Source organism: Pseudomonas sp. A-RE-22 (assembly GCF_019956035.1).
GTDB lineage: Bacteria > Pseudomonadota > Gammaproteobacteria > Pseudomonadales > Pseudomonadaceae > Aquipseudomonas > Aquipseudomonas brassicacearum.
Genome location: NZ_JAHBCZ010000027.1, coordinates 1 through 57,671 on the forward strand (window position 1 = coordinate 1; position 57,671 = coordinate 57,671).

A 57,671-nucleotide genomic window follows, 5' to 3' on the forward strand; every position below is an offset into this window, starting at 1 on the left:
AGGCTGTTGTTCTGGAGCAACTTGCCCGACTCGATCAGTGCGCAGCAAATCGCCGACTTGTACCGCCGTCGCTGGAGCATCGAAGGGATGTTCCAGCGCCTGGAATCGGTGCTGGACAGTGAAATCCAAACCTTGGGCAACCCTAAGGCGGCCCTGCTGGGATTTGCGTCGGCGGTGCTGGCCTACAACGTCTTGGCCGTGCTCAAGCGCAGCGTTGAACAGGCCCATCGCCAGACCGTGCCCGACGATTGGGAAGCATCGATTTTCCACCTGACGGTACAGGTACGCAGCGGATATGAGGGCATGCAGATTGCTTTGCCGCCAGAGCCCTTATCGATCCCCATCCCCGAAGATGGGCTGGCCCCGTACCTACTGATGCTGGCGAAAAACGTCTTACCCAAAGCCGTCGCCAAGAGCAAACGGGGCCCGAAGGTGCCCAAATCCAAAGAGTGGCTGGAAGGCAAAGCCGCGAATGCTCACGTGTCGACGGATCGGGTGCTCAAGGCCGCTAAAGCCAAAAGACCTTGAAAGGGCTGGCCCTTACGGCGGGTCACTTTTGAGAAGCCCGGAAGCCGGCCCAGTCAAAAGTAAACAAAACGCTTCAGCCCCACCACTTGGCACCTCGCCTAGGCTCGGTGTGCCCTCACTCCGGCATTGCTCCGTGGGCCCGCCGCGAAGGGCCATCCATGGCCCCGCGCGGCTATCCCGGCATCCATGCCGGGATGCCCACTGCGCAATACCTGCGTTCGGCCAGCGTGGTTAACGGGGCGCCGAGATCAACGTTCACCGCGAGGCGGCCTAACAGCCGACCTGGCTCTTGGTGAGACCGCGTTTCTCCTGTGGGAGCGAGCTTGCTCGCGATTGCAATTCATCATTCAATTCAAATATTGACTGACACACCGCTATCGCGAGCAAGCTCGCTCCCACAATAAGATCGGGTACGGCCGGAGAGATAGGCCGGCTGCCAGGCCGCCTCGCTTTTGATCTTGATCTTGATCTTGATCTTGATCTTGATCTGGGGCGCCCCGTTAACCACGATGGCCGAACACAGGCATTGCGCAGTGGGCACCTCGGCATGGATGCCGAGGTAGCCGCGCGGGGCCATGGATGGCCCTTCGCGGCGGCCCACGGAGCAATGCCGGAGTGAGGGTATGCCGAGCCTAAGCGAGGCACCGAGTGGTGGGGCAAGAGCGTTTTGGTTACTTTTGACTGGGCCGGCTTCCGGGCTTTTCAAAAGTGACCCGCCGTCAGGGCGGAACCCTAAGCAGCCGTTACCGCAGCAAAGGATATGTACCCAATCCAACCCAACACCAACACCAAAGAAAACGGCGCCTTCCCCTACCTCGGAAAAAGCGCCGTATCCTTAAGTGAACAGCATTACGCTCAATGCGCAGCGTTCTTGTACCTCACCAGACAGCGTCCGGCTTACAGCGCCATGTCAGCCGCTGGGTTGGCCTCACGGGGAGCCCCCGGCTTGGCCGGTGCCGCGGTGGTGCCTGGCTTGCCGATTGCCGGTGGCGGGTCCAGTTGCAGGACGTCGCTGGTGTAAGCCCATTCCTGGGCTACACGCTCAGGGCTATCGTTGAGCTTGGTGCCGTAGCTCGGCACGATCTGGTGCAGTTTTTCCTGCCAGGCCGGGCTGGCGACCTTGTCCTTGAAGACCTTCTCAAGCACGGTCAGCATGATCGGTGCGGCAGTCGAGGCGCCTGGCGAGGCACCCAGCAGGCCGGCGATGCTGCCGTCCTGGGACGCGACCACTTCGGTGCCGAGTTTAAGCACGCCGCCCTTCTCTTCGTCACGCTTGATGATCTGCACGCGCTGGCCAGCCTGCCACAGGCGCCAGTCTTCCTGCTTGGCCTCCGGGAAGTACTCTTTCAGGGCGTTGAAGCGATCTTCATCCGACAGCATCAGTTGACCGGCCAGGTACTCGACCAGTGGGTACTGTTCGATACCAACCTTGGTCATCGGCCACACGTTGTGAGTGGTGGTGCTGGTCAGCAGGTCGAAGTACGAACCGTTCTTCAGGAACTTGGTGGAGAAGGTTGCGAACGGGCCAAACAGGATCACGCGCTTGCCATCAAGCACGCGGGTGTCCAGGTGCGGAACCGACATCGGCGGTGCGCCCACCGAAGCCTTGCCGTAGGCCTTGGCCAGGTGCAGCTGGGCGACGGTCGGGTTTTCGGTGACCAGGAACGAACCACCCACCGGGAAACCTGCGTATTCACGCGCTTCCGGGATGTCGGACTTCTGCAGCAGGTGCAGGGCACCACCGCCTGCGCCGATGAACACGAACTTGGCGTCGGTCTCGGTTTCGGTACCGTCTTTCAGGTTCTTGTACGAAACGCGCCAGGTGCCGTCTTCGTTGCGGGTGATGTCTTCCACTTCGCTGGACAGCTTGAGGGAGAAGTTCGGCTTGGTTTGCAGATAAGCCGCGAATTGGCGTGTGATTTCGCCGAAATTCACGTCGGTGCCCAGTGGACTCCAGGTGGCCGCGACTTTCTGGCTCGGGTCACGCCCTTGCATCATCAGCGGCACCCACTTGCTGATCTGCTCGCGATATTCGGAATACTGCATGCCGGCGAACAACGGGCTGGCCTGGAGGGCTTCGTAGCGCTTCTTCAGGAACGCGATGTTCTCGTCGCCCCACAAAAAGCTCATGTGCGGCGTGGAGTTGATGAACGAACGCGGGTTCTTCAACACGCCGTTCTTGACCTGCCAGGACCAGAACTGACGGGAAATCTGGAAGGCTTCGTTGATTTCGATGGCCTTGGAGATATCGACCTTGCCGTTCTTGTCTTCCGGCGTGTAGTTCAGCTCGGCCAGCGCAGAGTGACCGGTACCGGCATTGTTCCAGCCGTTGGAGCTCTCTTCGGCAACACCGTCCAGGCGCTCGACCATTTCCATGGTCCAGCCCGGCTCCAGCTCATTGAGCCAGACGCCGAGTGTCGAGCTCATGATGCCCCCACCAATGAGCAAGACATCCACTTTTTTTGGCTCGGCGGCGTGCGTGGTCGCAAGACCCATCGCCATCGCCAGGCCCAGTAGCGCCGTGTGTGTTTTCTTCAACATGTGTGTATCCCTAGGATGAACGCCATTCCGTCCACCTGTCCTGATCAAGGATAGACCACGTCCATGGCCGGCAACGCCAGCAGGGCGGCTATCGAGAAGGACCGGAGGATGGACCTACAGGGCCGAGCAATACGTCGGCCTCTCGTTTATGTCTCTCCGGCGCTGACTTCTTGTAGGTCTTGGCTTCAGCTGGGGTGAGGGACGCTGCAAACGGTGTTCATCGGGCCAGACGTGGCCGTGCCCGATTGTCGCAGCGGGGGGAGTTTACATAAGGAAATAAACAGACCGAAGCGTCTTTTTACATTCCTGGCAAAAACGCCGACCAAATGACGGCATTTTGCTGGCTCTCGGGACCGATTGACCTATCCAAGCATCTGACTCAACACCGCCCGCAACTTGCCAGGCTTGACCGGCTTGTTGAGCAGCGGCGCATCCAGCTTGCGCAAGGCGCGGCGGCACTGGTCGCTGCGGTCGGCGGTGATGATCACCGCCGGGATCGCCTGGTAGAAATGCTCGCGCAGGTGCTTGACCACTTCACACCCCACGACCCCGTGATCCAGGTGGAAATCCGCCAGGATCAGCTCCGGCGCACGCCCTTGCAGCACATCAAGGGCGCCCGCTTCGTCGGTGGCGGTCAGGACTTCGCAGCCCCACTGCCCCAACAACGCCGCCATGCTTTGCAAGATGCTCAGTTCATTGTCGATCACCAACAAACGCCGCCCCGGCAGCGGGTTGCCGGCGACCGCCTGTATGGGCATTTGAGCAATGGGCAGCGGTTTTTCGGCTGACAGTGGCACCTCGATGCTGAACACCGAGCCACGCCCCGGACGGGAACGCACTTGGACCCGGTAGCCAAGGATACGGGCGATACGTTCGACAATCGCCAGCCCCAGGCCCACGCCTTTGCGGTCCGCCGCCCGTCCGACGTCCAGTTGATTGAACTCCAGGAATATCGACTCCAAGCAGTCGGCGGCAATGCCGCGACCGGTGTCCCAGACTTCCAGGCTCAACCGCTTGCCCCGACGCCGGGCAGCCAAGAGAACACCGCCCTTGTCGGTGTAGCGGCAGGCGTTGCTGAGCAGGTTGCGCAGAATGCGGGTCATCAATCGCAGGTCAGTCAGCACGGCTTCATCGCCAAACCGCACCCGCAGCTCCAGCCCGACAGCGCCTGCCACCGATTGGAATTCCGACACCAGCGGCGCCAGTAACTCATCCAGTCGATACGGAGCCAGGTCGGGCCTGACCTCCGCCTGGTCCAAACGGGAAATGTCCAGCAGGTCTGTGAGCAGATCTTCCGCGCCTTCCAGGGCCTGGTGGGTACGCTCAACCAGCACATGTTCGGCGGTGGGCAGTTGGCGTTCGCGCAACGTGGAAATCAACAGGCGGGCGGCGTTGAGCGGTTGCAACAAGTCGTGACTGGCCGCTGCCAGGTATTTATCTTTGCTGCGGTTGGCCGCCTGTGCGGCGTCGCGCGCGTCGCGCAACTGCTGCTCAATCAGCTCGCGCTGGGCGATCTGTTGTTGCAGGTTACGGTTGGCCTCCAGCAGCGCATCGGTGCGCTCGGACACCCGCTGCTCCAACTGGTTGTTGAGCTGTTGCAAGTATTGCCGGGCCAACTCCAGCTCATCCAGACGCGCCGCCAGTTCTGGGTAGTGGCTCTTGCGCGTCGAGTGATTGCCCAGCCCCAGAAGCCCTTCCAGGGCTTTCTGCTGCTCGTCAGAGGGCTTCGCCATAAACGACCTCGACATCCCGTTGGCTCGACTCCCGAGGATTGGTGAGGATGCACGGGTCGTGCATCGCATGCTGCGACAGGAACGGAATGTCCGAGGTGCTCACACCGTGCAGGCCCAGGGTCTCGTGGAAACCGATGGTGTGCTTGAGGGCAATCAGGTGTTCCACCAGCCGAGTGCGGATCTGGCGGTGGTTGAGCCCCCGGCAGTCGATGCCCAGCGTCTCGGCAATCACCTTGAAACGGTCCGGCGCCGAGTTGTAGTTGAACGCCACCACGTGCTCCACCAGTACCGCGTTGCACAAGCCATGGGGCAAATCGAGGAAACCGCCCAGGCTGTGGGACATCGCGTGCACCGCGCCGAGGATTGCGTTGGAGAACGCCAGCCCGGCCTGCATGCTGCCCAGCATGATTTTTTCCCGCAGGGCGATGTCCGCCGGGTTGGCGATCATCTGCACCAGGTTGCCGTTGATCAGGCGCATCGCTTCCAGCGCATGAGGGTCGGTCAACGGGCCATGACCGGTGGACACAAACGCCTCGATGGCGTGAACCAGGGCGTCGATGCCGGTACAAGCCGACAGGAACGGGTCCATGCTCAGGGTGGTTTCCGGGTCGATCAGCGACACGTCCGGTACCGCCGCCTTGCTGACGATGGAAAACTTCATGCGTTCTTGCTGGTTGGAAATGATCACGAACTGCGACACATCGGCCGAGGTGCCGGCAGTGGTGGGAATCAAGATCAAGGGTGGGCTGGGCATGTTCAGCATGTCGACACCCTCGAATTCGAGGATGCTGCGACCATGGGCGACGACAATGCCGATGGCCTTGCCGCAGTCCATCGGGCTGCCGCCGCCAATCGCAACGATGACGTCGCAATGGTTTTCCCGGTACACGTCGGCACCGAGCATCACTTCCTCGACCCGGGGGTTGGGCGAGACGGCGCTGTAGAGACAGTAATCAATGGCCTGGGCCTGGAGGCTGGCTTCGACATCGGCCACCCACCCGGCAGCGATCACGCCGGGATCGGTGACGATCAGCACCTTGCGTGCGCCGAACGTCTTGGCATAGTTGCCAACATTGTGCCGACAACCGGCGCCGAACATGATTTCAGGTGAAACGAACTTGCGCAGCGGGCTGAGACTCATCTTTTCAGGTACGTGGCTCATCGGTAAGCCTGTTCTTATTGTATTGGGATACCCTGAGCCTAAAGCATCCCACCGTGATTGCAATCAGACCAAATGGTGAGCCCGGCCTGAACGCGTCAGGCCGGGCCGGCACTCATCGGTTGGCGAAGTACATCGTCACTTCAAAGCCAATACGCAGGTCGGTGTACGCGGGTTTAGTCCACATGGGTCTTTCCTCTTCTTGTACCGGGCGATTCCGGCAAGGTCATTAATGCACGCCGCGCCCGGGGCTCGAATGCTACTTTCGAAGCGGTGGGTGGGGTGCGTTGGTAGCAATTCAGGAGAGCTACAAAACCCATTGTGGGAGCAAGGCTTATTGTGGGAGCAAGGCTTGCTCGCGATTAGTTGCCTCGGCCTGACCGGAGACCGAGTCGCCTGTATCGCGGGCAAGCCTTGCTCCCACAGCAAGCTCGCTCCCACAGGGTGTCGTGCTGTGTTATCGGGTTAGAAGAACCCCAACGGATTGATGTCGTAGCTCACCAGCAGGTTCTTGGTCTGCTGGTAGTGGTCGAGCATCATTTTGTGGGTTTCACGCCCCACGCCGGACTTCTTGTAGCCACCGAACGCGGCGTGCGCCGGGTACAGGTGGTAGCAGTTGGTCCACACGCGACCGGCCTTGATCGCCCGGCCCATGCGGTAGGCGCGGTTGATGTCGCGAGTCCACAGGCCGGCGCCGAGGCCGAACTCGGTGTCGTTGGCAATGGCCAGGGCTTCGGCTTCGTCCTTGAAGGTGGTCACACCCACTACCGGGCCGAAGATTTCTTCCTGGAACACACGCATTTTGTTGTGGCCCTTGAGCAGGGTCGGCTGGATGTAATAGCCGCTCGACAGATCCCCCTCGAGTCGCTCGGCAGCACCGCCGGTGAGCAGCTCGGCGCCCTCTTGCTGGGCAATTTCAAGGTACGAGAGGATCTTGTCGTACTGCTGCTCGGAGGCCTGGGCGCCAACCATGGTCTCGGTGTCCAGCGGGTCGCCGCGCTTGATCTTGGCGATTTTCTTCATGACTACGGCCATGAACGATTCGTAGATCGACTCCTGCACCAGCGCCCGGGACGGGCAGGTGCAGACTTCGCCCTGGTTGAAGAACGCCAGCACCAGGCCTTCGGCGGCTTTCTCGATGAAGGCCGGCTCGGCCTGCATGATGTCTTCGAAGAAGATGTTCGGCGACTTGCCACCCAGTTCCACGGTGGACGGGATGATGTTCTCGGCGGCGCATTTCATGATGTGCGAGCCCACCGGAGTGGAACCGGTGAAGGCGATCTTGGCGATGCGCTTGCTGGTGGCCAGGGCTTCACCGGCTTCGCGACCGAAACCATGGACGATGTTCAACACCCCTGGCGGCAGCAGGTCAGCGACCAGCTCGATGAAGACCATGATCGACAGCGGCGTCTGTTCAGCCGGCTTGAGCACGACGCAGTTACCGGCAGCCAGGGCCGGGGCGAGTTTCCAGGCGGCCATCAGCAGCGGGAAGTTCCACGGGATGATCTGCCCGACCACGCCCAGCGGCTCGTGGAAATGATAGGCCGTGGTCAGTTCGTTGATCTCGGCCGCCCCACCCTCTTGGGCGCGGATGCAGCCGGCGAAATAACGGAAATGGTCGGCCGCCAGCGGCACGTCGGCATTGAGGGTTTCGCGCACGGCCTTGCCGTTGTCCCAGGTTTCGCTGACGGCGAGGATTTCCAGGTTCTGCTCGATACGGTCGGCGATTTTCAACAGCACCAGGGAACGGTCCTGCACCGAGGTCTTGCCCCAGGCATCGGCTGCGGCATGGGCGGCATCCAGGGCCTTGTCGATGTCGGCGGCGCTGGAGCGTGGGAATTCGGCAATGACTTCGCCATTGACCGGGGACGTGTTCGTGAAGTATTCGCCGTTGACCGGCGCGACGAATTCGCCGCCGATGAAGTTGCCATAGCGCGGCTTGAAGGAAACGACGGCGCCTGGGGTTCCGGGTTGTGCATAGATCATGATGGGGCCTCTGCCTGGTCGATGCCTGTCACAGGACAGGCGATAGGCCGATGGTAGAGAGCCCCGCCTGCCGGACGAATGCGTCGTTGGCAGGGGGGACTCTCGTTATTTGGTCGTAGATTTTGCCGCGATCTGAGGTTGACCCGGGCTTTTTTGTGGGAGCGAGCTTGCTCGCGATGAGGTCGGCACATCCAGCATGGAGGGTGACTGATCGACCGCTATCGCGAGCAAGCTCGCTCCCACAGGTGCTACATTTTCCACAGGTTCTGCATTTGCCAGAGTTGGCTCAGCGCTTGACCACCAAGTCCTTCGGCAACTTGAAGGTCCAGAGCATGCCGCCCTGGTTGAAGTCCTTCACGCGTTTGGCCACCTCACCGCCCCACAGCGGCACCGCGCCGCCCCAGCCGGAGACCACGGAGACGTATTGCTCGCCGTCCATTTCCCAGGTGATGGGCGAGCCGAGCACGCCGGAGCCGGTCTGGAATTCCCAGACCTTTTCCCCGGTCTTGGCGTTGAATGCCTGCAGGAACCCTTCAGGCGTACCGGTGAACACCAGGTTGCCCTTGGTGGTCAGGACCCCGCCCCACAGCGGCGCGTAGTTCTTGTGGCGCCAGACTTCCTTGCCGGTCTTGGGGTCGATGGCCCGCAGCACGCCGATGTAATCCTCGTTCAGCGGCTTGATGGTGAAACCGGCTCCGAGGAACGCCGCGCCTTTCTTGTAGGCGATGCCTTCGTTCCAGATGTCCATGCCCCACTCGTTGGACGGCACGTAGAACAGCCCGGTGTCCTGGTTATACGCCATCGGCATCCAGTTTTTTGCGCCGAGGAAGGCCGGTGCGACAAACACCGAACTGCCTTTGGCTTCGCTGCCCGGCGCGCCCGGACGGCTGGCCTCGTTGTAGATCGGCCGCCCATCCTTGTCCAGGCCAGTGGCCCAGGTGATCTTGTCGACAAACGGGAAGCCGCGGATGAACTTGCCGTTGGTGCGGTCGAGCACGTAGAAGAAGCCGTTACGGTCCGCGGTCGCCGCCGCCTTGATGTCCTTGCCGCCTTCCTTGTAGTTGAACGAGATCAGTTCATTGACGCCGTCATAATCCCAGCCGTCGTGAGGCGTGCTCTGGAAGTGCCATTTGATGCTGCCATCGTCCGGGTTCAGGGCCAGGCGCGACGAAGAATAGAGATTGTCGCCAGGACGCAGGTGGGAGTTCCAGGGCGCCGGGTTGCCGGTGCCGAACAGCAACAGGTTGGTTTCCGGGTCGTAGTAGCCGCCCAGCCAAGGCGCGGCACCGCCGGTTTTCCAGAGATCACCCGGCCAGGTCTTGCCCGCCTCGCCGCCGGAAATACCATTCTCGATGGCTTTGCCGTCCTTGTAGACGTAGCCCATGTGGCCTTCCACGGTTGGGCGGGTCCACAGCAGGTCACCGTTCTTCGGGTCGTAGGCGCTGATCTGGCCCACCACGCCGAACTCGCCCCCGGCCACGCCGGTGATCAGCTTGCCGTTGATGACCAGCGGCGCGGCGCTGATGGAGTAGCCTTCCTTGTGGTCGGCCACCTTCTTGCTCCACACCACTTTGCCGGTGTCCTTGTTCAAGGCCACCAGCTTGGCGTCGAGGGTGCCGAAGAACACTAGGTCGCCGTACAACGCTACGCCACGGTTGATCACGTCGCAGCAAGGACGGATGTCATCGGGCAGGCGCGCATCGTATTGCCACAGCTTCTTGCCGGTGCGCGCATCCACTGCGAATACCCGAGAGTAGGAACCGGTGAGGTACATCACCCCGTCCTTGATCATCGGCTGGGCTTGCTGGCCACGCTGCTTTTCACCGCCGAAGGAGAACGCCCAGACCGGTCGCAGGTCCTTCACGTTATCGACATTGAGGGTATCGAGCGGGCTGTAGCGCTGGCCCTGGACACCCAGGCCGTTGGTCACGATCTGTTGCGGGTTTTTCGGGTCCTGGAGAATTTCCTGATCGGTCACGGCTGCAAGGGCCGAACCGGACAGCAGCATGGCACTGAGCAGCAGGCTCACGGCGAAGGGTTGGCGACGTGCGGGATGACTCATGACGGCTACCTCTGCGGTTATTGTTATACCCGGGAATTTTTCCCGGTCTGCCACAGATTCTTGGGCTCGGAGCCGTTGCCAACAATTGCCCGCTGTGTTGAGTTTTCTAGTTCCTTGGTACACATAGAGGAGTGCGTTCAGTCAGGGTCATGGGCATCCACCCGCTTCATCCCCGCCCGCTCATAGCGCGGATAGAGATGACTGACGCTGCGAATCAACTCATACCGACTCAGGCTGATCCCGGCAAAGCGCTCGGGGATGGGGCTGCGGATCATCTCGGCCATGTCGTCGCCCCGCGCCGCGCCATCGCGCATCAGTTGGTCGAGCCAGCCCAGGTAGTCGCGCATCTGTGCAAAGGGCCGGGCGTCGGTCGCGACCGGGCCGTGGCCGGGCACGATCTGCTTCCAGGGCAGGGCCTGCAAGGTGTCCAGGTCCCGGAGCCAGACCTCGAGTCCCGGGCTGTTGGGGGTGGTCAGGGCGCGTTCGTAAAACACCAGGTCGCCGGCAAACAGCACGCCGGTGGTTTCGTCGAGGATCGCCAGGTCGGCCCCGGTGTGCCCGGCCAGTTGCAGCAAGCGCAACGAATGGTCACCCACCCTCAGCGACCCCGCAGCCAGCTCTCGAGTCGGCAGCACCACCTCGGTGCCGCGCATCCAGTCGCCCACCAGCCGGTACATGTTTTCCGCCAGCGCATCACCCTGTTGCCGCAGCAGGTCGGTGGTGCCCGCCAAGGCGCCAATGGGCACGTCGCTGAAGGCTTGGTTGCCCAATACATGGTCGGGGTGGTGATGGGTCAGCAGGACCTGGATCACCGGTTTGTCGGTGGTCGCGGCAATGGCCTGGCGCAGCGCCTCGCCGTAGCGCTTCGACGGCCCGGTATCGATCACCACCACGCCGGCATCGGTAACGATGAACGCGGTGTTGACGATGTTGCCGCCGTTGGCCTTGGCAAAATTCTCGGTGCTGCCTTCCAGCAGCCAGGTGCCTTCGGCGATCTGCCGGGGCTTGAGTGCGTAACCCGTCCCGGCCCACGTCGGCCAGCACAGGCTCAGGAACATCAGCAACAACCAGCGCATGGCGCGCTCCTTGTGGTCAGGGGATCGCCGCCTCGAACGTATTGCCGCTGTTGTCGCGCAGCAGCAGGCGGGTCTGGCCCGGGCCTCGGATGTCGAAGCCCAGGTTGGGGTTTTCGCTGACCGCCGGGAACAGCTCCAGGCGCGCCAGCACCTGGCCGTCGGCGTCCAGCAGTTGCGCCTGGTTGAGGAAAAATTCCGGGATGCCGCTCACCAGGCCGTTATCCATCGGATGAGCCACCTGCAGGCGCAGGCGGCTCGAATCGCCCCGGGGATAGCGGGCGCCCAGTACCTCGCCCAAGTGTTCCTCCCAACCTGGCTGGGTGCGCACCACGCTGGGCGCGGTGCAGCCGCCACCGGCCGCGTCGATCAGCGTCGAGCCGACGTGCCACAAGCCATCGCGGGTCTGCACGGCGGCGCGCAACGGCGTGGCTTGCTCGATGCGAATGCGGATCGACAGCCAGGGCAGCACTCGCTCCCCCGGTTGGAAGTCGACGATTTTCGGCAACGGGTTCAGTTCGGCCCAGGCCAGCACCCGCACGACGTCGCCGGTGAAGGCCCGGGCATCTATTTCCAGTGGCACCTGGCGGGCGTCTTCGGCAAAGGGTGGCGCCAGCAGGCGCACCCGGTCATCGAACACGAACGGCGCGTCCCCCAGCAATTGCTTGTGATAAAAGGCCCACATCACCGATGGCACCGGGTCCTTCCCTGGCTCGACCGCCGCCCAGGCGGTCATTGGCAGGCCGCACCACAGCAGGCACCACATGACCCATTTCATCCCGGCGCTCCTATTGATACATCTCCGGCACTTCGTAACGCAGGCCGTAATGGGCATAGACGGTCTTGACGCTGCCGTCGCGGATCAAGCCTTCCAGCGCCTCTTCCACCGCATAGGCCAGCTGACGGTTGCTTTCATGCACCGCCATGCCGATTTCCCAACGTTGCTTGCCCATGTTCGGGTAGGCATTCTCCGCCAGCGCCAGTTGCGGATCGGCCGCCTCGTGCACTTGCCAATCGACCTCACCGCGCATGGCCATGACAGCGTCCACCTCCCCGGCCTGCATGGCCTTGAAGGCCTGGCTGACACCGGGGTAATGGTGGGTCTTGGCGCTGAGCATGCCGTTGAACACCGACGTCAGGTAGAACGACGGCACGCTGTCGACTTCAACGCCAATGGGGTGCTGCTGGAACACCGCGACACTGCCCACCGAATCCAGTCGGCGGCGGTCAAATGCCACCTGCCAGCATTCCTGCTGATAAGGGCCGAACATCACCACCTGGGCGTTTGCCAGTTCGCCGATGTCGTTGCGCCTTTGCACGTAGTCATGATCGTACGGGACACGCATCATCAGGTCGGCGAGTTGTCGATCGTGCAGCGGACTGCTGCGCCAGATGTAATCGCGCAGATCGTCATCGAGTTTTTCGCCCGGCGGTGCCCACATCAGTTGCAGGCGCACGCCAAGCGCCTTGGCCAGGGCCTGGGCCAGTTCCACGTCCACGCCCCTGGGTTGGCCGTGGTCTTCGAAACTGTAGGGCGCGAAGTCCTTGTAGACCGCGACCTTCAACTCACCGGCCGCGATCATCTGGTCGTAGCTGCGCACCTGCGCCTGCACCGCCTGGCCCCACAGGAGCAGGCTGCACATTACCCACGCGAACAGGCGCATGGCGATCACTCCTCGACGTGCACGCTGTCGAGATAGGTGCGCACCGCCCACAAGGCTTCCTGGCTCAGGTAGTCGGCCATTTTTGGCATGTAGACCCGGCCGTCGCGCACCGCACCGTGACGTACGCGCTCGACAAACCACTCATCACCGGCGTCGGCGGCGTCGAGCATGCGCAGGTCCGGGGCGATGCCGCCCGATTTGGCTTCCAGGCCATGGCAGGCCGCGCAGTTCTGGTTGTAGGCCGATGAGCCGATTTCCAGTGCCCGGTCGTGTTCAGGTGAGGCGCGATAAGGGTTCACCGTGGCCCAGCCGTCACCGTCCAGTGCGACACCGGTGTCCTTGATCGGGGTCAGACCCTTGGTTTCCACTGCCTGGGGCACTACGTTGCCATGGGCCCATGCGGAGCCTGCGCCGGTCAGCCCCATCAGTAATGCGGTAGCGATGATGGCGTTGCGTTTTGTTGTCATTGTTATGCCCTCTGGATTGCACGCAAGACCTCTGTGAAGAAGCCGTGCCGTCATCTTAGGAACCCCCTTGCCCCAGCCGAATGCTGCTTTGGTGGCCGGGGTCTAGTTCCTTGGTAGCAAGCCATCCGACGCAGGTCGTAAAGACAGTCGGTTCGGGAAGTCTTCCCGGCAAGGGCGGGACTTTTTCCGTATCGGCAACGTCGTGGCGCGACTCACCCTAGTCAGGCCAAAACCTTTCACTGGGAACTGCCTCCATGAGAATAAAAACGCTACCCGCCCTCTCCTCCCTGACCGTTGCCTTGCTGCTGGCCGGCAGTCTGTCGTCGAGTCCCTCGGCGCACGCTGCCGTCACCTGGGAAGACATCGCCAACGACCACCTGACCACCAAGGACGTGCTGCAATACGGCATGGGCACCAACGCCCAGCGCTGGAGCCCGCTGGCCCAGGTCAACGACAAGAACGTGTTCAAGCTGACCCCGGCCTGGTCCTACTCATTCGGCGACGAGAAGCAGCGCGGCCAGGAGTCCCAGGCCATCGTCAGCGACGGCGTGGTGTACGTCACCGGCTCGTACTCGCGGGTATTCGCCCTCGACGCCAAGACCGGCAAGCGCCTGTGGACCTACAACCACCGGCTGCCGGACAACATTCGCCCGTGCTGCGACGTGGTCAACCGCGGCGCGGCCATCTACGGCGACAAGATCTACTTCGGCACCCTGGACGCGCGAGTCGTCGCCCTGGATAAAAACACCGGCAAAGTGGTGTGGAACAAGAAGTTCGGCGACCACGCCGGCGGCTACACCATGACCGGCGCCCCGGTGCTGATCAAGGACAAGACCAGTGGCAAGGTCCTGCTGATCCATGGCAGTTCCGGCGACGAGTTCGGTGTGGTCGGGCAACTGTTCGCCCGCGACCCGGACACCGGCGACGAAGTCTGGATGCGCCCGTTTGTCGAAGGCCACATGGGCCGCCTCAACGGCAAGGACAGCACGCCGACCGGCGACGTCAAGGCGCCCTCCTGGCCCGACGACAAGACCACTGCAACCGGCAAGGTCGAAGCCTGGAGCCACGGCGGCGGCGCACCTTGGCAGAGTGCCAGTTTCGACGCCGAGACCAACACCATCATCGTCGGCGCGGGCAACCCCGGCCCGTGGAACACCTGGGCGCGCACGGCCAAGGACGGCAACCCTCACGACTTCGACAGCCTCTATACCTCCGGCCAGGTCGGGGTCGACCCAAGCACTGGCGAAGTGAAGTGGTTCTACCAACACACGCCCAACGACGCCTGGGACTTCTCCGGCAACAACGAGCTGGTGCTGTTCGACTACAAGGATAAGGACGGCAAGGTGGTCAAGGCCACCGCCCACGCCGACCGCAACGGTTTCTTCTACGTGGTGGACCGCAACAACGGCAAGCTGCAGAACGCCTTCCCGTTCGTCGACAACATCACCTGGGCCAGCCACATCGACCTCAAGACCGGTCGCCCAGTGGAGAATCCCGGCCAGCGTCCGGCCAAGCCATTGCCGGGTGAAACCAAGGGCAAGCCGGTGGAAGTCTCGCCGCCCTTCCTCGGTGGCAAGAACTGGAACCCCATGGCCTACAGCCAGGACACCGGCCTGTTCTACGTCCCCGGCAACCAGTGGAAAGAGGAATACTGGACCGAGGAAGTGAACTACAAGAAAGGCTCGGCCTACCTGGGCATGGGCTTTCGCATCAAGCGCATGTACGACGATCACGTCGGCAGCCTGCGGGCGATGAACCCCACCACCGGCAAGGTGGTCTGGGAACACAAGGAACCTCTGCCACTATGGGCCGGTGTGCTGGCGACCAAGGGCAACCTGGTGTTCACCGGCACCGGCGACGGCTTCTTCAAGGCCTTCGACGCCAAGACCGGCCAGGAACTGTGGAAATTCCAGACCGGCAGCGGCATCGTCTCCCCGCCAATCACGTGGGAGCAGGACGGCGAGCAATTCATCGGCGTGACCGTCGGCTGCGGTGGCGCCGTACCGTTGTGGGGCGGCGACATGGCCGAACTGACCAAGCCGGTGGCCCAGGGTGGGTCGTTCTGGGTGTTCAAGATTCCGAGCTGGGATAAGGCGACGGCGCAGAAATAACCTGACCCTCACCACAATCCCCTGTGGGAGCGGGCTTGCTCGCGAAAGCGGTGGTTCAGTTGATAGGGATTTTGACTGTGCCTACGTCTTCGCGAGCAAGCCCGTTCCCACACTTGCCCGAGTTCCTGCCATGAAATCATTGCCATTGCTGCTTCTGTTCATCGGCGCCCTTGCCCATGCCGACGACCCTGACACCCCCCTGACGATCAACGGCTGCCTCATCGCCGAATCCAGCCAATGCCCCGGCGCCAACCTTCGCGGTGCAAAACTGGCGAACCAGGACCTGCGCAAGATGAACCTCAGCGGTGCCGATCTGCGCGACGCCGATCTGCGGCACGCGCGACTGGACCTGGCCAATCTTGAGAAAGCCCAGCTACAGGGCGCCAACCTGACCCGTGCCAGCCTGCAACAAAGCAACCTGCGCCTGGCGGACTTCAGCGGCGCCACACTCAAGGCGATCCAGGGTTGGGGCCTGTTCGCCCAGGGCGCGCAATTCCAGCGTGCCGACCTGACGGCGGCCTACCTGCAATTCGCCCGCTTGTCCGGCGCCCGCTTGCACGAGGCCAACCTGCAGGCGGCGGACCTGGAAATGGCCTGGCTGAGCAAGGCCGACCTCAAGGGCGCCGACCTGCGCGACGCCAACCTGCAGGAAGCCAAGCTCGGCGAAAGCAACCTGGAACAGGCCAACCTGAGCGGCTCTCGCCAGCATTACGGGAATTTCCAGGATGCGAACATGCAGGGCTGTACCGGGTGCCCGATGTCGTGGGATCAGTGAAGACCTGATCGTTCCTACGCTCCGCGTGGGAATGTCTCAACGGACGCTCCGCGTTCGGCTCTGATCATTTCAGCCAGCCACCCGCACCACCCCCATATCGATCCCCAGATGCACCAGCTCGGCATGGGAGCTGACCTGCAACTTGCTCTTGAGCAGCGTCAGGTGGTTGGACACGGTCTTGGCGCTGATGCACAGCTGTTCGGCAATGGTGCGGGCGGGGGTGCCCTTGGCGAGCATGACGAAAATCTCCAACTCCCGTTGGGTCATGCATTGCAGGCGCGGGTCGACATCCTGGCGCGAGCTGGTGCAGGCCAGCTGCGTGGCCAGGGATTGCTCGATGTAGACATGCCCGGCCAGCACCCGGCGTACCGCTTCCATCAGCACCTGGGGTGCCGAATTCTTGGTCAGGTAGCCCGCGGCACCGGCGTCCAATGCCTGGCGCACCAAGGGCAATTCATCGTGCATGCTGAAGAACAACACCCGCAGCTGTGGCAGGCGCTGGCGTAGCCGGCGGGTGGTTTCCAAGCCACTGATACCGGGCAGGCCGAAGTCCATGATCACCAGATGCGGCACCTGCTCCTGGACCTGGCTCAACGCCTCCTCGCCGGTGGCTGCTTCGCGGACCTGCAGGTCCGGCATCAACACCCGCAAAAGGCTGGCATAGCCCTGCCGAACCACCGCATGGTCGTCCACCAACAAAATGTTCATCACGCCTCCAAGGCAATATTCAAGGCCAGCGCCCACCCGGCGCCAGGCTGGCTGACGATGCGCAGCTCACCGCCCAGGCTGCGCGCCCGCTCAGACATCGAGTGCAAGCCAACACCGGCGCGCGATGGTTGCGTCGCTCCGCAACCGTTGTCGCGCACCAGCAACCGCAGGCGCCCGGCGCGGTGTTGCAGGCGAATCCGCACCTGCGTGGCGCCGGCATGCCGGGCAACGTTGGTCAACGCTTCCTGCAACAAACGATACAAGTGGGTCTTGTCCGGACCGGACAAGGGCGGCAGCGTTTTGTCGATCCACACCTGACAGGCGATTCCCTGGTTGGCCTGCCATTGCCCGGCCAATAGCCTGATGGCCTCGCACAACGGCAGGTGCTGCAGCACCACGGGGTACAAGTCATGCACCAGCGCCCGGAAACCCAATTGCAAATGCTCGCAATGCTCTTCGAGCTGGCTGACGGTCTGCTCCAGCGCCAGGGGTTGATCCATCACCAGCCGCAGCAGGCAGGCGCGGGCCCGAATACCGGCCACGTATTGGCCCAGATCGTCGTGCAGGGTCTGGGCCAGTTGGGTGCGCTCCTGCTCCTGCACGGCCAGCAAGGCGTGGGTAAGCCGGGCGTTATCGGCCTGGGCCTCGGCCAGGGCGGCGGTCATGCGATTGAAATGCCCCGCCAGATGCTGCGCCTCCGGGATACCCTCAGTACCCAGGCGCACCTGCAGGTTCCCGGCTGACACCTGACGCAACGCATGCAGCAACTCATCGAGCAAACGCATGCCCCGGCGTACCCCCCAGCGAATCACCAACAGGCTGAGCGACAGCGCCAGGGCGCAGACGTACAACAGTTGCACCAAGGAATCGAGAATCTCGTCGATTTCATCGCGCGGGTCGACGGCAATCCAGGCCCGCCGACCGTCCGGCAAATCCACCACCTGGGCCGCAGGGCCGTCATCCAGTAACCGGCGGCCGAGCCAGGCCTTCATCCCGTCTTCATCCGCCGGGAACAGTTCCCCAGGGGCCAGCCAACGGACCCGCACATGCCGCAGGCTGCCGGTCAATCGCGGCTGGAGACTGGCCGGATCGCGCTCGGCGGTTTCGCGCAGGTAATGCACCACCGACCCGGCCGATTGCAGCTCGCGTTTTACATCGGCCGTGGCCTGGTGCAACAACAGGACTGCACAGGCCAGGGTGACCAGGGCGAAAAAGGCACAAACCCAGAGGTTGATGCGCCAGAGGGCTGACATGGCTAGCGCTCCAACCCTGAATTGACACCCACCCCCTGTGGGAGCGAGCTTGCTCGCGATGACGGCGGCACATCCGGTACTGAAGTTGACTGAACCACCGCTATCGCGAGCAAGCTCGCTCCCACAGAGGGGCTTGGAGGTTTCCAGGTTCTGGGACGATCAACCCCGATCAAACTCAGGATCAGCAGAAACGGCAGCAGCAACGCTTTGAGAATCCGCATGGTCTGTCCCCTCCTGGTCAATGACGATGCCTAGCATGCTAAAACCCCGGCCTCCAAGGTGAGTTACTACCTTGGTACTGCACCGGCGGTACTTTCTGCATATTTCCCCATGACCCTGGGCTTCCTATGCTGGCGCTACCTGCAATGGAGGATGTCATGCGCCGGCTCGTCAGCTACGCCCTGGTTTCTCTGCTGGCAGCGGCAACCGCTCACGCGGGCGATATCACGCCGCTGCAAGTGCGCATCGGCTACCTGGGTTATCGTCCCGATCCGGGCCCGTTGCTGTCCAACGTCATTGCCGAACCGGCCGATGCCGGGTTGCGCGGCGCTGAACTGGCGATCGTCGACAGCAACAGCACCGGACGTTTTCTCAAGCACGACTACCGCCTGGAAAGCGCCAGCGTCGACACTCCCGAAGCGCTGCTCCAGGCCGCCCGGGCCCAACACGACCAGGGTCTGCGGCTGTTCGTGGTCAACGCACCGGCCGCCAGCCTGCGCCAACTCAGCGCCGCCCTGCCCGACAGCCTGCTGTTCAACGCCGGTAGCCCCGACGACAGCCTGCGCACCACCGACTGCCTCGGTAACGTGCTGCACAGCCTGCCCGACCGCGCCATGCTCGCCGATGCCCTGGTGCAGTTCAGCGTCGTGCGTAAATGGCAGCGGGCCTTGCTGATCGTCGGCCAGACGCCCGAGGACCAGGCCTATGCCGCCGCATTGCGCCGGGCCATGAAACGCTTCGGCATGAAGATCGTCGCCGAGAAGGCCTGGCAGTTCGACAACGACCAGCGTCGCAGCGCCCAGGCCGACATGCCACTGTTCACCCAGACCGCCGAGTACGACGTGGTGCTGGTGGCCGACGAGCGCGGCGACTTCGGCGAATACCTGCCCTACCAGACCTGGTACCCACGCCCGGTGGCCGGCACCCAAGGGCTGACGCCCACCGGTTGGCACAAGACCGTGGAAACCTACGGCGCAGCGCAGTTGCAAAAACGCTTCGAAGCCCTGGCCGGACGCTGGATGAACGACCGTGATTTCGCCGCCTGGATTGCCGTGCGCAGCATCGCCAGCGCCGTGAGCAAACTGCGCCAGGACGACCCGCTCGCCATCCGCCATCTGGCCCTCAGCGACCAGTTGCCCCTGGACGGCTTCAAGGGTCGCAAGCTCAGCTACCGGCCCTGGAACGGCCAGTTGCGCCAACCAATTGCGCTGGTCCAGCCTCGGGCACTGGTCAGCACCTCGCCCCAGGACGGTTTTCTCCACCCTTCCAATGAAATGGACAGCCTGGGCTATGACCAGCCCGAAGTGAGCTGCCGTTACCCCTGATCGATAACAACAATAAGGAAAACCGCCATGCGCCGCTCCCTGATTCACCCGGCCCGGCTCTGCCCGACCCGGCTATGCAAAGCCCTCGCCCTGGGCGCCGCGTTGCTCGCCGCCGGTCCCGCCGCCGCCAGCATCGCCTGGGTTTCCAACGAGAAAGACAACAGCCTGAGCCTGATCGACATGCAGAGCCTGGAAGTCATCGAGACCCTGCCGGTCGGCCAGCGCCCCCGGGGCCTGCTGCTGTCCCACGACAATCGCCTGCTGTACATCTGCGCCAGCGACTCGGACCGGGTCCAGGTGATGGACGTCGCCACCCGCAAGATCATCAAGGAACTGCCCTCCGGCAAGGACCCGGAGCAGTTCGCCCTGCACCCCAACGACCGCTGGCTGTATGTCTCCAACGAAGACGATGCCCTGGTCACGGTGATCGACACCCAGACCTCCGAAGTGCTCGGCCAGATCGGCGTGGGTGTCGAACCCGAAGGCATGGCCGTCAGCCCTGACGGCAAGTGGGCGGTCAACACCAGCGAAACCACGAACATGCTGCACTGGATCGATACCAGCACCCAGACCCTGGCCGACAACACCCTGGTGGATCAGCGGCCACGTTTCGTCGAGTTCAATCGCGACGGCACGCAGCTCTGGGCCTCGGCGGAGATCGGCGGCACGTTGACCGTGCTTGACGTGGCGACGCGCAAGATCCTCAAGACCCTGACGTTCCAGATCAAGGGTGTGCACCCGGACAAGGTCCAACCGGTGGGCATCAAGCTCAGCGCCGACGGCAAGCTGGCGTTCGTCGCCTTGGGCCCGGCGAACCATGTGGCAGTGATCGACGCCAAGACCTTCGAAGTGCTGGATTATCTGCTGGTGGGCCGACGGGTCTGGCAACTGGCGTTCACCCCGGACCAGAAGCAGCTGCTGGCGACCAACGGCGTCAGCGGCGATGTCTCGGTGATCGATGTTGAGAGCCGCAAGGTCCTGAAGTCGGTGAAAGTCGGGCGCTACCCTTGGGGCGTGGTGGTCACGCCATGAACGCCCTGGAGGTCAGCGACCTGAGCTTTGCCTATGGCACGCGCGAAGCCCTCAAGCAGATGAATTTCAGCCTTCCCGCCGGGCGTTTCGCTGCGCTGCTGGGGCCCAACGGTGCCGGCAAGTCGACGCTGATCGCCCTGCTCACGCGTTTGTACGACCTGCAACGTGGCGAGATCCGCATCGGCGGTCATTCCCTGCAAAAATCACCAAGATCGGCCCTGCGCCAGTTGGGCGTGGTGTTCCAACAGAGCACCCTGGACCTGGACCTGAGCATCGAACAGAACCTGCGCTATCACCTGGCGCTGCACGGGTTTTCGCGGCGCCAGGGCAGCGCCCGCATCGACGCTGAACTGACCCGCCAGCACCTGACGGAGCGCCGCCACGAGCGGGTACGCGACCTCAACGGTGGCCATCGTCGCCGGGTCGAGATCGCCCGCGCCCTGCTCCACGAACCGCGCCTGTTGCTGCTCGACGAACCCAGCGTCGGCCTTGATCCGGCCAGCCGCCTAGCCCTGGGCCTGCACATCCGGCAACTGTGCAGCGAGCAAGGTATCAGCGTGCTCTGGACCACTCACTTGCTCGACGAAGTGCAGCCCAGCGACGATCTGTTGATCGTGCATCAGGGCCGCCTGGTCGCCAGCGGACAGGCCGACGCGGTGAGCCTGGAACACGGCGGCACCCTCGGCTCGGCCTTCACTCGCTTGACCGCCTCGGGAGTCCGGCCATGAATGCGTACTGGCAATGTTTCAGCGGCATCGTGACGCGCGAATGGCTGCGCTTCGTGCTGCAACGCACACGGCTGCTCAGTGCCCTGGTCCGGCCCCTGCTGTGGCTGCTGGTGTTCGCCGCCGGTTTTCGCGCGGCACTGGGTATCGCCATCATCGCGCCCTACGACACCTACATCCCCTATGAGGTGTACATCGTGCCCGGGCTGGCCTGCATGATCCTGTTGTTCAACGGCATGCAGGGCTCGCTGTCGATGGTCTACGACCGGGAGATGGGCAGCATGCGCGTGCTGCTCACCAGTCCCCTGCCCCGGGCTTTTCTGCTGGCGAGCAAGTTGTTGGCGACGTCGCTGATCTCGCTCTTGCAGGTCTACGCCTTTCTCGCCATCGCCTGGTTGTACGGTATCCAGCCACCGACCATGGGCCTGCTGCTGGCCCTGCCGGCCCTGTTGCTGGTGGCCCTGATGCTCAGCGCCCTGGGCTTGTTGCTGTCCAATGCCATCCGGCAACTGGAGAACTTCGCCGGGGTAATGAATTTCGTGATTTTCCCGATGTTCTTCCTGTCTTCGGCACTGTACCCGCTATGGAAAATGCAGGAAGCCAGCCCTTGGCTGTACTGGCTCTGCTCGGTCAGCCCGTTCACCCACGGCGTGGAGTTGGTGCGTTTTGCGCTGTACGAGCAGTTCAACCTGCTGGCGATGGCGGTGTGCGTGGGGTTGACCCTGGTGTTCGCGCTGTTGGCGGTGTGGACGTTCAATCCGCAGCATGCGGCGTTGCGCAAGGCCAATTGATCCTGCCCCATGCCCAGATTCCTGTGGGTGCAATCCTGTGGGAGCGAGCTTGCTCGCGATAGCGGTGTATCAGTCAACATCCTTGCTGAATGATCCGTCGCTATCGCGAGCAAGCTCGCTCCCACAAGGTTCTCCACAAGGGTTCTGTGCAGGGCCCATGGTCGAAATTACTACTTTAGTACTGGTTTTCCTGTCCATGGTCGCATTCACAAGACCTCGACCCTGGCATGTAATGGGCGCATAACAAAAAGGATAAATCCTATGCCCCGTTTGCTGGCGATCCTCCTGCTGGGCCTGGCGCTGAATGTTGCGCAGGCCGATACCGCGCTGTTTTCAGCGCAGGGTTATCGCATCGGCCAATACCGCAGCCCGACGCCCGCCACTGTCGACGGCGCCCAGACCCTCGACACCCAGGCCCTGCAACAGCTGCTCGGCCAAGCCTCGCCCCCAGTGCTGATCGACGTCTATCGTAGGCCGTGGGTCCAAGGGCGTTTCATCGACAACGAACCCCACGCCAATCTCCCCGGCAGCCTGTGGCTGGCCAATACCGGTGACGGCGACCTCGACCCGACCTGGCAGGACTACTTCAGCCATCACCTGCGCGCGGCCACCGGCGGGCGGTTGGATTCGCCATTGGTCTTTTATTGCCGCGCAGATTGCTGGCTGAGCTGGAACGCGGTAAAACGCGCCGCTGCCATGGGCTATAACCATCTGTACTGGTATCGCGATGGCCTCGATGCCTGGGAGGCGGCCAACCTGCCCCTGCAAGCGGCCCGGCCCGAACCCTTTCCCTGATCTTGCAAGAAGTGCGTGCAACTGCTCTGCCCCACACGACAATAACGAGGTGAATGGCCATGTATAAAATCCTGATAGCCGACGATCACCCACTGTTTCGCGAAGCCATCCACAACGTCATCAGCGACGGTTTTCCTGGCAGCGAGGTCATGGAGACCGCCGACCTGGACAGTGCCCTGGCCTTGACTGCCGAGCACGACGACCTGGACCTGATCCTGCTGGACTTGAACATGCCCGGCATGCACGGGCTCAATGGCCTGATCAACCTGCGCAACGAGGCACCGACCATCCCCGTGGTGATTGTCTCCGCCGAGCAGGACAAACAGGTGGTGCTGCAGGCCATCACCTATGGCGCGGTGGGTTTCATCACCAAATCCTCGCCACGCTCGCAGATGACCGACGCCATCGAGCAGATCCTCAACGGCAACGTGTACCTGCCGCCGGACATCATTCGTACGCAAAAAAGCCCGATGGGGCGGCGCCTGAACGAAAACCCGAGCTTCCCGCCGGAACTGCTCCAGGCCTTGACCCGCAAGCAATTGCTGGTGCTCGAACGCATGACCAAGGGCGAGTCGAACAAACAGATCGCCTACACCCTGGACATCGCCGAAACCACGGTCAAGGCTCACGTCTCGGCGATCCTGCGCAAACTCAACGTGCACAACCGGGTGCAGGCGATCCTCAGTGCCGGGGATATTGATTTCGGGGCTTATCTGCGGCGTTGAACCGCTGGACACTATCGATCATTCCCACGCAGAGCGTGGGAACGATCAATGGCTCTGGGCCTGGCCCAACAGATGACTCATCGCAATCTTGAGCTTCATCGGTCGCACCGGCTTGTGCATCAGGGTGTGCCCGCGTTCGCGGATCTGCTGCTTGAGTTCGTTGCTGTAGTTGGCGGTGATCATCATGGCCGGGATCGGTGAGGCCCGGCGGGCGTTGATCCGGGCCACCGCATCGACGCCGTTCTGATCGTTGTCCAGGTGATAATCGGCGATCAACAGGTCAGCCTCGGCATGGTAGTTGTCCACCTGGCGGGCCAGGTCCTGTTCTGACAACGCGGTCACTACCTGGCAACCCCAGCCCTCCAGCAACGTACGCATGCCGGCACAGATCGCCGCATCGTTATCCAGTACCCAGACCCGCGCCCCACGCAGTCGTTCGAGCATCGGCTCGCTCATGTCCAGGCACGGCAGCGGCTTGGGCGCGGTGGCGCTCAGCGGCACGTCGATAGAGAACATCGAGCCCTTGCCCGGCCAGGAGCGCACCTGGATCCGGTGCCCGAGGATCCCGGCGATTTTCTCGACAATCGCCAGGCCCAGGCCCAACCCACGGTCCTGATTCGGGCGCTGCACGTCGCCGCGCTTGAACTCCTGGAATATTTCCTCCAGGCGGTTCTCGGCAATGCCGATGCCGCTGTCCCAGACCTGGATCGACACGCGCTGGCGGTGGCGCCGACAACCCAGCACCACCCGGCCGCTGGGGGTGTAGCGAATAGCGTTGCTCAGCAGATTGCGCAGGATTCGCGCGAGCAATTGCATGTCGCTGCGCACCAGCACCGAACAGCCGACAAAGTGCAGCTCCAGCCCTTCGCTGCGGGCGATCTGGGCGTATTCGGCGGCCAGGTTGTCGAGCAGCTCGCTGAGGCCGAACGGCGCGACATCGGCCTTGATCACCCCGGCGTCCAGTTTGGATATATCCACCAGGGTGCCCAACAGGTTCTCCACGTCCTGCAGTGAATTGCTGACGTTACGCACCAGTTGCGCGTTGGCAACCGGCTCGCGGCGCTCCAGCAAGGCGCTGGTGAACAGCCGGGCGGCGTTGAGCGGTTGCAGCAGATCATGGCTGACCGCTGCGAGAAACTTGGTCTTCGACAGGTTGGCCTGCTCGGCCTCGCGCTTGGCCTCCCGCAGGCGCAATTCCACCCGGCTGCGCTCGTCGATTTCGCGCAGCAACTGCTCGTTGAGGGTGGTCAGTTCGGCCGTGCGCTCCTGGACCCGCTGTTCCAGGTTCTGGTAGGCCTGGTGCAGCGCTTCAGCAGTGCGCCGGCGTTCGGTGATGTCGCGGATCAGCACGAAAATTCCCACCACTTCGCCGTTGGCCAGGCGGTTGGGTACATAGGAGCGCAGCATGTAGCGCTCCTGATTGTTGATATTGGTCTCGGCGAACTCGAACGTCACGCTCTCACCCGCCAACGCCCGCGCCACGTAGGCCTCCAGGCGCTGGTAATGCTGCTCGCTATGGGCTTCGCGCAGGCTCTGGCCGAGCATCACGCCACGGGGCCAGCAATACCACTGCTCGTAGACCTTGTTGGTGAATTCGTAGACCAGGTCGGCGTTGAGGTAGGCGATCAGCGCCGGCACATGGTCGGTGATCAGGCGAATCCAGCGTTCGCTTTCGCTCAGCGCCTCGGCGTGCTGGTAGCGTTCGGTGATGTCGGTGAAGGTGTTGACGTAGCCGCCAGTGGGCAAGGGATGCGTACGAATCTCCAGGACCCGGCCATCGGACAGGCGCTGCTCGGATTCGTGGATCAGCCGGCCGTTGCTGTCGCGACTGGCCGGGGTCAGCAGTTGCAGCTCACTGTCGGCAATCACTTCATTGAATGGCCGGTGCGCCGCTACCGGTGCCAGGCCGCTGAGTTCGAGGAAACGCCGGTTCCACAGCTCCAGCACGCCTTGGGCGTTGACCATCGCCACGCCCTGGGACAGGTTGTCCACCGCCCGCTGCAACAGGTGGGATTTCTGCGCGATGGCCTGCTCGCGGCGCACCGTTTCGCTGAGCTTGACGTCGGTGATATCGGTGAACAGGATTACCCGGCCGCCCTCCTGGGTCGGTCGCTCGCTGACTTGCAGCCAACGTCCGTTCTGCAGCCGGTACAGCACGTGCTCGTCGGCCTGGCCCCGAGGCTCTTCGCTAAACAGCCCGTTGGCGGTCATCAAGCGCTTGACCTCGGAGAGACGCATTCCGGCGATGATGCGCACCCGGCTGTTGGCCCAGAAGGCCTTGAAGCGGCTGTTGAACAGGACAATGCGTTGCTGCTCATCGAACAGCACAAACGCATCGGAGATGCTTTCGATGGCGTCGATCAGGTGCCGGTGGGCGGTTTCCGCCCGCAGCCGCGCCTCGCCCAGCAAGTGATTGCCGGCCTTGAGTTCAGCCATGGCCTGGTTCAGCGCATCGGTGCGCTCGCGCACCTGCTCGGCCAGCACCACCGAGTGCTGGAACGCCGCATACGGGTCGTTGCCCCGGGTTACGCCAGACTCCACCCGTTCGATCAGCGCCTCGTTGATGCGCCGCAACTTGCGGTTTTCGTGCTGCAGGGCAGCGAGCTGGGCCTGCAGCTCAACGATGGCCGGGGACGCGATGTCGGGCAATGGCAACTCCGGTGAACGTCTGGTTGATATGCATGCCATTGAACTGTTCTCCATAGGTGTTGAACCCCATCACCCGTTGTTCGCGCAGGAACTGGCCGATCTGCTCCAGGCCGCCGCGATCTTCCAGCTCCAGGCGCCGGAGAAAGCAATCGCAGCCGATGGTCAGCAACAGATCACCGAGACGGGCCTGCAAACCGTCGAACAGCGTTTGCAGGTTTTGCAGCAAGGGACCGGGGGTCATGGCGGTGAGAACGATGCCGTTCTCCACCGCGCAGTAGAAACTCAGGCTCAGGTCCGGGTGCACCTGCTGGATCGCCCGCACGTAGTACTGATCGTTGATGCGCACCGCCAGTGGATGGGCGGCGAAGACCCGATAGTCGAGGGCGCTCACCGGCACGCCGATGTGCCGGGCGTATTCTTCTGCGGCGGGTTCGGCGTTGAGCTCATAGACCCGCCGCGAGGCGCTGTCGGCACCGGTCACCACCAGCTTCTCTTGGCGAGGCAGGATGTGATGGGTAGTGAAGACTTCGAATTCCAGCCAGGTATTGATCAACACCACCACGGCCGCGCCACTGTGGAACTGGCCTTCGAAGTACACGTGGGTGTGGGTCAGGTAGTTGTCATCGCCAGCCGACCCGCCGAAATGCGGGATATCCCCCAGCGCGGCACTCAAGGCCGCCAGCACCATTTCCTCGCGGCTGGACAGGCCATCGAGCAGGGTCAAGGCGAAACTGTGACCCTTGATCGGGGCCAAGGCGTTGCTGCGACAGCCGCTCGCCAGGCGCTCGACCATTTGCTGGGCGTCGATCAGGCTGAAGCGCTCCATTTCACCGATCAGTTCGGCGGCGATGGAAAAGTGCCGGTGATCGAACCCCACCGCCGTCACGCAGTTGCGACCATAACCTTGGGCGGTGATTTCACCGGCGCTGGTACAGCCCACCAGGCGAATCCCGCCGAAACTCTGGGACAACGCCTGGCCCAGGGCCGGCAGGTCGTATTCGGCGGAACAGAAAAACAGCACGAAGCCCAGGTGCGGGTGCAACAACTGCCGCGCCAGCTCCTGGGCCACCTGCTGGACGTCCGTCGCCTGGGACATGGCGCTCACCACACCTTCGCTCTGGGCCTGCTGCATCTTCGCCTCCGACGGGTGCGTGATAGGAGCCCTGAGTGTACGAAGCCGCGTCGAGTCGACGAATGCTACTTGGGTAGCGGGTGGACGCTTCCATGGGATGAGATTGCTCCCACAAGCGCCCCTGCCACAAGCGTGGTTTGCCGAACAAGCAATATCAGTGACTCATCGGCGCCATGGCAGTCGCCTGCCCCAGCAATTTCTGGTCGATGTCTTCCAGCCGCAGCACCCGGCCGCCGGTGTCGCTGGCGAGCTTTTGTGCCGCCTGGGGGTCGGAGAACGAGGCCAGGACAACGCCCATGGCGCCTTTAAGCCCACTGCCGATGACGAAGTAGGCGGTCCGGGCGTCGATCAGGTGGGCGTCATCCGGTGTATCCCAATGGCTGCGGCCCATGTCGTGGACATACAGCTTGACGTCAGCCCGATGGTTTTCCGGCTGCAACCACCAGCCCAGCATCTCCGCCGGCGAGCAGAATTTCTTCACGCCCCCTGCCCCGACCGCCGCGCCCTTGGGCCCGGGGAAGTCAGTGATGACCATGCCGCACACATGGCACTCGTCACTGGGATGAAACGCCAGCGCCGCCTCGCTGGCCGCAGGTGGCTCGGCCTTGCCGCAGGCCGCCAGCGCCAGGCACATCAACACCCCGGCCAAGAGGCGGCCCCCCTTGAGGTACACCTTGTTCATCGTTGCATGCTCCCTTATCAAGATTGAAATTCACGGACACCGGCGATTGAACAACCGATAGGCCAGCCACAACGGAACCGCCATCCACAAGCCCAGGCACAGCCAGAGCAAAGGCGCCGACACCGGCAGGTCGCTGCCCAAGGTCAGCACCGCGGCGCCGCTGGACGCCGCATCGAACCCGGACAGGTTGATCAGCCGATACACGTCGGTAGGGTTGAACAGCAGCAGCCAGGGCAACAGTTCCGGGCTGAAGCGCCCCTCGCTCAGCACCAGCAACGCCAGCAAGGCCAGGTCGAACACCAGCACGAAGAAAAACCACACCCCCAGCGCCAATCCGGCTGCGGTGGATTTTTCTGCCGACAAGCTGCTCAGCACATAGGCGAGCCCGAGGAACACCCAGCCCAGCAGCGTGCTGGACACCATGAACCGACCGAAGGCCCAGAGCAGCAGGCTCAACTGGACATCGTCCACCAACAGGGCGATGGCAAGCATCGCGCAGCCAAAACCGATGAAAGTGGCCAGGGCCAGGATCAAGCCATGGCCGACAAACTTGCCCAGCAGCAATTGGCCGCGGCCCAACGGGTAGGTCAGCAACAGCAGCAAGGTGCCGCTCTCGTCCTCGCCGACAATCGCGTCATAGGCCAGCAGCAAGGCAATCAGCGGCATCAGGAAGGTCGCCAGGCTGGACAGGCTCGCCACCGTGGCCGGTACCGAGGTGAACCCCAGTTGACCGGACGCCGCCGCGCCGAGCCAGGCGATGCCGATCGCCAGCACCGCGAACAACAGGCTGATCGCCAACAACCAGCGATTGCGCAGGCCATCGCTGAATTCCTTGCGGGCCATGTTCCAGACCGGATTCATAGGCTGGTCTCCTCGGCTGCGGCACGGACCATGTAATGACGGTACAAGTCCTCCAGCGACGGCGGCTTGATCTCGACATCCGACGGGTCATCCTGGGCCAGTAACTGGCGCAGCAATTTAAGTTTGCTGCCATCCGGCGCGGACACTTGCACCCCTTCTGCGCCCCAGCCTTGGGTGGCGTGCCCCTCGCTGCGCCAATGCTGGCGAAGCCAGTCGGCCCGCGACAGGCCCGAGGCGCGGATCAGCGTCGGCAGCCCGGCGTCCTCCCGCAGCCGGGCCAGGCTGCCCAAGGCCAACAGGCGCCCTCTGGTGAGAATCGCGGCGCGGTTGATGTGAGCTTCCACGCCAGGCAGGACGTGAGAACAGAGAATGATGCTGGTGCCCTGCCAACGCAGGCGGTCGAGCAACTGATAGAGGTCCTGGGTGGCAATAGGGTCCAGGCCCACGGTCGGTTCATCCAGCAATAACAGGCGCGGTTGGCCGAGCAGCGCCTGGGCCAGACCAAGACGCTGGCGCATGCCCTTGGAATACGTTTTCACCCGCCGTGTCGCGGCACCCGCCAGCCCGACCTCTTCCAGCAAACGCTGCACTTGCTCCGGTGCAGCACCTTTGAGCCGGGCAAAATGGCGCAAGGTTTCCAGCCCGCTCAACTGCGGATAGAACATCACGTTCTCGGGCAGATAACCGAGCATCTGCCGCACGCTCGGGTCGCTGGGCGCTCGGCCGAAGACACGCACCTGCCCCTCGCTGGCCCGCAGCAAACCGAGGATCAGCTTCATGGTGGTGGTCTTGCCCGCACCGTTATGCCCGAACAGGCCGAGCACTTCGCCCTGGGCCAGATTCAAGTCCAGCCCGCGCAGCACGGCGACATCGCCATAGTACTGGCTGACGCCTTCGATCTCGACGACGTTCAAGACGCGTCCTCCTGGGCACTGTTGCGTGGCGGGGGCTGGACAGGCGTTTCCATCAGCGGATGACTGTCCATCACCCCGGGGGATTTCATCACCGGGAAAGCTCGCTGCACCCAACGCAGCAGTTCGATTCCCGGGCTGTTCATCAACAAGCGCACCTGGGGATACAGCCACAGCAGGCGATCGACGTTGTCGTTGGGCTCATAGGCGACATCGCCCAAGCCATCGCCGTTGCGATCCCAGCCCAGGTAGTCGCTCCAGTAATTGCCGCGACCGTCCGCCGACCATTCCTGCAATCGGGTGGCAACGTACTTGACCTGGCGCTGGTTGTGGACGAAGGCATTGCCGGCGATGCGGTTATCCTCCGAGCCGGCCGTCAGGTGGATGCCCACGGCGCTGCGCTCGAAATGGTTGCCTTCGATGCGGTTGAACAATGAGTTGTAGATGAACAGGGCCTTGCCCTCGGCGCCGGTGATCATGGTGTCGCCGGTGGACCCGTCGCGCACGTCGGTGACGAAGTTGTCGCGCAGGGTCGAATAGGTGATGTAGTTCATCAGGATCCCGTAGTTCTGATCCTGTTCGGAGCGATTGCCGGTGACCGTCAGCTGGCGGCTTTGCATCAGGGCATAACCGGTGCGGGTGCGCCGGGTAACGTTATCCAGCAGGCGGTTATCGTTGGCGAACATGTAATGCACGCCGTAGCGCAGGTCCTCCAGGACATTGCCCTGGAGCAGGTTGCCGCTGGAGGTGTCAATGTAGATGCCGTCGCGGGTTTCGTGTACCTGGTTACCGATGACCCGGGCGCCGTGTACGGCATACAAATGGATGCCATTGCCACGGTCCTGGGAGCGCAGGCTGGGGTCGCCCTGGATGCGGTTGTCGATCAGGCTGACGTCCCGCGTGCCATCGACCCAGATACCGAAGCCCTGGCCCTGCATCCGGTTGCCACGCACCACGGCCCCTTGGGCGACCGGTTGGATGAACACGGCGGCGTTCATGGCCGTCAGGTCGTGGCCCCAGTCCAGGAACGTACACCCCTGGATCCGCACGTTCGGGGCGCGAATGATCACGCCATTGCCCTCGCCCTGGCCCTGGAATACCGCCTCCGGCGCACAGGTGAGGGTCATGGGCTGGTCAATGCTGAACGAGCCCCGGTACTGGCCCGCAGGCAGGCGCCATTGCTGGTCGCCCTCGGCCTGCAAAGGCAAATTGGTGATCGGCTGCGGCGCGCCGAGCGCGCCGCCCGATAACAGGCAAAGCACCAGCGCAATGACCGGTTGGCGAGCGTAACCCGCAGGTTGTGGCGTTTTCCCGGTCATTGAAGCTGTCTCCTTGACGAGCCGTCTCAGGCCTTTTCAACCAGCATGCGCCCGACCATTTCCATGTGCAGGGCGTGGCAGAACCAGCTGCAGTAGTACCAATGCAAGCCGGCCTTGTCGGCGGTGAAAGTGATCGAAGAGGTCTGTTGCGGGCTGATCTCCATGCTCGCGCCGTGGTTGGTCATGACAAAACCATGGGTGACGTCTTCGATCTGGTCGATGTTGGTGATAGTCACCGTCACCTCGTTGCCTTGCTTCACGGTGAATTCCGTCAGGCCATAGGCCGGCGCCATCGACGTCATGTACACCCGCACCTTGTTGCCGTCGCGGATGACCTTGTTGTCGGTTTCCAGGTTGATGCCGTCCTTCTTCGCCCGGGCCACGGTGTCGGCGAAAAACGGATCGTTGCGGTTCCAGATTTTCTGGGTCTTGATCTGGTCGCGCCGGGCGAGAATGCAGTCATGGGGTTCGGCGAAGGCCGGGCCGTCGTGGACCAGCTTCATTTCTTCACCGGAAATGTCGATCAACTGATCGTTCTCCGGGTGCAATGGGCCGGTGGGCAGGAAGCGGTCCTTGGAGAATTTGCACAACACCACCAGCCACTTGCCGTCCGCCTCGCTGGTTTCGGTGAGGGACGCATGGTTGTGGCCGGGCTGGTACTGGACGTCGAGTTTCTGCTTGATGTAATTGACCTTCTCGCCCTTGTAGGCGCGGATGGCCTCGTCCATGTTCCACTTCACCACCTGGCTGTCGATGAACAAGGTCGTATAGGCATTGCCGCGCCCGTCGAACGTGGTGTGCAGCGGCCCAAGCCCCAGTTCCGGCTCGGCGACAATCACTTCGCGTGGGTCCTTGAAGCGGTCGGCGAACAAATCGTCCAGGCGGTCGATGGCGATCATCGAAACCGTGGGCGACAGCTTGCCGTTGGCGATGAAGTATTTGCCGTCCGACGAAGTGTTGAGCCCGTGGGGGTTCTTCGGCACGGGAATGTAGCGAGTGAATTCGGAGTCCTTGCCATCGGTCTTGCGGCCATCGACCACCGGCACCTTGGAGCCGTCCAGGTTGATGAACTTGCCGGCCTTGATCGCCGCCTCGATACGCGGGATGTTGAACACCACCACCCAGTCGCGCTCGTTGCGCATCATGCCGCCCAGGTCGTAGGCCTTCTCGGAGTTGTAGCAGGTGCTGGCGGCGTATTTGCCGGTGTAGTCGGCATCGGAGTTGTCCAGGTTGCCGTCGACGATCACCTGGAACGCCATTTCCATTTTCTCGGCATCGATGGCGTTGAACATCGTGAAGCTGTTCTTATCCTGCAGGTCGAAGGTGTGGCCGTCGTTGGGGTGCGGGATCACGAACTCAGCGTTGGCGAACACGTACTTGGTGTACGGCACCTTTTGCAGGCGCAGGCCGTGGATGGCTTGCACGTTGGGCACGGTGAGGATCTTGTCGCACTTCATGATGTCCAGGCGAATGCGCGCGACCCGCGAGTTGGCCTTGTCGTTGATGAACAGGTATTTGCCGTCGTACTTGCCGTCGGTCATGGAGATGTGCGGGTGGTGGCAATCGCCGTTCTGGTACTTGGCGCTGTCGCCCAGGATGCGTTTGCTTTCGTTGGTCAGGCCCCAGCCAGTGGCCGAATCGACGTTGAACACCGGGATGCGCATCAGCTCACGCATCGACGGCACGCCCAGCACCCGCACCTCGCCCTGGTGGCCGCCGCTCCAGAAACCGTAGTATTCGTCCAGCTCCCCGGGCCCGACGTGGATCTTGGATTTGGCCTCCTTGGCCGCCGCAGCCCAGGACTCACGGGTGAACGTCCCGGCCCCCAGCGCCGTCGCGCCGGCCAGTACGGCACCGGTTACCGCGCCAGTGCCGAGAAAACTGCGCCGGCTGACACCCCTGGGTTCTTCCACCGAGCCCGGGGTTTGGTTTTTTTTATCGCTCATGCTGTGTGCTCCATGAAGAATGAAAGGGTCAAGGGACAGGCCATTGGGGTGCCTCAAGGCGCCGGGTTCACCTGCACCACGGGAATCAGTTGCGGATCGCTCACGGTCGCCTTGCCGCGCTTCTTGCGCTTGTTGATCAGCGGCGGGCATTTGTTTTCGTTGTGCCAGGTCATCTGGCAGTCGAGGCAGTAATGGCATTCGTTGGCATTGATCCGACCATCGGGATGAATCGCCTGGATCTCGCATTCCTTGGCGCACAGTTGGCAGGGGTTGCCACACTCCTTGCGGCGCTTGAGCCAGTCGAACAGCCGCAGCCGGGTCGGCATCGCCAGGGCCGCGCCCAGCGGGCAGACGTAGCGGCAATAGACCTTGCGGGTAAACAGGTTGATCACCAGCAGGCCCACTGCGTACGCCACGAACCACCACTGGCGGTCGAACCTGAGGGTGATGGCGGTCTTGAAGGGTTCCACTTCGGCCAGCCGTTCGGCGGTGGCCATCGACTCCAGCGAAACGCCGAACAGCACCAGCAAAATGATGTACTTGATCGCCCAGAGCCGCTCATGCACGGCGAACGGCAACTCGTATTGGGGCACCTTGAGCTTGCGCGCCAGTTCGTTGATCAACTCCTGCAACGCGCCGAACGGACACAGCCAGCCGCAGAACACCCCACGCCCCCACAGCAGAATGCTGCCGGCGGTGAACACCCAAAGAATGAATATCAGCGGATCGGTGAGGAACAGCTCCCAGCGAAAGCCTTCGAACAAGGCGTGGACGAAGGTCAGCACGTTGACCACCGACAACTGGGCCAAGGCGTAGCCGCCGAGAAACACCACGGTGAAGACCAGATAACCGCGGCGCAGCCAATGCAACAGCGTCGGCCGCCGGGCCAGTGAGTCCTGGAAAAACAGGATCGCCGTCAGCACCAGCAGGGCTACGCCAAGCACGCTGATTTCGACACTTTTCTGATACCAGAGCGTCAGCCACATCGGCCGGCTGGCTTCTTCGGCGGCCGCCAGTTGCTCGGCGGTAGGCAATGGCCGTTCCAGGTAAGGTTCGGGCAGTTGATAGGCCAACTCGAAACTGCTGAAGGTGCCGCTGACCGGTCCGGTCTGGCGGCGCACCAGCAGTTCCAGGGTCCAGGGTGAACCAGGGTCGAAACGGTGGGAGGCACGGATGATGAAAATCGCCATTTCATCGAAGTCCGGCATGTCGTCGAGGGCCACATCATTCAGGCGCTGAAAATCCAAGTCGCGAAAGCTGATGGTGTCGCCGGACTGACGCAGTTGCACCCGGTCGAAGATGCCGCCACGCACGTATCCCGAACCCTTGAAGGAATAACGACCGCTGCCCATCACCGCGATGGCCTGCTCGCCCGGCTTGAGCTCGGCCATCAGTGTGCGGTATTGCGCCTCACCCAGCAGGTTGCGACCGATGGTGGGCGGGTTGAGGTGGGTGGCATAGAGGTCGATGAAGGTGTCGTTCACCTGCTCGCCGCTGGCGGTTTCGACCTGTTCGGCCTCAGTGCCTTTGAAGGAAGCGTCAACCTGGCCACGGGTCAGGAGCAGACGGCGGATAGCGCCGTTACCGGTCAGGGTCTTCCAGTCGGCGGGCTCGTAGATGTCCTCACGCACACGCGCCGGCGCCACGGCCAACCCCGCATCACCCTTGACCAGGCCCAGGGACACCGCGACATCGTGGGCGGCACGCATGATGACTTCGTTGACCACCATCGCCGTCACGGTAGCCCCGGCGATGGCATCCACGGTCACGGCATTCGGATCGCTGGAATGCCCCACCACCACCCGTTGGTTGACCTTGATACCGCTGTAGCGCGCGCTGAACGCGTGGAGTTTTTCTTCGGCGATGCCGATCAGCAGGATCGGCTCATGGTGTTCGAGCACATAGGCATCGAGAATCACACCGGCCGGATCGAGAATGACCTGGACGTTGATCGGCTTGCCGGAATAGGCGGGAATGTCCACCACGTCCAGGCTCTGGAACACATAGCCCACAACCTTGCCGGCAGCGGACAGCTTGCGCACCTTGAACCGCCCTTCGGGCTCGGAGATCGAGTCGGTCTGATTCAGGACATGGTGGATGCGCTGTTGCGGGACGTCACCGTAGTCCTTGGCCTGGACCAGGCCCGTGAACAACAGCAGGAGAACGAACAGCCCGTGGAGCCAGAAGCGGGATAGGTGCAGCATCACAAAGTGAGGGGTCATGGACGCCAGGGCTTAAAGACAGGATCTTGGCGATCATGGTAGGGGCCGGCCCCTTCTTCGGCCCTTGATTGAAATCAACTTGGGAAAAACTTAAGCCTTGCCCCAAAGGTGTTGATCGTTCCCACGCTCCGCGTGGGATGCATCCCGTGACGCTCTGCGTCACCTTCCAGAAGCGGAACGCGGAGCGTCCCTGGCGGCATTCCCACGCAGAGCGTGGGAACGATCTTCCACCGTCGCCGCACCCCGATCGTTCCCACAGTGCTCAGCGCAACCCATAGGAATAGATACGGCCGTCATTGTTGTCGTACCAGTTGCCATTGGCCCAGAACACCCGGTCCTGCGCCGGTTGGAAACCAAGAATGCCCAGGTAACCGTCGATGGCGAGGTGCTGCCAGGAGCGCCCCCAATCCTTGGAATAGAACACCCCATCGGCGGAGATGTTTGCGTCCGACCACCAGTAGAGCCACCGCGGTGGATGGTGGTCGCTGGTCGTGTTGATCAGAAGGGTGTTCTGGCCCAACCAGAGATTGTCGCCACGCACCTGGGTCTGCGATGCCAGGGGGGCAAACACACTGGGCAGGTCACCCATGGTCGTCCAGGTCAGTGCGGCGGTGTCCAGTTCGGCGACAACCTCTCGCCCGCGATCACCCTGGTCAATCAGCCCAATCACCCGCCCGGCGTCATTCTGTATCAGCTTGCTCACAAACAGCTTGTCGTCACGCTGTACCTCGACCACCTGCCACTGCCCGGCCTTGGCTTGCAGCCGGGCCCGTGTCGTGACGTTGATCGCGATATTGTCGCTGACGCCATCCGGATGGGCGCCCCAGAAGCGTTGGGACACCCAGATAAAGGCCGTCTGTGCATCCAGCTGCAGGACATTGGTCTGGATTTCCCCATGCTCATCTGTATTCGTGCCCCAGTCAGTGATGTCAGCACGTTTGCCGTGGGCGTATTTGGCGGACACCAGCAGCGACTCGGGCGCCATTATCGACGCGCTGTTCGCCCCCCGATCAGCCGAGTAGAAGACGCCGGTGGAAACGGCAGTCGGCTTCTCTTCATCGCCGTCTTCATCCACCGCGTCCGGCGTGCCTGCGGCCCAGACTTCATTCGAGCCGTGGAAATAGGGAGCCAGGCTCCAGGCCAACGATTCGGCCTCGGGAAACCAACCCTTGGTCAACCAGGTCCAGCGCTGGCCTTGATCATCAGTGCGAAAGACCACGGTCTGATCGGGATCATGGGTATTCGCCGTTTCAGGCCGACGAAGGCCCGTGAGCAGGAACACACTGGTCCCGTCGGGGCTGGCTACCATACAAGCGCTGCCGCTGACATGTGCCACGAGCTGAAATTGCCCTTGGGCGTCCAGGCGGGAAATGAAGGTGGTTTCCTTGTCACCATGAGAAAACAAGCCGGCAAAGGTTCCAGACTCTTCCGCTTCATTGGGTTGCTTCGGCTGGCCATAGACCAGCGCATCCAGGTCCAACACGCCAGCGGACGGTTCGAGCTCCCGGGCCTCCCTCTCCAGGCGCGCCACCAGCCAGGTTCCCTGTGGCGTCACCGTCACGCCTGTGCAATACGAGGACATCGCTCGCAACCGGGTATCCTTCACCGCGCCGACTTGTTGCTCATCGGGACTGCCGCCACCCAATTCCAGCTTGGCGCTGGCAATCATCCAGATGTACCAGAGCGCGGCACCGGCCAGCAGCGCGACAAACAGCGTGGAGAACAACTTCGATCGTGGCATGAGGCGTCCGTATCCATGGGAAAAATCTGCAGAGCTTTTCTCATCTCTTGCGCCCGGAGTAAATTTTTATCGCACGCGAGCGGTTGAACCCGGTCGCATAATTGTCAGCGCTGTGATCCAGTCCACTCTGCCATCGCCATAATGCAACGCCACAACGCCCTGAAGCGTTGCAGCAACGTCCACAAGGAATGCCCGATGCCCCCACGCTCCGCCCCCGCTTCAACCGCTGACTTGCCGCAAGGCACCGGTTTCGTCCGGGTGCGTGGCGCCCGCGAACACAACCTCAAGAATGTCGACGTGGACATCCCCCGCGATGCCCTGGTGGTGTTTACCGGCGTGTCGGGCTCCGGCAAGTCGTCGCTGGCCTTCTCCACGCTTTACGCAGAAGCCCAGCGGCGCTACTTCGAGTCCGTCGCACCCTACGCGCGGCGCCTGATCGACCAGGTCGGCGTGCCGGACGTGGACAGCATCGAGGGCCTGCCGCCGGCAGTCGCCTTGCAGCAACAGCGCGGCACCCCCAGCGCACGCTCATCGGTGGGCAGCGTCACCACCCTGTCGAGCCTGATTCGCATGCTCTACTCTCGCGCCGGCAGCTACCCGGCCGACCAACCGATGCTCTATGCCGAAGACTTCTCGCCCAACACGCCACAGGGTGCCTGCCAGCAATGCCATGGCCTGGGCCGAGTCTATGAGGTCACCGAAGCGTCCATGGTGCCGGACCCGTCGCTGACCATCCGCGAGCGCGCCGTGGCCGCCTGGCCCATGGCCTGGCAGGGCCAGAACTTGCGGGACATCCTGGTGACCCTGGGCTATGACGTCGATATCCCCTGGCGCGACCTGCCGAAGAAGCAGCGGGACTGGATTCTCTTCACCGAACAAACCCCTACCGTTCCCGTATACGCCGGGCTCACCCCGGCCCAGACCCGCGCCGCCCTCAAACGCAAGCTCGAACCGAGTTACCAGGGCACGTTCAGCGGCGCCCGACGCTACCTGCTGCACACCTTCATGCACTCCCAAAGCGCGCAGATGCGCAAACGCGTGGCGCAATACATGCGCGCCAGCCCCTGTCCCGTGTGCGAGGGCAAGCGCCTCAAACGCCAGGCGCTGACCGTGACCTTTGCCGGCCTGGACATCGCCGAGCTGTCGCACCTGCCGTTGCTTGAACTGGCCGACGTGCTCAAGCGCGTCCTGGCGCCCGACTACCTGGAACAGGCCGAAGAAACCGGAGACGTCCTCAGCCACCAGCAAACCCGAGAAGCCCGCGAGCAACGCGCCGCCAGGGGCGACAACCCGCACGCGGGTGGGCCCGACGCGCGCCACACCCCCAACCTCTCCCTGGAGAAGCGCCTGGCCGCCCAACGCATCGCCGCCGAGCTGCTGGAACGGATCGTCACCCTGATCGACCTCGGCCTGGGCTACCTCGCCCTGGAACGCAGCACACCGACGCTTTCGTCCGGCGAACTGCAACGCCTGCGCCTGGCGACCCAGCTCAATTCCCAGTTGTTCGGGGTGATCTACGTGCTGGACGAACCCTCCGCCGGCCTGCATCCGGCCGACAGCGAAGCGTTGTTTGGCGCCTTGCAACGCCTCAAGGCTGCCGGCAACTCGGTGTTTGTGGTCGAACACGACCTCGATACCATGCGCCGCGCCGACTGGCTCATCGACGTCGGCCCGGACGCCGGCGAACAAGGCGGGAAAGTCCTCTACAGCGGTCCGCCGGCAGGCCTTGGCCAGGTGTCGGAATCACGCACCCGCGCCTACCTCTTTGCCGAAGAACACGTCACGGCACGCAGCCCCCGAGTACCCAAGGATTGGCTGCGCCTGGAAGGCATTACCCGCAACAACCTCGACAACTTGAGCGCGGCCTTCCCCTTGGGTTGCTTCACCGCCGTGACCGGCATCTCCGGCTCAGGCAAATCCAGCCTCGTCAGCCAGGCCCTGCTGGATCTGGTCGGCGCGCACCTGGGCCAGGCCAGCCCCAACGCCGAACCCGATGAGCAAGGCCTGGAAGACGAACCCGTGCAAACCAGCGGCGGGCGCGTTACCGCTGGGCTTGAAGCAGTCAAGCGGCTGGTCCAGGTGGACCAGAAACCCATCGGCCGCACCCCGCGCTCCAACCTCGCCACCTACACCGGGCTGTTCGATCACGTGCGCAAACTGTTCGCCGCGACAGAGCAGGCGCAAGCACTGGGATTCGATGCCGGACGGTTTTCCTTCAACGTCGCCAAGGGCCGTTGCGAGACCTGCGAAGGTGAAGGTTTCGTCAGCGTGGAGTTGTTGTTCATGCCCAGCGTGTACGCGCCCTGCCCCACCTGCCATGGTGCGCGCTACAACCCGCAGACCCTGGCGGTGAGCTGGCAAGGCCTGGACATTTCCCAGGTGCTGCAACTGACCGTGAACCAGGCTCTTGAGGTGTTTGCCGAGCAAGCGGCGGCCAGGCGCTCATTGCAGGTGCTGCAGGATATCGGGTTGGGCTACCTGCGCCTGGGCCAACCGGCCACGGAACTGTCCGGCGGTGAAGCCCAGCGGATCAAGCTGGCGACAGAACTGCAGCGCAAGGCCCGGGGGGCGACATTGTATGTGTTGGATGAGCCCACCAACGGGCTGCACCCCCAGGACGTCGACCGCTTGCTGGTGCAGTTGAATCGCCTGGTGGAGGAAGGTCACACGGTGGTTGTGGTGGAACATGACATGCGCGTTGTGGCGCAGAGCGACTGGGTCATCGACATCGGTCCGGGCGCAGGTTCCCAAGGTGGGAACGTCGTGGCCTGCGGGGCTCCGGAAGAAGTCGCGGCCTGCCGGGAAAGCCGGACGGCGGAGTTTCTGAAAAGGGCTTTGCAACCTGGAAGATAAAACCTGGCCCAAATCCCGCCCACGCCCCCCGTCGATCGTTCCCACGCTCCTGCGTGGGAATGTCGCCAGGGACGCTCCGCGTTCCGTTTCTGGAAGGTGACGCAGAGCGTCACGGGATGCATTCCCACGCAGAGCGTGGGAACGATCAAAAGATCGCAGGCTTCGCCAGCTCCTACAGACCCAGCGCGAGCTTGAGTTTTCAGACCGTACGCGAATACTGAACCGTCTGGTCCGCCCCCAGGTACGCGTCGAAGGCCATGGCCACGTTGCGCATCATCAATTGTCCCTGGGGCAACAACACCAGCTCGTCGTCGCGAAGGTCCAGCAACCCGTCGCGCACCAGCTCCTGGAGCCGGTCCAGGGCATCGGCGAAGTACTCGCTAAACCGAATGCCGTGGGCGCTCTCGATCTGGCCGAAATCGATGCGTGCGTGACACATCAGTTCGCTGATGACCTCGCGCCGCAGCCGGTCATCGTCGCTCAGCCGATAACCACGCTGTACCGCCAGCAGGCCTTGATCCAGCCGCGCGTAATACTGGGAAAGCTCCTTGACGTTCTGGTTGTAGCTGTCGCCCACCTTGCCGATCGAGGACACCCCCAGGCCAATCAGGTCGCAATCGGCGTGGGTGGAATAACCCTGGAAATTGCGCTGCAGGCTGCCCTGGGCGCGGGCGCGTACCAGTTCGTCATCCGGCAAGGCAAAGTGGTCCATGCCGATGTAGACGTAGCCGGCTTCAGTCAGGCGATTGATGGTCAGTTCCAGCAACTCCAGCTTGCGCTCTGGCGGCGGCATGTCTTCTGGCCGGATCATCCGCTGCGCCCGCACCCGTTGCGGCAGGTGGGCGTAGCTGTAGGCCGCGATCCGGTCCGGACGCAGGGCGATGATCTTGCTCAAGGTGACATCGAAACTGGCGATGGTCTGCAAAGGCAGGCCATAGATCAGATCGACGCTGACCGACTTGAAGCGCGCCAGGCGCGCGGCTTCCACAAGCTCGACGACCTGGGCTTCGCTTTGCACTCGGTTGACGGCAATCTGCACCTGGGCATCGAAATCCTGGACGCCAAAGCTCAGGCGGTTGAACCCCAACTGGCGCAGGCCCTGGATCTGTTGCGCATCGATGGTCCGCGGGTCGACCTCGATGGAAAACTCATGGGCGTCGCTGTCGTCCATGTCGAAGGACTGGTGCAGGCAGTCCATCAGGTCGGCCAGTTGCTCATGGGTCAGGTAAGTCGGCGTTCCCCCGCCCAGGTGCAGCTGGGTGAGTTTGCGCGAGCGGTCGAACAAGGTCGCCTGCAGGGCAATTTCGCGCTTGAGGTAGGTCAGGTATTCGACGGCACGATGGGTCTTGCGCGTGATGATCTTGTTGCACGCGCAGTAATAGCAGAGGCTCTGGCAGAACGGGATGTGGATGTACACCGATAACGACTTGGGCAGCGGTGCCTGGTTACTGCGTTGGGCCGCCTGCTGGTATTCATCCATGGCAAAGGCCTGGTGGAACTGCGGCGCCGTCGGATAGGAGGTGTAGCGCGGCCCCGGGCGGTCGTATTTCTCCACCAGGGCACGATTGAAACCGGATACAGCATTCATGATGGATTCAACTTTTCAAAAAGGTGTGGGCCTGCGTCATCCAGTCCTGGGTCGAACAGATTGCAGATCGCATCGACGCTCAAGCGCCCGGCAGGCAGGATGCCGATAAACCGGCTCGACAGTTCGATCAATCCCTGGTCATGCAAAGCTTCCAGCGACGGCCAGAGAGACGCGAAATACTCGCGAAACACCAGGCCGAAGCGTGCCTCGATGGCCGGGATATCGAGTTCAAGGTCACAGGAAAGCTGCTCGGTCACACATGCCTTGACCTGATCCTGCGCTTCACAGCGCCAACCGCGATGGACCGGCAACTGCCCGGCATCCAGCTGTTGGCAATACTGATGCAGGTCGTCGGTGTTCTGTACGTACAGGTGCTCGATCTGAGTGATGGCCGATAGACCGAAGCCCACGTGATCACAGCAACCGTGACGAGTAAAACCCTGGCAATTGCGATGCAGGCGTCCGTGCTCCTGGGCCACCGCCAGGTCATCGTCGGCCCTGACGAACTGGCCCAGGCCGATGTAGTGATAACCGGCGCCAATCAGTTGCTCGCAGCAGATCCGCCGCATGGCGTCCTTGTCGGCCGGGCTGCAAAAGTCGCCGGCCAACCCGGCGTTCTTCGAGCGGTAACGATAAGGCGCGCGAGCATAGTCGAAAGCGTGCAACCGGTCCGGTTCCAGTTCGATCAGCGTCGCCAGCTTCAGGGCGAAACTGCTGGGCGTCTGCCAGGCATGGCCGTAACCCAAGTCAATGTTGATGGAGCGAAAACCAAACGTGCGCGCCGCATCGATCAACGAATGGATCGGAGCCGGATTCTGGTAACAATCGACCGACAGGTCGCTGTCGACGCCAATGTCGGGGACGCCGATGCTGACATGAGTGAAACCCTGGTCGCGGATCAGGCCCATGGTCGACCAGTCGGTGTGGTGCAAGTCCACCTCGATGCTGTGGTCGCCACCGTCGTATTCACTGAAGTCAAAGCGCTTGCGCAGGTCACTCATCAGCTTCTGCAGATGAGCGATCACCGGTGTGCCACCGGTCAGGCAAAACTGCTCGACGCGCCGCCCTGCGCCCAGGTGGCAACCGACCAACCCCAACTCATAGGTCAGGCGTTGCAGGTAGCCCTCGATCTCACCGCAGCGGCAGTCGCTGGCCAGGGGCGAACACGACGCCAGCCGCAGGCGCGAAGGCAGGTGCACCGCCAGGGACAAGGGCCGTCGTTTCTGACGGCTGCTGCGCAACCCTCGAAGCAGGTCGAGCGAACCGATGCCTGTGTGGAATCTACGTGTACCGACCGGACAATCGAAATCAGCCACCACAGGCGCACGGCCCGAAGGTCGCTCACCGAGGGTATGGAACGGGTCGAACATGACAATCTCCGAGTGGCTGTGCGCAAGCAGTTTGCGGGGTAACCCGCCGGGCCACCTTGACCTGTATCAAGCGCCTTGGAACCACGCGCCAGTGCTTACCAGGTGAGGTAGAACATGGCCTTGGCCAGCAGCACGATCGCGACCATGTGCAGGAACACGCTGGTATGGATGATGTGCACGTAGCGGGCGTTCATGCGTCCGCTCCTGAACAGCCACATGGCCCAGAGGAAATGCCCCAGCACACTGCCCGCCAACAGGATCTTGAGCCCCAGCAGCAAACCGAAGGATGACTGCAACGGCGACGACAGCACCGGCCAATAGCGCAGCCAGACCATGCCGATGCCCGCGCCGAACAGCACCAGCAGCACCCACGGCATCAACTGCCGGGCGCGTTGGCTGATGCCTTGCTCCAGCAGCACCATGACCTTGGTGGGCAGTTGCTTGCGAATGCTCTCCAGGAACAGGACTTCGAAGAAAACCGTGCCGATGAAAACCAGCGCGGCAAACAGGTGCAAGGTCAGAAACAGCGGATAAATCATGAGCTTCCTCGGTCGCCCTCTTCAGCGGGGCGATGGTTTATTCGAGGTTATCGCGCCATCCCGAAAGTGGGGTTGATGCCAATCAAGGAAACCGCACGGTGTCCCCTGTGGGAACGAGCTTGCTCGCGATAACGTCGGTTCAGCTGCATCGATGTTGACTGGCGCACCGCTATCGCGAGCAAGCTCGCTCCCACAGGAAAGGGCATCGTCGGCGTTGAGAAAGCGTCAACAGAACGTTACTCCTGCGCAATCCCTACACAACCGCTGATCAGTTAGTCCGGCTTTTTGACACTTTCCCCGATATGCGGTCACAACTTTTGCGCTCCGCTGGGTCATAACACGAAGGTCGTCGATGGAATGTTGACGTCTACCGAGGTTCAAGCCTGATACGGAGATAAGCTCATGATTTTCAACGTACAAAATTTTGGCGCCAAAGGAGATGGCATCACCGACGACACGGCAGCCATCCAGAGTGCGATTGATGCGGCGGCCGCGGCCGGCGGTGGGCAGGTGTACATGCCGACCGGTACCTACATCGTTTCGGGAGGAGTGGAACCTTCCGATGGCTGCCTGATGCTCAAGAGCAACGTCTACCTGTACGGCGACGGCATGGGCGAGACCACGGTCAAGCTGGTCGACGGCTCCGACACCAAGATCACCGGCATCATCCGCTCGGCCTACGGCGAGGAAACCCACGACTTCGGCGTCAGCAACCTCACCATCGACGGCAACCGCGACAGCACCACCGGCAAGGTCGACGGCTGGTTCAACGGCTACATTCCCGGCCAAGAAGGCTACGACTCCAACGTCACCCTCGACAGCGTCGAGATCAAGGATTGCTCCGGGTACGGTTTCGACCCCCACGAGCAAACCGTCAACATGGTCATCAAGAACAGCGTGTCCCACGGCAACGGCCTGGACGGTTTTGTCGCCGACTTCCTCAGCGACAGCACCTTCGAAAACAACGTCGCCTACGACAACGACCGCCACGGTTTCAACGTCGTCACCAGCACCCACGACGTCACCATGACCAACAACGTCGCCTACGACAACGGCGGCAATGGCATCGTGGTCCAGCGCGGTAGCGAAGACATCCCCTCGCCCAACAACATCACCATCACCGGCGGCGAGGTGTATGGCAACGGCGCCGAAGGGGTGCTGATCAAGCTCTCCAGCGAAGTGACCGTCACCGGCGTCGACATCCACGACAACAGCAGCGCCGGGATCCGCATCTACGGCAGCAACCACGTCGAAATCATCGACAACACCCTCAACAACAATTCCCTGGGCGGTGCCGTACCGGAAATCATCATCCAGTCCTACGACGACACCCTGGGCGTGTCCGGCAAGTACTTCAACGGCAGCGACAACCTCATCCAGGGCAACATCATCAGCGGCAGCAACCTGTCGACCTATGGCGTGGCAGAGCGCAACGAGGACGGCACCGACCGCAACGCGATCATCGCCAACACCATCAGCCACACCAGTAATGGCGCCACGCTGGTCTATGGCGACGGCAGCTACGTCAGTGCCACGGTGCCCATGACCACCGTGCAAGGTACGGCTGGCAACGACACCCTGCTCGGCAGCGCCGCCAACGAGATTTTCTACGGCGGCGCAGGCAACGACACGATCAATGGCGCGGCCGGTAGCGACATCCTCGTCGGTGGCGCCGGCATCGACAAACTCACCGGGGGCACCGGGGCCGATACGTTCCGGTTCGTCGCCCAGTCGGACAGTTACCGCAACGCGACCACCAGCTTCGATGACACCATCACCGACTTCGACGTCACCCAGGACAAGATCGACCTCGCCGGCCTCGGTTTCACCGGCCTGGGCAATGGCCGTGGCGGCACCCTGCAGGTCAGCTACAGCGCCAGCAACAACCGCACCTACATCAAAGACTTCGACGCCGATGCCAGCGGCAATCGCTTCGAGCTGATCCTCTCGGGCAACCTGGCCAGTACCCTGACCGCCAGCAACTTCATCTTCAACCGGGTGGTCACCGGCACCAGCGGCAGCGACTCGCTGTTGGGTAGCGATGCGGCCGATACCCTGCTCGGTCTGGCGGGCAACGACAGCCTCAGTGGTGGCGCCGGCGACGACAAGCTCGACGGCGGTGCTGGCATGGACACCCTCACCGGTGGCGCCGGGGCGGACACCTTCGTGTTCTCCAACCGCCTGGACAGCTACCGCAACTACAACACCGGCGGCGCCAACCTCGGCGACCTGATCACCGACTTCGACATCAGCGCCGACAAGATCGACCTCTCGGCCATGGGCTTCACCGGCCTGGGGGACGGCAAGAACAACACCGTGTACCTGGTGCTCAACAGTGCCGGCACCAAGACCTACATCAAGTCCCTGGAAGCCGATGCCAATGGCAACCGCTTCGAAGTGGCGCTGGATGGCAATTACCTCAACACCCTGACCAGCGCCAACTTCGTCTTCGCCACCACCTCGCCGACCAACCAGGCGCCGGTATTGGCGACGCCGCTGCTGGACCAGAACGCGACCGAAAACACCCCGTTCAGCTACGTGGTGCCGGCCACCAGTTTCACCGATCCGGATAACGACAGCCTGAGCTACACCGCCAAACTCGCCAATGGCAGCGCCCTGCCCAGCTGGCTGGTCTTCGATGCCGCCACCCGCACCTTCAGCGGTACGCCACCCGACACCGCGTCGGGCACCTACGCCATCCAGGTCACCGCGAGCGACGGCAGCAACGCCACCGTCAGCGACAGCTTTACCCTCGCCGTGCAGGACGTTCCCACCGCCATTGTGATCAATGGCACGCCGAACAACGACACGCTGACCGGCACCGCAGCCAATGAGCAATTGTTCGGTGGCGCGGGCAACGACACCCTCAATGGCGGCGCCGGCAACGACATCCTGGTCGGCGGCACCGGGGTCGACAAGCTCACCGGCGGCACGGGGGCCGATGTATTCCGCTACACCTCGAAACTCGACAGCTACCGCACCAGCTCCACCAGCGCCAGTGACCAGATCCTCGACTTCGACCTGACTGCGGACAAGATCGATGTCTCGGCGCTTGGCTATACCGGCCTGGGCAACGGGCTCAACGGCACCCTGCAGGTCACTTACAGTTCGTCGACCAACCGCACCTACCTCAAGGACCTGACGGTCGATGCCAACGGCAACCGGTTTGAGGTCTCGATAGCAGGCAACTTCCTCAGCAGCCTGACGGCCAGTCACTTTGTCTTCGCCGACCAGACCAACCCCGCCAACGTGGCGCCGGTCGTCGCTACCCCACTGCTGGACCAGAACGCCAGTGAAAGCACGCCGTTCAGTTACACCGTGGCCAGCAACAGTTTCACCGACGCCAACCAGGATGTGCTGACCTACACCGCGACCCTCGCCAACGGCAACGCCCTGCCCGCCTGGCTGAGTTTCAATGCCACCAGCCTGACCTTCAGCGGTACCCCGACCAGCACTGCGGCAGGCAACTACGACGTGCTGGTCAAGGCCACCGACCCCTCGGGCGCCTCGGTCAGTGACAACTTCGCCCTGGTGGTGGCCGATGCGCCCGCCAACACCATCACCGGTACCAACAATGCCGAAACCCTCAACGGCACGACCGGCGCGGACCTGATCCTTGGCCTGGGCGGCAACGACACGATCAAGGCCGGCACCGGCGCGGACATCGTCGACGGTGGTGCCGGACGCGATTCGCTGTACGGCGGTGACGGTGCCGACACGTTCCGCTACAGCAACCTCTCCGACAGCTACCGCGACTACGACACCGGGGGTGTGACGGCCACCGACACGATTTATGACTTCACCGTCGGCGTCGACAAAATCGATCTCTCGGGGCTGGGCTTTCTCGGCCTCGGCGACGGCAGCAACGACACGCTGTACATGACCCTGAACTCGGCCGGCGACAAGACCTACATCAAGTCCGCCGAAGCCGATGCCGACGGCAATCGCTTCGAGATCGCCCTCAATGGCAACTACCTCAACACCCTCACCGCCAGCGACTTCGTCTTCGGCGAGCGCGCCCAGCAAGACATTCTCTACCTGCCGACCCTCGGCCAATCCAATGCCCGCCTGCTGCGCATGACCGAGGACGACAACCAGTCCGGCACCTCGATGCTGGTCAATGACCTGGACCGCTACACCACCTATGACGTGCGCAGCCAGTTCACCGATGCCGACGGCAATGGCATCGACATCGCGGTGGGCGGCAGCACGGTCAACGGCCTGTCCACACTCAGCCCCGAGGAGCTCCAGCTGTGCTGGTGGCTGACCGACACCAACCAACCCGGACCGGCACTGTTGCGGGCGGTGACATTGCTGCGCGACCAGCGCACCGAACTGCAGGCGATCGATAACGTCACCATGGGCATCATCTGGGGCCAGGGCGAGGAAGCCGCCCAGGAAATCGCCCGTGCCACTGACAAGGCAGCGGCGGCAGCGGCCTACAAGGCCGCGACCCTGAAGGTGTTCGACTACTTGCACGCCCAATTCGGCAACTTCAGCGTGTACCTGATGGAAACCGGTCACTACGAGCAGGATGCGGCCCGGGCCCGGGGTTATTCGGAAGAGAAAATCGCGTCCATCGTCGAGGGCGTCGGTTATGTCCGCGCCGCCCAGGAAGCCATCGCCGCCGAGCGCGCCGACGTCAAGCTGGCGGTGGACTACACCGACCTGCCCTTGCGCTACGAAGTCGACCCGCTGGTGTACCCCGATGACGTCTGGCACCTGCACGAGGAGTCGGCGGAGATCGTCGGCCAACGCCTGGCGGACTACATTGCCGATGACCTGGGCTTCCAGGGCAATCCCAACGACAACAACAGCGTGCAGGACATTTTCGACAACGCCCAGAACCAGGGCGGCATGATCTCCGGTACCGACCAGGACGACACCCTGGTGGGCAGTTCGGGCAACGACACGCTGAACGGCGACCTGGGCGCCGACACCCTCACCGGTGGCGACGGCAACGACATCTACGTGGTCGACAATGCCTTCGACAGCGTGGTGGAAACCAACACCTCGCTCTCGCAGATCGACACGGTGCAAGCCTCGGTCAGTTGGACCCTGGGCGCCAATCTGGAAAACCTGGTGCTCACCGGCGTGTCGGACATCGACGGCACCGGCAATGAACGGCGCAATTTCATCACCGGCAACGCCGCCAATAACGTGCTGGACGGCGCCGCAGGGGCCGACAGCATGAGCGGTGGCGATGGCAACGACAGCTACTTTGTCGACAACGCCGATGACAGCGTGATCGAGACCAACAGCAATACCGTGACCGGCGGGATCGACAGCGTGCACAGCAGCCTCGCGGCCTATACCTTGGGCAACAACGTCGAGAACCTGTATGTCGATAGCACCGGCGCCGCCAATGGCACCGGCAACGCGCTGGACAATACGCTGTTCGCCGGGGCCGGCAACAATGTACTGGATGGACGCGATGGCATTGACACGGCGAGCTTTGAACGGGCGCTGTCCAGCGTGACCGTCAACCTCTCGACGTCGGCGCAACAGAACACCGTGGGGTCTGGGCTCGACACTTTGAAGTTCATCGAGAACCTGAAGGGAAGCGCCTACGCCGACACACTGTCGGGCAACAGCGCGGCGAACGTCCTCGACGGAGGGGCCGGCAACGATACGCTGGTGGGTGGTTCGGGCGATGACCGGTTGATCGGCGGTGCAGGCACCGACAACCTCACCGGAGGCACGGGTGCGGACACCTACGCGTTTGGTGCGCTGTCGGACATGGGCGTCGGAGCCCTGCGCGATGTGATCAACGGCTTCAAGAGCGCGGAGTTCGACAAGTTGGACCTCACCGGCCTGGACGCCAATCCGCTGACCGCCACAGTCGATGCCTTCACGTTCATCGGCAGCAACGCCTTCGATCCCACCAATGCCACCGGCCAGCTGCGCTTCGCCGATGGCATCCTCTCCGGCAGCACCAACGCCGACGCCACCCCCGAGTTCGAATTCGAACTGGTCGGCGTCAAGGAGCTGCACGCCAGCGACTTCACCGCCTGATTGCCCCCTGGCTTGCCCGCAATACAGCATGGATGCTGACCGACCCACCGCTATCGCGAGCAAGCTTTGCTCCCACAGGGGATTTTTGTTGGCAGGGAAATCGCAGGCTGGCACCGATCCAAACCGTGGGAGCAAAGCTTGCTCGCGATGACGGCGGACATCCAACATCAAGGCAGACTGACACACCGCTATCGCGAGCAAGCTTTGCTCCCACTGGGATTTTTGTTGGCAGGGAAATCGCAGGCTGGCACCGATCCAAACTGTGGGAGCAAAGCTTGCTCGCGATGACGGCGGCACATCCAACATCAAGGCAGACTGACACACCGCTATCGCGAGCAAGCTTTGCTCCCACGGGGGATTTTTTTGTTGGCAAAGAAATCGCAGGCTGGCACCGATCCAAACCGTGGGAGCAAAGCTTGCTCGCGATGACGGCGGCACATCCAACATCAAGGCAGACTGACACACTGCTATCGCAAGCAAGCCCGCACACAGGGATAAGTTGCAAACTTGAACCCTGGATTGTCTAGAACAAACTCTGCACCTGCTCCAGTACCGCGCGGTTCATCTGGCCGGTGTGGGTGTGCAGGCTCACATAGCTTTGCAGCATGTCGAGCTTGGTATTAAGCAGGTCTCGGCGGGCCTGGAACAGCCGCTGCTGGGCGTCAAGAATATCCACCGTGGAACGCACGCCGCCCTGGAAGCCTTTTTCCGTCGAGGTCAGCGCACGCTGATTGGACTCCACCGCCCGCTGCATCGCCTTGCTCTTGGCAAACCCGGCCACGACGCCCAGGTAATCGGTCTCGATATCTTCGGCCAGTTGCTGGCGTTGCACGTCGTAGTCGGACTGGGCGCCGGCCAGTTGCGCTTCGGCCTTGGCCACCGAGGCCCGTACCGCCCCGCCGCGATACAACGGAATATCCAATTGCACCCCCACGTAGTAGGTGTCCTGGCGCGGGTCGAGTTCCTGGTATTGACGGGTTTCCCGGCGGGTCAACTGGGTGGTCAGCGACAAGGTTGGATAATGCCCGGCACGCTGGCTGTCGGCCTGGGCCTCGGCCACTTTCACCGCCGCCAGCCGAGCGGCCAGCTCGGGGCTGGCTTCACGGGCAATAGCCGTCCAGTAAGGCAAGTCCTGCTCAGGCGGGATCGGGCTACCGGCGGCCAATTCTTCGCGCATCGGCTGGATGTCATCGATGGGCACGCTGGCGCGCCCGGACAAGGCCCGCAACGCCGCCACGCGGCGGGCCTGGGCTTCAGCCTCTTGGGCTTGCACCAGATCGAGCCGCGCCTGGGCTTCGTCGATATCGGTGATCGCACCTTGGCCGCCTTCATAAAGCTTTTTACTTTGAACGACCAAGCCTTGGATCGCGCTCTTCTGCTGGACGATCAACTTGATCTCGTTCTCGGCCCGGGCGACGTCGAAATACCCCTTCGCCACCCGATCATACAGGGTCTGGCCGGCCACATCGAACACCTGGGTGCCCAGTTGACCGCGCGCCTTGCCCTCCTGATAGGCCGCCCAGCGTGCCTTGTCGTAGAGCGGCTGTTGCGCCGCCAGGGTCACGTTGTTCGCCTGGTAATCATTGCTGTTGACGTAGGTGCTGTCGTCACCGCCGTCGGTCCGCCCGCCGTAGCCGTAGCGCGAGGTCAGCGACACTTGCGGGTAAAGGCCGCCACGCCCGATGTCCTCTTCATGCCGCGAAGCTTCAAAAGCGTGGGCAGCCGACTGAACGGTCGGATCGTTGAGGCGCGAGGCATCATAAGCGGCAGTCAGGCTCAGGCCTCCCTCGGCGGCCCACACCGGATTGAGCGCCGCCCAACCCGCACACAGGCTCAGCAATACACGCAAACGGTAGCGGCAACGATCGACCATGCTCATTCCTCCTTGAAGGCTGCAAGCAAGCGTTCACGCAAAGGCTTCATCAGGTAATTCATCAAGGTGCGCTCGCCCGTCACCACCGTGACATCGGCGAGCATGCCCGGGCGCACCAGCAGGCCGGCGCTCTGCAACGCAACCACGGTGTCGGCGGGAATCTCGACCTTGGCGGAGAAGTACGGTTGATGTGTCTGCTCATTGATCAACTGGTCCGCCGACACCGTCGTCACCGTGCCGGTGACCGTCGGCGTATCCACCCGTTGCAGCGCGGTGAAATGCACATGCACCGGCAGGCCCGGACGCAGCTTGTTGGCCATCAGCGGCTCGAAACGCGCGGTGATCGCCATCGGTGCATCCAGCGGCACGACCTGCATCAGGGTCTGGCCGGCCTGCGCAACGCCGCCGACGGTATGAATGCTCACGTCCATGACCTGCCCGGCCACTGGCGCACGGATCGCACCGTTGTCGACTTCAAACTGCAAGGCGCGAATCTGGTCGGCATAACCGGCGGCCTCGGCCGAGACTTCGCTGAGCTGGGTTTCGGCATCACGGCGGAACTCCTGCTGCGCCTGCAAGGCCTTGAGCCGGCTTTCATTGATCGCCTGGCGAGTCCTGCCGACATCACCCACCCCAGAGGCGATCTGCCCCGCCAACTGGGCCGCGTTGCGCTCGGCCTCGAAGAGTTTGTTGCGCGGAACGTAGCCTTCCCGGGCCAAATCGCGCAGGCCTTCAAGCTCCTGCTGCTGGAAGCGCATCTGCGCATCGTAGTTGCGCTTGACGCCTTCGTAGCCAAGCAATTGCTGCTGCAAGGCCGCGGCTTCGTGCTCGATGATCTGCAAGCGGCTGCCCAGCTCCGCGCGGCGGGTGATGAACAACTGGCTCTGCAAGGCCATGGCCGCCTTGACTCGCGGTTCGTCGGCGTGGGCCAGCAGTTCCGCGGGCCATTGGATCTCGGCATTGCCCAGACGCTCGGCAATCAAGCGCGCCTCGATGCTGCGATCATTGAGCAGCTTGCCCAGGGTCACGTCCAGTTGCGATTGCGCCTGCACCGTATTGAGCTGCACGAGCAATTGCCCTTGGGTGACGCGGTCGCCATCGCTGACCAGCAGCTTTTCCACCACCCCGCCGACCAGCGACTGCACGGCCTTGCGCTCCCCTGCCACCACCACGGTGCCGCTGCCTACCACCCCTTGGTCGAGCGGCGCCAGGCAGGCCCAGAGCAGGAAACCGCCCAGCGTCAGGACCAGGAATCCCACGCCATAACGAGCCGCGCTTCCGGCGTCGGTACTGGCGCTGGGCAGCGTCGTGGTGCTGCGCACGCTCAACCCTTGCTCGCTGTACGCTTGTGCCCCTGGAGTCAGATCACGCATCGCCGCCCGCCTCCCTGACCGCGGCCGGCCTGGGCCCCGGCATCAATGCCTTGAGCACCCGGTCCCGTGGGCCGAACGCTTGTTGAGTACCGTCCTTGAGCACCAGGATGTGATCGACCACCGCCAGCACACTGGGGCGGTGAGTAATCAACACCACGGTGCTGCCGGCCGCCTTGAGCGCACTGATAGCCTGCACCAGCGCCAGCTCACCGGCGTCATCGAGATTGGAGTTGGGCTCATCGAGCACGATCAGCGATGGCCGTCCGTAGAGCGCGCGAGCCAGGCCCAGGCGTTGTTTTTGCCCACCGGACAAGCCAAGCCCACCAGGGCCCAACGGCGTGTCGTAGCCCTTGGGAAAGCGCAGGATCATTTCGTGGATGCCGGCATGACGCCCGGCGGCGATGATCTTGTCGGCGTCCTGCTCACCGAAGCGGGCGATGTTGTCGGCAACCGTGCCATCGAACAACTCGATGTCCTGTGGCAGGTATCCAAGGTACGGCCCCAAGGCGTCGTGGGACCATTGGCTGATCTCGGCATCGTCCAGGCGCACCGACCCGCCCATGGCCGGCCAGACCCCAACCAAGGCGCGCGCCAGTGTCGACTTACCACTGGCGCTGGGCCCGACCACGGCAAGCACATCGCCCTTGGCGAGGCTGAAATTGATCCCGCGCAGGATCGGCTGCGAAGCACCTGGCGGACCGACATACAGCTGTTCCAGGCGCACCGCGCCGGTGGGTGGCGGCAACGGCATGCGCAGACGCTCGCGCGGATGTTGGGCCAGCAATTGGCTCAGGCGCTGGTAGCTCTGGCGTCCGGCGTTGAATTGCTTCCACGAGCCGATGGCGATTTCCACGGGCGCCAGGGCTCGCCCCAGCAACAGCGACATCGCAATCATCATGCCCGCCGACAGTTGGCCTTCAAGCACCAGCAAAGCGCCCAGCCCCAACGCCAGGGACTGCCCGGAGATACGTACGAAACGGGTCGTCGAGGTGATACGCGCGCTGCGGTCGCTGGCATGGGCCTGGGCGGCAATGATCCGTTGCTGCAACAGGCTCCAGCGCTGACGCAGCGGCCCGAGCATGCCCAGGGCCTGGATGACTTCGGCATTGTGCAGTGTGCTGTTTACATAGATCGACGACTGCACCCCCAGCCGATTGGCCTCCCCCAGGCGCGCTCGCGTCGCCAGTTCTCCCCACAACGCCAGGCCGATCAGCACCAAGGCCAACACCAGTGTCAGCACGCCGAACCAGGGGTGAAAGATGAACGCCACCAGCAGGAAGATCGGCAGCCAGGGTGCATCGAGCAAGGCGATCAGGCCCTGCCCGGTAATCAACTGGCGCAGCGTCGCCAGGTCGGTGAGCACCTGCGCCGGGTTGGCGTTGTGCTCACGCAGGCTGCGGGCAAAAGCGGCGTCGAAAATCCGCTCGCCCAGGGCTTCGTCCAGCCCTGCGCTCATGCGAATCATCACCTCGCCACGGACCCACTCGATCAGGGCACTGAACATGAACAGTCCCAGGGCCATCAAGGTGAGCATGAACAAGGTGGTTTCGTTGCGGCTGGTCAGGACCCGGTCGTAGACCTGCATCATGTAGAGCGACGGCACCAGCACCAACAGATTGATCACGCCACTGAACAATGCCAGCGCCCAGAACACCCGGCGGTAGCTCAATAAGGCAGCATCAATGTCATGACGCGGATCGAGTAGAAACCCCATGGGAAATCGCCTGCAAGAGAAATGGTCGGTCCAGGACGCAATCCATCGCAAGGCTCTTTTTCCCGAGAGTGATCGAGAAAAAACTATCCAGCTGGCGCGCTGTTATCAGGGGCGATCCTCATCCCTACAGGCGCCAATTACTGACAACGCAGCCGCGGGTTAGTGCCGGTTTGCAGGGGTGTGCTTGCAAGTGGGTGACAGGCGGACGGGCCGCGCTTCGAGACGAAGCTTATTGCCTCTCGAATGGGCCAAAAAAGCGGTTTTGTTGACGCCAGTAACGTGGCGTCAACAGGATGAAAACAGCACGGCTAGCCGAGGGAAACGACCCGTTCAGGCTGGGGCGAATGCCGCGACGTCACCAGGCCGACAAAGGAAATGACCAGCGCCAGGCCCAGGGTGGTACTAACCTCGCTGCGGTGCTCGGGCGTGATCATCATGACCGCCAGCGCCGCCGAGATGAACACGATGACCAACCAGGTCAGCCAGGGGAACAGCCACATGCGAAAAGGCAGCTCGATATTCTGCCGTTGCAACATCCGGCGCATGCGCAGCTGCGAGATGGCGATCACCAGATACACCAGCAACGCGATGGCGCCGGAGCTGGCGAGCAGGAACTGGAACAGGCCGGCGGGCATGAAGTAACTGAACAAGGTGACGCCCGCGCCGAGCACGGTACTGGCAATCACCGCAGACCTTGGGACACCGGCCGAAGACGTGACCTTCAAGGCCTTTGGCGCATCGCCGCGACGCCCCAGGGAGTACAACATTCGCGAGGCGATATAGATCGAGGAGTTCATGCAACTGGCCACGGCGATCAGCACCACCACATCCACCAGGAATTTGGCGTGGGGAATGTTCATCAGCTCCAGCGCTCGCTGGTAGGAACCCACTGAAGCCAGGAGTGGATCGTTCCAAGGCACGACGGAAATGACCACGAAGATCGACAGCAGGTAAAACACACCGATGCGCCAGATCACCGAACGGGTGGCCTTGGCAATGTTCTGCGCAGGGTTGTCGGATTCGGCGGCTGCGATGGTCACCGCCTCCGTACCGATGAAACTGAACATGATGGTAATGAACGCGCCCACCACCGCCGACAGACCGTTGGGGGCGAACCCGCCATGCTCCTCCATCAAGCGACTCAGGCCGCTGGCTTCGCGCTCGGGAATCCACCCCATCAGCACCGCGAAACCCAGGGAGATGAAGCCGATGATCGCCACCACCTTGGCCATGGCGAACCAGAACTCGAACTCGCCGTATTTGGACACACTGAACAGATTCGTCACCGCCAGCAGCACGATCGACACCGAGGCGAACAACCAGGCATCGACGGCGGGAAACCACTGGTTCAACACATGGCCGGCGGCCAACGCTTCGATGGGAATCACCAACACCCAGAACCACCAGTAGAGCCAACCGATGGTGAAGCCTGCCCAGCGTCCGATGGCCTGGTCGGCATAGGTGGAGAAGGAGCCGGTGTCCGGATTGGAGACCGCCATCTCGCCCAGCATGCGCATGACCAGGACCACCAACAGCCCGGAAAACAGGTAGGCCAGCATGACGGCCGGGCCGGCGGCGGCAATGGCATGGCCCGATCCCACGAACAGACCCGCACCGATGATTCCGGCGATGGACAGCATGGTGACGTGACGAGGCTTGAAGCCCTGTGCCAAATGGCCGTTCGAATCCTTGAAGCTGGGGCTGGTCATTTTTTTATTCTCTTGTGATCGAACATTGAGACGCGCGCAGGGACAGTCGGTGCTTCTGGTATTCCCGCCCCTCCTGGAAGCGGTACCTCTTGGTCGGGTTGATCCACCCTGGGCGAACGTGCGCACTTGCGGTGAAAAGTCGCGCCACGTTACCTGCCTTCCCTCCCGAGTTAGTTACCTGAACGCGCCATCCCCGTGCCTGATTTCGCCAAGTGGGGCATGGCGTTTTGCCGCTTGCCAGGTGTCTGGATCGCGGTATTCAGCCAACGTGCTGAGGGTTGGCGTTGAAATAAGTCCTTTAAAAAATTTACTGGGTTAAGTATTTTGCGTGATGCACTGGGCGCTATTGCATGCCTGTCAGTTCCTGTGGGAGCGAGCAGGCTCGCTCCCACAGGTTGATCTCCAACTGGCTGGCATTACGCCGTTCGCCCTTTATTATTTCAACGACAAGGACCTCCCGTGAGCGGACTGCGTGAACGTCAAAAAGCCGAACGCCGCCAAGCCATCAGCAAGGCGGCGGTCGAACTGTTCGAGCGCCAGGGTTTCCAGAACACCACCATCGAACAGATCGCCAGCCAGGCCGGCGTATCGGCGCCTACCGTCTTCAAGTACTTCGGCAACAAGCAGGAGATCATCCTGGAGATCCTGCACGACGCCGACCAGCGCGCACTCACGGACACCCGCAGCCAGATCCCTGAAATCGAAGACCCGGTCGAAGCACTGTGTTATCTGGAGCGGCTGTTGACCGGTTACGCGCTGGAGGTCATGCATCCGAGCCTTTGGCGCGAGTTGCTGCCGCTGATTCTGTTTGGTGGCGACAACGGGCTGCCGGAGGGTTATCGCGCCATGAACGATGCGCTCAGGGCCGAAATCAGTGGGCTGATCAGGGAATTGCAACAGGCCGGAAAGCTGCGCGCCGACCTCGACGTCGACCTCGCCGCCTTCCTGTTGAACGACTATTCGCACTTGCAGCTGTTCCGGTTGGTCAACCAGGAACAGCCGGACATCGAGGCACACTCCACCCAGGTCCGGCGTATCACCGAATTGCTCTTCCTGGGCATGCGCGCCTGAGCGAACACCCCACCGATACGGACCCGGCGCAGCAACACCGGGTCACGCTGATCAGCGATGCGTCTTGATGCCGGTCCAGGTGCGAGTGCGGATCCGCTCCACCGCCGCCGGCACCGGCTCCAACGCGAACAGGGTCTTGCGCGCCTCGTCCGGCACATACATGGCGGGGTTGTTGCGGATATCGGCGTTGACCAGCGTCGTGGAGTCCTTGTTCGGGTTGGGGTAACCGATCTTGTTGCTGATCCGGGCAATGACATCGGGACGCAAGATGTAGTTGATGAACGCGTAGGCCTCTTGGGTATGAGGGGCGTTGGTGGGCACCATCATGACGTCCGACCACATCGGCGCGCCCTCCTTGGGCAGCGCCATTTCCACCTTGACCCCCTTCCCTGCGTCCTGGGCCAGTCGTTTGGCCAGGGCCACCCCGCCGG

At 62.7% G+C, this 57,671-nt stretch carries 41 protein-coding genes and 1 pseudogene (1 of these 42 running past the window's edge); 12 read left to right on the top strand and 30 right to left on the bottom strand.

Annotation, left to right across the window (positions count from 1 at the left end; all coding sequences use genetic code 11):
* Positions 1-528 (top strand): annotated as a pseudogene (locus KGA89_RS14860) (IS4 family transposase); the annotation flags it as partial.
* Positions 529-880: 352 nt separating this feature from the next.
* On the opposite strand, the gene KGA89_RS14865 reads toward KGA89_RS14860, so the two are convergent.
* From KGA89_RS14865 to pedF, 11 genes are all read right to left on the bottom strand, one after another.
* Positions 881-1,105 carry a hypothetical protein gene (locus tag KGA89_RS14865; protein WP_223471950.1) on the bottom strand — a complete coding sequence of 75 codons (225 nt, stop codon included), beginning with the start codon at positions 1,103-1,105 and terminating at the stop codon, positions 881-883.
* A gap of 320 nt (positions 1,106-1,425) precedes the next feature.
* Positions 1,426-3,069 (bottom strand): malate dehydrogenase (quinone), encoded by a 1,644-nt coding sequence (gene mqo, locus KGA89_RS14870; RefSeq protein WP_223471935.1) that lies wholly within the window; start codon positions 3,067-3,069, stop codon positions 1,426-1,428.
* A gap of 362 nt (positions 3,070-3,431) precedes the next feature.
* The gene (locus KGA89_RS14875; protein WP_223471936.1) at positions 3,432-4,802 is read right to left on the bottom strand and encodes a hybrid sensor histidine kinase/response regulator; all 1,371 of its coding nucleotides are present in this window, start codon (positions 4,800-4,802) and stop codon (positions 3,432-3,434) included.
* On the bottom strand, positions 4,786-5,943 hold the full coding sequence (gene ercA, locus KGA89_RS14880; RefSeq protein WP_087945363.1) for an alcohol dehydrogenase-like regulatory protein ErcA: 1,158 nt from the start codon (positions 5,941-5,943) through the stop codon (positions 4,786-4,788). The genes KGA89_RS14875 and ercA overlap by 17 nt, the downstream gene beginning before the upstream one ends.
* A 133-nt stretch (positions 5,944-6,076) precedes the next feature.
* On the bottom strand, positions 6,077-6,148 hold the full coding sequence (gene pqqA, locus KGA89_RS14885) for a pyrroloquinoline quinone precursor peptide PqqA (RefSeq protein ID WP_003243383.1): 72 nt from the start codon (positions 6,146-6,148) through the stop codon (positions 6,077-6,079).
* Positions 6,149-6,426: 278 nt separating this feature from the next.
* The gene (locus KGA89_RS14890; RefSeq protein ID WP_003201456.1) at positions 6,427-7,947 is read right to left on the bottom strand and encodes an aldehyde dehydrogenase family protein; all 1,521 of its coding nucleotides are present in this window, start codon (positions 7,945-7,947) and stop codon (positions 6,427-6,429) included.
* Between the two features lie 286 nt (positions 7,948-8,233).
* Positions 8,234-10,009, bottom strand: coding sequence for a PQQ-dependent methanol/ethanol family dehydrogenase (locus KGA89_RS14895; RefSeq protein ID WP_003201454.1), 1,776 nt, complete (start codon positions 10,007-10,009; stop codon positions 8,234-8,236).
* Positions 10,010-10,146: 137 nt separating this feature from the next.
* Positions 10,147-11,085, bottom strand: coding sequence for a quinoprotein relay system zinc metallohydrolase 1 (locus KGA89_RS14900; RefSeq protein WP_003201452.1), 939 nt, complete (start codon positions 11,083-11,085; stop codon positions 10,147-10,149).
* A 16-nt stretch (positions 11,086-11,101) separates the two neighbouring features.
* Positions 11,102-11,860, bottom strand: a complete 759-nt coding sequence (locus KGA89_RS14905) for a quinoprotein dehydrogenase-associated SoxYZ-like carrier (protein ID WP_003201450.1) — start codon at positions 11,858-11,860, stop codon at positions 11,102-11,104.
* Between the two features lie 10 nt (positions 11,861-11,870).
* Positions 11,871-12,746: a substrate-binding periplasmic protein gene (locus KGA89_RS14910; RefSeq protein WP_003201448.1), complete on the bottom strand. Its 876-nt coding sequence runs from the start codon at positions 12,744-12,746 to the stop codon at positions 11,871-11,873.
* Positions 12,747-12,751: 5 nt separating this feature from the next.
* Entirely contained in the window at positions 12,752-13,213 is a 462-nt protein-coding gene (gene pedF / locus KGA89_RS14915) for a cytochrome c-550 PedF (RefSeq protein WP_003201446.1), read from the bottom strand.
* A gap of 254 nt (positions 13,214-13,467) precedes the next feature.
* On the opposite strand from pedF, the gene exaA reads away from it, so the two are divergent.
* Together exaA and KGA89_RS14925 are read left to right on the top strand one after the other, a co-directional pair.
* Entirely contained in the window at positions 13,468-15,324 is a 1,857-nt protein-coding gene (gene exaA, locus KGA89_RS14920; protein WP_223471937.1) for a quinoprotein ethanol dehydrogenase, read from the top strand.
* A 130-nt stretch (positions 15,325-15,454) separates the two neighbouring features.
* Positions 15,455-16,099 (top strand): pentapeptide repeat-containing protein, encoded by a 645-nt coding sequence (locus tag KGA89_RS14925; protein ID WP_223471938.1) that lies wholly within the window; start codon positions 15,455-15,457, stop codon positions 16,097-16,099.
* A 69-nt stretch (positions 16,100-16,168) separates the two neighbouring features.
* Here KGA89_RS14925 and KGA89_RS14930 read toward each other — a convergent pair whose 3' ends face one another.
* Both KGA89_RS14930 and KGA89_RS14935 read right to left on the bottom strand, forming a co-directional pair.
* Complete coding sequence (locus KGA89_RS14930) at positions 16,169-16,807, bottom strand: response regulator transcription factor (RefSeq protein ID WP_043042249.1); 639 nt, start codon at positions 16,805-16,807, stop codon at positions 16,169-16,171.
* Positions 16,807-18,060: an ATP-binding protein gene (locus KGA89_RS14935; RefSeq protein ID WP_114730937.1), complete on the bottom strand. Its 1,254-nt coding sequence runs from the start codon at positions 18,058-18,060 to the stop codon at positions 16,807-16,809. Before KGA89_RS14935 ends, KGA89_RS14930 begins: the two co-directional genes overlap by 1 nt.
* A gap of 377 nt (positions 18,061-18,437) precedes the next feature.
* On the opposite strand from KGA89_RS14935, the gene KGA89_RS14940 reads away from it, so the two are divergent.
* The 6 genes from KGA89_RS14940 (at position 18,438) to KGA89_RS14965 (ending at position 23,672) form a co-directional block, all read left to right on the top strand.
* Positions 18,438-19,604, top strand: a complete 1,167-nt coding sequence (locus tag KGA89_RS14940) for an ABC transporter substrate-binding protein (RefSeq protein WP_028237022.1) — start codon at positions 18,438-18,440, stop codon at positions 19,602-19,604.
* A gap of 27 nt (positions 19,605-19,631) precedes the next feature.
* Positions 19,632-20,636, top strand: coding sequence for a YVTN family beta-propeller repeat protein (locus KGA89_RS14945; RefSeq protein ID WP_003201434.1), 1,005 nt, complete (start codon positions 19,632-19,634; stop codon positions 20,634-20,636).
* Positions 20,633-21,364, top strand: coding sequence for an ABC transporter ATP-binding protein (locus KGA89_RS14950; RefSeq protein ID WP_212795836.1), 732 nt, complete (start codon positions 20,633-20,635; stop codon positions 21,362-21,364). The genes KGA89_RS14945 and KGA89_RS14950 overlap by 4 nt, the downstream gene beginning before the upstream one ends.
* Positions 21,361-22,152 (top strand): ABC transporter permease, encoded by a 792-nt coding sequence (locus tag KGA89_RS14955; protein ID WP_063321456.1) that lies wholly within the window; start codon positions 21,361-21,363, stop codon positions 22,150-22,152. The genes KGA89_RS14950 and KGA89_RS14955 overlap by 4 nt, the downstream gene beginning before the upstream one ends.
* A gap of 261 nt (positions 22,153-22,413) precedes the next feature.
* On the top strand, positions 22,414-22,947 hold the full coding sequence (locus KGA89_RS14960) for a PQQ-dependent catabolism-associated CXXCW motif protein (RefSeq protein ID WP_003201429.1): 534 nt from the start codon (positions 22,414-22,416) through the stop codon (positions 22,945-22,947).
* 59 nt (positions 22,948-23,006) lie between these two features.
* On the top strand, positions 23,007-23,672 hold the full coding sequence (locus tag KGA89_RS14965; protein ID WP_014338437.1) for a response regulator transcription factor: 666 nt from the start codon (positions 23,007-23,009) through the stop codon (positions 23,670-23,672).
* Positions 23,673-23,717: 45 nt separating this feature from the next.
* On the opposite strand, the gene nahK is transcribed toward KGA89_RS14965, so the two are convergent.
* The 9 genes from nahK to KGA89_RS15010 form a co-directional block, all read right to left on the bottom strand.
* Positions 23,718-26,360: a hybrid sensor histidine kinase/response regulator NahK/ErcS' gene (gene nahK, locus KGA89_RS14970; RefSeq protein WP_223471939.1), complete on the bottom strand. Its 2,643-nt coding sequence runs from the start codon at positions 26,358-26,360 to the stop codon at positions 23,718-23,720.
* The gene (gene nosP, locus KGA89_RS14975; protein WP_003201423.1) at positions 26,290-27,453 is read right to left on the bottom strand and encodes a nitric oxide-sensing protein NosP; all 1,164 of its coding nucleotides are present in this window, start codon (positions 27,451-27,453) and stop codon (positions 26,290-26,292) included. The genes nahK and nosP overlap by 71 nt, the downstream gene beginning before the upstream one ends.
* A gap of 154 nt (positions 27,454-27,607) precedes the next feature.
* Positions 27,608-28,135 carry a nitrous oxide reductase accessory protein NosL gene (locus KGA89_RS14980; RefSeq protein WP_013693250.1) on the bottom strand — a complete coding sequence of 176 codons (528 nt, stop codon included), beginning with the start codon at positions 28,133-28,135 and terminating at the stop codon, positions 27,608-27,610.
* 30 nt (positions 28,136-28,165) lie between these two features.
* Positions 28,166-28,996, bottom strand: coding sequence for an ABC transporter permease (locus KGA89_RS14985; protein WP_003201419.1), 831 nt, complete (start codon positions 28,994-28,996; stop codon positions 28,166-28,168).
* Entirely contained in the window at positions 28,993-29,910 is a 918-nt protein-coding gene (locus tag KGA89_RS14990; protein WP_013693248.1) for an ABC transporter ATP-binding protein, read from the bottom strand. The genes KGA89_RS14985 and KGA89_RS14990 overlap by 4 nt, the downstream gene beginning before the upstream one ends.
* Positions 29,907-31,226 (bottom strand): nitrous oxide reductase family maturation protein NosD, encoded by a 1,320-nt coding sequence (locus KGA89_RS14995; protein WP_003201414.1) that lies wholly within the window; start codon positions 31,224-31,226, stop codon positions 29,907-29,909. The genes KGA89_RS14990 and KGA89_RS14995 overlap by 4 nt, the downstream gene beginning before the upstream one ends.
* A 26-nt stretch (positions 31,227-31,252) precedes the next feature.
* The gene (gene nosZ / locus KGA89_RS15000) at positions 31,253-33,172 is read right to left on the bottom strand and encodes a TAT-dependent nitrous-oxide reductase (RefSeq protein WP_003201412.1); all 1,920 of its coding nucleotides are present in this window, start codon (positions 33,170-33,172) and stop codon (positions 31,253-31,255) included.
* Positions 33,173-33,225: 53 nt separating this feature from the next.
* Positions 33,226-35,394, bottom strand: a complete 2,169-nt coding sequence (gene nosR, locus KGA89_RS15005) for a transcriptional regulator NosR (protein WP_223471940.1) — start codon at positions 35,392-35,394, stop codon at positions 33,226-33,228.
* A 262-nt stretch (positions 35,395-35,656) separates the two neighbouring features.
* Complete coding sequence (locus tag KGA89_RS15010; protein WP_223471941.1) at positions 35,657-37,135, bottom strand: hypothetical protein; 1,479 nt, start codon at positions 37,133-37,135, stop codon at positions 35,657-35,659.
* Positions 37,136-37,330: 195 nt separating this feature from the next.
* On the opposite strand from KGA89_RS15010, the gene KGA89_RS15015 reads away from it, so the two are divergent.
* Positions 37,331-39,988: an excinuclease ABC subunit UvrA gene (locus KGA89_RS15015; RefSeq protein WP_223471942.1), complete on the top strand. Its 2,658-nt coding sequence runs from the start codon at positions 37,331-37,333 to the stop codon at positions 39,986-39,988.
* A gap of 199 nt (positions 39,989-40,187) precedes the next feature.
* On the opposite strand, the gene hemN is transcribed toward KGA89_RS15015, so the two are convergent.
* The 3 genes from hemN to KGA89_RS15030 all read right to left on the bottom strand — a co-directional run bounded on the left by hemN (position 40,188) and on the right by KGA89_RS15030 (position 43,485).
* On the bottom strand, positions 40,188-41,576 hold the full coding sequence (gene hemN, locus KGA89_RS15020) for an oxygen-independent coproporphyrinogen III oxidase (RefSeq protein ID WP_003201404.1): 1,389 nt from the start codon (positions 41,574-41,576) through the stop codon (positions 40,188-40,190).
* Positions 41,573-42,946, bottom strand: coding sequence for a coproporphyrinogen III oxidase (locus KGA89_RS15025; RefSeq protein ID WP_013693244.1), 1,374 nt, complete (start codon positions 42,944-42,946; stop codon positions 41,573-41,575). The genes hemN and KGA89_RS15025 overlap by 4 nt, the downstream gene beginning before the upstream one ends.
* A gap of 95 nt (positions 42,947-43,041) precedes the next feature.
* Positions 43,042-43,485: a CopD family copper resistance protein gene (locus KGA89_RS15030; RefSeq protein ID WP_100263992.1), complete on the bottom strand. Its 444-nt coding sequence runs from the start codon at positions 43,483-43,485 to the stop codon at positions 43,042-43,044.
* A gap of 402 nt (positions 43,486-43,887) precedes the next feature.
* Here KGA89_RS15030 and KGA89_RS15035 point away from each other — a divergent pair, with 402 nt between their 5' ends.
* Complete coding sequence (locus tag KGA89_RS15035) at positions 43,888-49,500, top strand: putative Ig domain-containing protein (protein WP_223471943.1); 5,613 nt, start codon at positions 43,888-43,890, stop codon at positions 49,498-49,500.
* Positions 49,501-50,023: 523 nt separating this feature from the next.
* Here the strand turns inward: KGA89_RS15035 and KGA89_RS15040 are convergent.
* The 4 genes from KGA89_RS15040 to gabP all read right to left on the bottom strand — a co-directional run bounded on the left by KGA89_RS15040 (position 50,024) and on the right by gabP (position 56,169).
* On the bottom strand, positions 50,024-51,373 hold the full coding sequence (locus KGA89_RS15040; RefSeq protein WP_013693241.1) for a TolC family outer membrane protein: 1,350 nt from the start codon (positions 51,371-51,373) through the stop codon (positions 50,024-50,026).
* Positions 51,374-51,375: 2 nt separating this feature from the next.
* Complete coding sequence (locus tag KGA89_RS15045) at positions 51,376-52,746, bottom strand: HlyD family type I secretion periplasmic adaptor subunit (protein ID WP_003201394.1); 1,371 nt, start codon at positions 52,744-52,746, stop codon at positions 51,376-51,378.
* Complete coding sequence (locus tag KGA89_RS15050; protein ID WP_003201392.1) at positions 52,739-54,460, bottom strand: type I secretion system permease/ATPase; 1,722 nt, start codon at positions 54,458-54,460, stop codon at positions 52,739-52,741. The genes KGA89_RS15045 and KGA89_RS15050 overlap by 8 nt, the downstream gene beginning before the upstream one ends.
* A 308-nt stretch (positions 54,461-54,768) precedes the next feature.
* The gene (gene gabP, locus KGA89_RS15055) at positions 54,769-56,169 is read right to left on the bottom strand and encodes a GABA permease (protein ID WP_003201391.1); all 1,401 of its coding nucleotides are present in this window, start codon (positions 56,167-56,169) and stop codon (positions 54,769-54,771) included.
* A 459-nt stretch (positions 56,170-56,628) separates the two neighbouring features.
* Between gabP and KGA89_RS15060 the strand changes: the two genes are divergently transcribed.
* A complete protein-coding gene (locus KGA89_RS15060; RefSeq protein WP_223471944.1) occupies positions 56,629-57,240 on the top strand; it encodes a TetR/AcrR family transcriptional regulator in 612 nt (203 codons plus the stop codon).
* 51 nt (positions 57,241-57,291) lie between these two features.
* Here KGA89_RS15060 and KGA89_RS15065 read toward each other — a convergent pair whose 3' ends face one another.
* Positions 57,292-57,671 carry the 3' end of a polyamine ABC transporter substrate-binding protein gene (locus tag KGA89_RS15065; protein WP_223471945.1) on the bottom strand. 724 nt of this gene lie beyond the right edge of the window, so 380 of the gene's 1,104 nt are visible here — the last part of the coding sequence; the start codon falls outside the window, past its right edge; its stop codon occupies positions 57,292-57,294.

Bases quoted from the DNA above. Each gene is read 5' to 3' on its own strand.
- KGA89_RS14865 (WP_223471950.1), bottom strand. From the start codon at position 1,105: ATGGCCCCGCGCGGCTACCTCGGCATCCATGCCGAGGTGCCCACTGCG.
- mqo (WP_223471935.1), bottom strand. From the start codon at position 3,069: ATGTTGAAGAAAACACACACGGCGCTACTGGGCCTGGCGATGGCGATG.
- KGA89_RS14875 (WP_223471936.1), bottom strand. From the start codon at position 4,802: ATGGCGAAGCCCTCTGACGAGCAGCAGAAAGCCCTGGAAGGGCTTCTG.
- ercA (WP_087945363.1), bottom strand. From the start codon at position 5,943: ATGAGTCTCAGCCCGCTGCGCAAGTTCGTTTCACCTGAAATCATGTTC.
- KGA89_RS14890 (WP_003201456.1), bottom strand. From the start codon at position 7,947: ATGATCTATGCACAACCCGGAACCCCAGGCGCCGTCGTTTCCTTCAAG.
- KGA89_RS14895 (WP_003201454.1), bottom strand. From the start codon at position 10,009: ATGAGTCATCCCGCACGTCGCCAACCCTTCGCCGTGAGCCTGCTGCTC.
- KGA89_RS14900 (WP_003201452.1), bottom strand. From the start codon at position 11,085: ATGCGCTGGTTGTTGCTGATGTTCCTGAGCCTGTGCTGGCCGACGTGG.
- KGA89_RS14905 (WP_003201450.1), bottom strand. From the start codon at position 11,860: ATGAAATGGGTCATGTGGTGCCTGCTGTGGTGCGGCCTGCCAATGACC.
- KGA89_RS14910 (WP_003201448.1), bottom strand. From the start codon at position 12,746: ATGCGCCTGTTCGCGTGGGTAATGTGCAGCCTGCTCCTGTGGGGCCAG.
- pedF (WP_003201446.1), bottom strand. From the start codon at position 13,213: ATGACAACAAAACGCAACGCCATCATCGCTACCGCATTACTGATGGGG.
- exaA (WP_223471937.1), top strand. From the start codon at position 13,468: ATGAGAATAAAAACGCTACCCGCCCTCTCCTCCCTGACCGTTGCCTTG.
- KGA89_RS14925 (WP_223471938.1), top strand. From the start codon at position 15,455: ATGAAATCATTGCCATTGCTGCTTCTGTTCATCGGCGCCCTTGCCCAT.
- KGA89_RS14930 (WP_043042249.1), bottom strand. From the start codon at position 16,807: ATGAACATTTTGTTGGTGGACGACCATGCGGTGGTTCGGCAGGGCTAT.
- KGA89_RS14935 (WP_114730937.1), bottom strand. From the start codon at position 18,060: ATGTCAGCCCTCTGGCGCATCAACCTCTGGGTTTGTGCCTTTTTCGCC.
- KGA89_RS14940 (WP_028237022.1), top strand. From the start codon at position 18,438: ATGCGCCGGCTCGTCAGCTACGCCCTGGTTTCTCTGCTGGCAGCGGCA.
- KGA89_RS14945 (WP_003201434.1), top strand. From the start codon at position 19,632: ATGCGCCGCTCCCTGATTCACCCGGCCCGGCTCTGCCCGACCCGGCTA.
- KGA89_RS14950 (WP_212795836.1), top strand. From the start codon at position 20,633: ATGAACGCCCTGGAGGTCAGCGACCTGAGCTTTGCCTATGGCACGCGC.
- KGA89_RS14955 (WP_063321456.1), top strand. From the start codon at position 21,361: ATGAATGCGTACTGGCAATGTTTCAGCGGCATCGTGACGCGCGAATGG.
- KGA89_RS14960 (WP_003201429.1), top strand. From the start codon at position 22,414: ATGCCCCGTTTGCTGGCGATCCTCCTGCTGGGCCTGGCGCTGAATGTT.
- KGA89_RS14965 (WP_014338437.1), top strand. From the start codon at position 23,007: ATGTATAAAATCCTGATAGCCGACGATCACCCACTGTTTCGCGAAGCC.
- nahK (WP_223471939.1), bottom strand. From the start codon at position 26,360: ATGGCATGCATATCAACCAGACGTTCACCGGAGTTGCCATTGCCCGAC.
- nosP (WP_003201423.1), bottom strand. From the start codon at position 27,453: ATGCAGCAGGCCCAGAGCGAAGGTGTGGTGAGCGCCATGTCCCAGGCG.
- KGA89_RS14980 (WP_013693250.1), bottom strand. From the start codon at position 28,135: ATGAACAAGGTGTACCTCAAGGGGGGCCGCCTCTTGGCCGGGGTGTTG.
- KGA89_RS14985 (WP_003201419.1), bottom strand. From the start codon at position 28,996: ATGAATCCGGTCTGGAACATGGCCCGCAAGGAATTCAGCGATGGCCTG.
- KGA89_RS14995 (WP_003201414.1), bottom strand. From the start codon at position 31,226: ATGACCGGGAAAACGCCACAACCTGCGGGTTACGCTCGCCAACCGGTC.
- nosZ (WP_003201412.1), bottom strand. From the start codon at position 33,172: ATGAGCGATAAAAAAAACCAAACCCCGGGCTCGGTGGAAGAACCCAGG.
- nosR (WP_223471940.1), bottom strand. From the start codon at position 35,394: ATGACCCCTCACTTTGTGATGCTGCACCTATCCCGCTTCTGGCTCCAC.
- KGA89_RS15010 (WP_223471941.1), bottom strand. From the start codon at position 37,135: ATGCCACGATCGAAGTTGTTCTCCACGCTGTTTGTCGCGCTGCTGGCC.
- KGA89_RS15015 (WP_223471942.1), top strand. From the start codon at position 37,331: ATGCCCCCACGCTCCGCCCCCGCTTCAACCGCTGACTTGCCGCAAGGC.
- hemN (WP_003201404.1), bottom strand. From the start codon at position 41,576: ATGAATGCTGTATCCGGTTTCAATCGTGCCCTGGTGGAGAAATACGAC.
- KGA89_RS15025 (WP_013693244.1), bottom strand. From the start codon at position 42,946: ATGTTCGACCCGTTCCATACCCTCGGTGAGCGACCTTCGGGCCGTGCG.
- KGA89_RS15030 (WP_100263992.1), bottom strand. From the start codon at position 43,485: ATGATTTATCCGCTGTTTCTGACCTTGCACCTGTTTGCCGCGCTGGTT.
- KGA89_RS15035 (WP_223471943.1), top strand. From the start codon at position 43,888: ATGATTTTCAACGTACAAAATTTTGGCGCCAAAGGAGATGGCATCACC.
- KGA89_RS15040 (WP_013693241.1), bottom strand. From the start codon at position 51,373: ATGGTCGATCGTTGCCGCTACCGTTTGCGTGTATTGCTGAGCCTGTGT.
- KGA89_RS15045 (WP_003201394.1), bottom strand. From the start codon at position 52,746: ATGCGTGATCTGACTCCAGGGGCACAAGCGTACAGCGAGCAAGGGTTG.
- KGA89_RS15050 (WP_003201392.1), bottom strand. From the start codon at position 54,460: ATGGGGTTTCTACTCGATCCGCGTCATGACATTGATGCTGCCTTATTG.
- gabP (WP_003201391.1), bottom strand. From the start codon at position 56,169: ATGACCAGCCCCAGCTTCAAGGATTCGAACGGCCATTTGGCACAGGGC.